Origin of the sequence: Chryseobacterium sp. FH2 (assembly GCF_001045455.1) — a bacterium.
Classification (GTDB): Bacteria; Bacteroidota; Bacteroidia; order Flavobacteriales; family Weeksellaceae; genus Chryseobacterium.
Window position 1 is genome coordinate 1 of sequence record NZ_LFNE01000017.1, and the last position, 41,713, is coordinate 41,713.

Below are 41,713 nucleotides of genomic sequence, written 5' to 3' on the forward strand. Positions count from 1 at the left end.
AAGGTGACCAAGATTAATACGCAGGCTTTGATTCAGGGGGCTTACCTGGTGACCATTAAAACGGAGGAGAATAAAACAGCAAATGCCAAAGTGATTAAGAAATAAATACAATTATGAAAAAAATATTTTTATCAGTCATGTTGCTAATCATTATTACTGCAACAAATGATTTTAGAGCACAAAACAATATTGATAAATCATTACCAGATATTAAGCCACCCTCTTTAGAAACTTATAAAATTAGTACGTACAATTTAGACTTCAACAACTCTCCTTCGGGGGAATTTACTTATACTTTACCCATATATAATATAAATTCTGGTATTAATATACCGATAAATTTAGGATATAATAGCGGAATTAAAGTAGATGATATAGGAAGTAACTTAGGAATGTCTTGGCAATTGGTTGCAGGGGGAGCTATTTCCAGAGTTGTAAGAGATGAGCAAGATGAAATGTCCTCATCAGTTTGGTTTCCAGAGACTATAGATATTAATGCAGATGCAAATACTATTAAAACAGCCGCTCATCCTGATAATTCTATAGATACCGAATATGATTGGTTTAATTTTTCACTTTCCAATGGTCTTTCAGGTCAATTTTATATTGATAAAAATCTGAATGTACATTACAATGGTGGAGATGGCTCAAAGCTGACAATAAATGATAAAACTACAATAGTAACCCAATACGGGAAAAATTTAGAATTTGTACTTTATGACAATCAAGGAAATAGATATTATTTTGGAGGTGATGAAAAATTTTTGGAAAGATCTAGAATTGATTATAAAGGACCTGATAAATATTATACTTCTGGGTGGTATTTATCTAAAGTTATTACCAATAAAAATGATATTATTAACTTTGACTATTCTGTAGAGCAAATCAGCTATTATACATCTGTGGGAGCTTCTTTTAGTGTTTCCGAAAGTTGTTGTGTTCCTAATACCTATGAAAATAGTGGTATTACAAAAAATAAAACAACAATGATTGCGTTAAAACCAAGATTATCAAGTATTGATGATAATATTACAACAATTAATTTTGGCTATAATAAACAAAGAAAAGATTATATTAATGGTGATGGGAAGCTTCTTACCTCAATTGCTGTTCTTTCAAAAAAAAATAACCAAATCATAAAAAACTTTCAATTAAGTTATGATGATGTAAATGCAGGCCCTGCTGTCACATACTATGGGTTACCTTTAAATGAGCAAAGTACTGTTAATCGTCATTTCTTAAATAATATTATAGATATTGTTTCCAACCAAAAATATAAGTTCGAATATTATTCAAAAGAAAATATTCCTGCAAGATTTAGTCTCGCGACAGATTTTTATGGATATTCGAATGGTAAAATGAATCAAACACCTTTTGCAGATATATCAGGTCAAGTTCCTAATTATATTTACACTAAGGCTAACGGTTATGCTTCTGCTAATAAAGAAGTAGATCCAACAAAAACCTATCTTGGAAATTTGAAAAGAATATATTATCCTACTGGTGGATATTCAGAAATAACTTATGAATCAAATAGTTCAATAATACCTAAACAAGTCGAAAAAGTTGAAAGCTCTGGTTTAGAAGTTTCAAGACCCTGTGTAGGAGCTAAAACGGTAAGTAAGTCATTTACGTTTATATCTAATGGTTCTCCTATTAATTATGCAGCATACGCTTCAACAGATTATTCTAATTGTGGAGAACCAGATGATCTTCATGAGATACATGGAATACAAATTAAAGATTTAACAACTGGTACGGTTGTTAGGAGCAAAAATTCAAAATATTATGAGAGTATTGTAGCAAATAAAGATTTGTGCCTAACAGGCCTTCCAAGTGATCTTGGCTGCCCAGTTAATACTGTATCTGGACATCAGTATCAAGTACAGTACTCTGTAACGTCTTATTTAGGAAGAATAGATGGGGCTGTGTCCTTAAGTTATAATTCTCGCTATGAAACTCAAGATGTATTAACTCATTATGGAGGAAGTAGGGTGAAAAAAATTGAAAATAATAATACTCAGAACGGTTCTGACATACGTTGGTTTTACTATAATAAATTACAAGATCTTGCGTCCCAGAAAACGAGTATTACTAATGCATCTTCTCTAAAGTTATTTGATTATTTAACAACAAAAAGAAATTGTGCTTTAGAATGTAACCCTAATAATCAGGGTGGTGAATCAATATCAGTAACTTCAATTCCAGTATATCGATTTTATAAAGATAATATTATTAGTGATTTTAATGACAGATCTAATAAAATATTCTATAATTCAATAACAGAACTAGTTGAAGGACATACAGCCTTTGAAAGAAACTATCTATATGAAGATGATGCAAATGCCTATTTATATGATCCTCCAATCTTGGATGCTCCACATAGCAATAGTGGTCAAGTAAAAAGGGGTTTGCTTCAAAACGAGAAACAGTACGGTTTTAAAAATAATAATTTTACAATTTTTAAAACTATAGATAATACTTATAGTTTTGTGCAAAACTCAATAACGTCTTTTATTTTTAAGCAAAATTTTGCATTAAACTCTGGTTACCTTTATAATCCTCACGATGGACCAATCCCTAATATTTCATATACTTTTTATCAAAATTATTATGGGTTTTCCAAATTAATTGAATCCATTTCAAAGGAATATGTGGATAATCAAATATTTGAAACGAAATCAAATACTGTTTTTGGAAATAGTCAACATTATCAATTGACAAAGCAATCAACTCTTTCACCAGAGGGCACATTAATTGAGACCTCTTACAGCTACGCTCCTGAGAAGGGCAATCAGCTTCTGATTGACAAAAACATGATAGGTATTCCATTGGAAACACTTACGACCCAGACTATGGGTGCTGGCACAAAGACAATAGGAAGAACAGAAACGATTTATCCTACTACAGTTCCCACTTCCCAGTCCGGAAACTTGGTATTGCCCTTATCTGTAAAAACCTATGATTTACAAAATACAGCATCTACCGAAATCACTTATGATAAGTATGATACCAGAGGCAACCTGGAGCAGTACACGACAAAAGCCGGAGTTCCAGTGTCAATTGTTTGGGGGTACAATAATACCCAGCCTATTGCGAAGGTAGAGGGAGCCACCTATACACAGATTCAGGGCTTAGCATCTGCTATAATCACCGCATCAGATACCGATGCTTCAGCAGCGGTGAATACCGATGAGACCGTATTGTTATCAGCATTGGATAATTTTAGGAATAATCTGTCGAATTACCAGGTAACGACCTACACTTACGACCCTTTGATTGGCGTTCGAAGCATCACTTCCCCGTCTGGAATCCGGGAAGTTTACTTGTATGATACTGCTAACAGGTTAATGGAAATCAGAGAAGGCAGCCAGACAGGGAAACTGTTAAAAGAATTCAAGTACAACTATAAACACTAATAACTGATGAAAAATATATTAATTCGAATCGCTGCTTTACTAGTCACGGGCTTGGCTCATGGGCAATTAAGTCCGACAGAAAACTATGTATATTCAAAAACCTATCTTGATTATAACGGCACCACCGCCACGAAAACCACAGAAACGGTACAGTATTTCGATGGTTTAGGAAGGCCGAAGCAGGTTGTCGGCATCAAAGCTTCTCCCGGAGGAAAAGATGTTGTGACGCCTATCGAATATGACGGATTTGGCAGACAGGTGAAGGATTATTTACCTGTTCCCCAATCTCAAACGTTGAACGGAGCCATTATTGGCAATCCGCTGGGGAATGCTTCTTCGGTGTATGGTTCAGAAAAGATTTATGCTGAAAAAGTACTTGAAAACTCTCCTTTAGACAGGCTTGAGCAGCAGATTCAGGTGGGGAATGAGTGGTCAGGCAAGCCTGTGAAGTTTGATTATGAAGCCAATATTGATGGTGAGGTAAAAAAATATGCTGCCACGTTTAATTATTCAGCTTTTACATCCGGAATTACTCTATCGGGTTCTTACGGGGCAGGGCAATTGTATAAAAATACGGTAACCGATGAAGACGGCAACAAGACCATTGAGTTTAAAAACGGCCAGGGACAGGTATTACTGGTTCGAAAAGTAAACGGGACAGAAAATGCAGACACGTATTATGTTTACAATGATTACAATCAATTGGCTTATGTCATTCCGCCTTTGGCTTCTGTTTCAGGGGCAACCGATGATACGGCATTAAACAACCTTTGTTATCAATATAAATATGACGGCAGGAACCGTTTGGTAGAGAAAAAGCTTCCGGGGAAAGGCTGGGAATACATGGTGTATGACAAGGCAGACCGGCTTATTATGACTCAGGATGCCAATATGAAGCCTTCGGGTGACTGGTTATTCACAAGGTATGATAAATTTTCACGTGTCATTTATACGGGAATTGCAGGCATAGGAGCCACCTATTCCAGAAAAGATGTTCAGGATGCTGCTGATTATAATGCCGGGATAGGAAATCCATTAACAGAAGAAAGAAACCTGACAGGTTTTAATAAAGGCGGAATGGATATTTATTATGGAAATAATGCTTATCCTACTTCCATAATACAGGTGTTGAGTGTCAATTATTACGATACCTATCCCAATTACAGCTTCAATCCCGCTTTCCCGACAAGTATTCAGGGACAGCCGTTGTTGACGGATACTCCCGATGCGCAAGGGGTAAGCACCAAAAGCCTTCCTGTGATGAGTCTTGTGAAGAATATCGAAGATGATAACTGGACGAAGAATTACACGTATTACGACACCCGTGGAAGAGCGGTTGGTTCATATTCCATCAATCATCTGGGTGGATATACGAAAACAGAATCCAGGCTTGATTTTGCGGGGGTAGTTCAAAACACGAAAACCTATCATAAAAGGCTTGATACAGACCCTGAAAGAATCATCACAGAGACTTTCGGCTATGACAGCCAAAACAGATTACTGACCCACAAACACCAGGTAGACAACAATACTGAGGAGATTTTGGCTCAAAATGAATACAACGAGCTTTCTCAGTTGAAAACCAAGAAAGTCGGGGGCACCAACAGCGCTTCGCCGCTTCAAAGTATAGATTATCAGTACAATATCCGCGGGTGGATGACCAAAATTAATGACCCTGCGAACCTTAACGGAAAATTGTTCGGGTATGAAATAAAATATAATAATCCTGTTTATTCCAATATTGCTTCCGGGCGATTCAACGGGAATATTGCTGAAGTAGACTGGAGAAATTCTACCGAAGATGTGCTAAAGAGATATACGTACGGATATGACGGTCTCAACAGGCTGCAGGACGCCGTCTATACCGAGCCTCTTTCCTCAACTCCCTATAACAACCACTTTAATGAAAATCTGAGCTATGATATCAACGGAAACATTACAACCTTAAAAAGAAATGCTTTCCCAGTGTTCGGAACTACCTCAACATTGGTGGATGATTTGGTATATCAATATACAGGAAACCGTTTGGACAGAATCATTGAAAATTCTTTGAATGATACAGGATATGAAGGCGGAAATAATCTGATTGACTATGATCTGAACGGGAATATGATAAATATGAAGGATAAAGGTATCCAGAGCATTGCTTACAATTACCTGAATCTGCCTGAAGCGCTGTCCATTACTCAGCTTAATCCGCTGGGTACTGCTTCGGGTTTCAGTCTGGAATATCTTTACCGTGCAGACGGCACAAAACTTCGCAAAACATACAGCAGCGGAGGCGGAAAAGGTTCTCCTGTAACAAAAAACATAACAGATTACCTGGATGGTTTTCAATATACTTATCGTGAATCCTCTACGTGTTTGTGGTGTAAAACAGAAGTTGCTTTCGAGCAGCAGGCTTTCAAAACATTTGATCCCCTGCCCACCATCCCGCAATGGGACCTTGATTTTGTACCTACAGCAGAAGGATTTTACAGTTTCACGGAAAACCGTTATATTTACCAGTACAGAGACCACCTGGGAAATGCAAGGGTAAGTTTTGGAAAAAACAGCGAAGGCGTTCTGGAAACCACGGATACCAATAATTATTATCCATTCGGGTTAAACCACATAGGCGGAACAGGTTACGCACAGCTGGGAAGTTATTTTAATTATAAGTATAATGGGAAGGAGCTGCAGGAGACGGGAATGTATGATTATGGGGCAAGGATGTATATGCCGGATATTGGACGGTGGGGAGTGGTTGATCCGTTGGCTGAAATTAATAGAAGGTTTACACCTTATAACTATGCTATCAATAATCCGATACGTTTTATTGATCCGGATGGAATGTCGAATGAAGATGTTATTATTACAGGAAATAAATCTCAAGAGGCTCTTCAACAATTACAGGCATCTGTACAAGGTCAATTAAATTTGAGTATGGATTCTAATGGTAAAGTAACGGCAACACAAGTTGAGGGGGCTACTCTTTCACAAGGATCGTCTGAATTACTTTCTGCAACAACAGATAGTAGTGTTATAGTAAACGTTTCTGCTACAGATAATGATTTTACTTCTGGTGGAGAAGGTCCATTATTAGGCTTTTTTGGAGGAAATAAGAGTAGTAATTCGCCTGTAGATGGTTCTTTAGCTGGGTCACCAGGACAAAAAATAGTGACTAATCAGGAGGTTAATACTGATGCGTTGGGAAATTTATCTAAAGCAAACGGAAATCCAGGACAAGCAATATTACATGAAGTTACAGAATCTTACAGAGGAGCCAGAATAGCGCAAGCTAATGGCAATACTGGTGTTCGATCTACTGCAAATAATGATGACGCAAGTAATCCGTCTAGTGTATACAGAATAGCACACGATGGTGCGGTAAATCAAGGAGGAAATATTAATGAACATTTCTATAACGCACAAGGAAAAGAAGTATATAGAGGAGATTCTAATTTTCAACCGGTTAAATTAATTTATAGGACAAATAATGACACGACTCCTTTCCATACAGTACCTAAACAAAGATAATTTATGAAATATATAATTTTAATACTATCAGTTGTCCTATGTATTTCTTGCAAATCAATTGATAATAAAAGGCAGGAAGGATATAAAATTTACAAAATAGAAAGTCTTAATTCTTATTATATTATTTATTGTAAGAAAGATGGCGAGAAATACAAAATTGTTTCAGGTAGGGAAGCTGATATAAGGATTGATAAATACAAAAAAATTGAGGTTGGAAAATCATATAATTTGGAATTAAATTTATATCATCCAAGAGATAATGATAAAAATCCTTTAACAAATAGAAGCACCACTCCTTATGTAATACGTTGTTATATGTTTGCGGATACAAAAATTTGTGAAGAAGAGGGAATTAAATTATATACTACAGAAAGTCTTCAAGGACTATTTTATGTAGAAAAATAACTAATAAACAAGCCACTCACTGAGTGGCTTTATTTTACATAATGCTTTGCAGTTTAGTTTGTTTTAGGAATGCATCAAGAAGAGCGAAGACGTGTTGTCTGTCGTTCTCTTTTGGTTTTTGGATGTCAAGGATTTTAGAAACAATATTTTTTCCCTAAACACCTTTAGGATCTACAAGATATCCAAAGAAACTTCCAGAGCTTTCGCCAGCTGTGTTGCTGTATCAAGTTATATGCATTAATTAAACGGGGGTTTTGAAAAGTCATCAATGCAGAAATTGAAAATCTATCCACAAATTGTCACAGTCATCTTACTTTCTTCCTACATAAAAAATCCCTGCATCAAAAACTGAAACAGGGATTATCTATTCAAATGTAAACTTGTTTAAAAAGAAACTTCATTTACTTCTTTTCCTCTCTGGAAATTCATTGTTTTCTGACTTCCTTTATAAGCGATATTTACGAGGTTAATCTGCTTAGGAAAAGCGCTTAGAAGGATCGTATTTTTTATTTTCAGGGTACTGATATCTGAAACACCTCCTGTTTCAAAATATACCCAAACTGTCTCTCCGCTTACCTGGCTACCTGTGAAGGTAATCGTTTTGGGAGAACCGTTAACATACACGTCAAAGTTATTATTTACATATCTCTTTACTTCTGCTTCAAATCCTGCTGTATTTGGGTTTATTTTAATGGCATCTGAAATATGACCTGTGTTCATTTTTGTGGTAAACTTCAATGTCTTACTTCCATCAATATAATCTACTTTAGTCATCGAAGAGAAAAAATCTACATACATAAAACTCATTAACATAAAAAATGTTAATATTCCTGATATATATAAAAGTTTTTTCATCTTAATTAATAAATTTACAATCATGTTTTGCTAATTATAAGTCACAAATAATATGCCAATTAAAAGTTCACATTCACAGAATATTTGTCATAAAATGCTTTAATGTGTGCTACGGCTTCATCCGCAGTATCTACAACTCTATAAAGATCCAGGTCATGTTCAGCAATCATTCCTTCTTTTAGTAAAGTTGATTTGAACCAATCTAATAAACCTCCCCAAAATTCAGAACCCACCAAAACAATTGGAAATCTTCCGATTTTGTTAGTCTGAATCAATGTCAGTGCTTCCGTAAACTCATCTAATGTCCCAAATCCGCCGGGCATTACAATAAAACCCTGGGAGTATTTCACAAACATTACTTTTCTCACGAAGAAGTAATCAAAATTCATCGAATAAGACTTATTGATGTAAGGGTTAAAATGCTGTTCAAAAGGCAAATCAATATTCAAACCAATAGATTTTCCCTGGGCATTAAAAGCTCCTTTATTTCCGGCTTCCATGATTCCGGGGCCGCCGCCTGTGATGATACCGAACCCGATTTTTGTTATTTTTTCGGCAATTTCTACTGCCATTTCATAATATTTGCTTTCGGGTCTCAACCTGGCAGAACCAAAAATAGAAACACAAGGTCCGATTTTAGCCAGTTTTTCGTAGCCATCTACAAATTCGGCCATTACTTTGAAAACCATCCAGCTGTCTTTGGTAATAGTTTCGTCCCAGTTTTTTTGCCTTAAACTGTTTTGGAGTTTTGTTTCGTTAATATCAAGTTCAGGATTTACTAAACTTTCATCCCTGGTTCCTTCGATTCCCATTGCAAAAATTATTTAAAATGTTTTTCGGCTTCTATTATAGATTCCGGTCTTCCGACATCTATCAAGATGCTGTCATGTACAAAACCATGAATATGTTCGGTTTGCATTAAATCCAGGTATTCTTCCATAACGGAAAATTTACCTTTTCTTTTTATTTTGTCAAAGATAGAAGGGTTGATGCAGTGTACGCCGCTAAAAGCCAATGCTTTGAAGCCTTTATTAAACTCAGCAAGTCTTTGTTCTCCCGTCTGTACATTCAGCCAACCTCTTAAAACCAGATCATCATTAAAAAATAATTTTCTGGAACTCTCTCTATCTGAAACAGCTAAAGTAGCAAAATCTTTTATCTTTTTGTGGTATTCTACAAGAGCATTGATATTTATCTCTGTTAAAATATCCGCGTTCATAATCAGAAAATCTTCTCCATGATCAAGAAATCTTCTTGCAAAAATCAAACCGCCTCCTGTTTCCAGCAGTTCATTAGTTTCATCAGAGATTTCGATATTACAGTCGAAGTTGTTGTTTTGTTTTAAAAAATCAACTATTTGATGTCCAAAATGATGAATATTTATCACAAAATCTTTTATACCAAAGCTTTTAAGATATTTAATATTTCTTTCCAAAAGCGGAACTCCGTTTACCGTAGCCAAGGCTTTCGGATGACGATCTGTGAAAGGTTTTAACCTTGTTCCTTTTCCTGCTGCAAAAATAAGAGCCTTCATATATTATAGATAATGAGTGATTTTGAAATGTATAAATAATAATTAACGGAGTTAAAATATTACTTATCAATCATGATTTATGATTAAGTTGATGTTGTTCGTCGTGATGAAGACTGATTTCAACTTTTTCGCCATATTTTTCTTCAATAAAATGAGCGATTTTTATAGCTGAATAAACTGATCTGTGTTGTCCCCCGGTGCACCCGAAATTGATTTGAAGATTTTCGAAACCTCTTTCCAAATAATTATCAATGTTAATACAAACAATGCTTTTTACCAATTCCAAAAACTTTGGCATTTCGGTTTTTGTTTCCAAATATTCCTGAACGCCGATGTCGTTTCCTGTCTGGATTTTATATTCTTCGACTCTTCCAGGATTTAGAATTCCTCTGCAGTCGAAAGTGAATCCTCCTCCGTTTCCTGATTCATCTTTTGGAATTCCTCCTTTTTTGTACGAAAAACTGTGTATATCGATGTGTAGCATTTTCTTATTTATAATTATTTATCTGAACCATTAACCTTAACTTCTTAAACAAATCTTAATGGTTTAAAATATCATCAATTTTCAATTTTGTTTTCTCCAAACTTAGCTGCTGTATCACTTGTTGCAGTTCAGGATAATCTTTCATATTTTCCCACGTTTTTGCAAATCCTGTGATATTTTCGATTCCTTTTTCTATGCTTGAAATAAAATGTTGTTTCCTCTGAATCAATCCTCTGAAACCGTAAGCACCCAACACCTGTAAAAATCTCATCAACTGAATTGGCTTAACCGAGCTTTTTAGTTGATTCCTGATTTCTTCATTTTCAAACTGGTTAATATAGAAATCAAGCATTTTATTTTTAAAATTTTCAGGAAAATTGGCTTTAGCCTGAAATAAAAAAGAAATCACATCATACATCAACGGCCCTTTCATCGCGGACTGATAATCAATAAACGAAACATTATTGTTTTCATTGACCATAATATTTCTAGCCTGAAAATCACGTATCATGATCCCTTTTGGTTCAAGGCTTTCGATGAGATCTACGATTTTCTTAAATTCTTTCAAAAGTGTAGATTTATGATAGTCAAGCTCAAGAACATCTGCGACGAAATTTTTAAAATAATACAAATCATGTATTACAGGAAGTTCATCATAGCTTTCATATTCGAAAGTTTTAGTGAAGTCTATTTTGTCGTGAGTTTCAGTTTGAAGCCTGAAAAGTTTTTCTAAAGTTTGTTTTGCTAAAGATTTTACATTGTCGGATAAGCCTTCTTTTGAAATAATCTCTGAAAAAGTATTTTTTCCTAAAAATTCCTGAACATACATTTTTCTGTCCTCGGAAATAGCGAAAATTGTAGGCGTATTGAGGGCTAAGCCTGAAAAAATTCCTGAGTAATAAATGAAACTTTCATTCTCCCGGATATTTTCATTGTAAGTAATAATATACTTCTTATTTTCGGTTTTAGCCAAAAAATTTACTCTCGAGGAACCGCTCTGAGCTAATGTTGTAAATTCAGATGACTTTTTACCGGTATAATTTTCAAAAAATCGTTGTGCGTATTCGGAAATCATAGTAGGAAACAAATATAGTAATTTACGGGCTAATTTCTATATTTGCATTATGCTAAAGGACTTTAAGCCCGTTTTAGGAATTTTGTTACGATTCATCATCATTTATTTGGTGTTGCTTTTTGGCTATCAGTTTTACCTTAATTCTTTTCAAAAACTTGGGTTGGATCCTTTTTCAAAAATGATTGCTGAGCAGGTAACCTCACTCCAGAATTTTTTTAATTTTCCGACACAGCTTTATAATGACGTAAAAAAAGAACAGGTTTGGTTTTATGTAAAACAAAACTATGCAACCAGAATGGTAGAAGGCTGTAATGCCATTTCTGTGATGATTCTTTTTGTGGCCTTTGTTTTTGCATTTTATAAAGGTGCTAAAACTTTTGTATTTGCATGTATCGGGCTTATGGTATTGTATATTATGAATCTGCTCCGAATCATAGGTTTGAATATCGTAATGACAGATTATAAAGAATACGGAAAAATGGCTCATGATTATATCTTTCCGGCTGTAATTTATGGAACCGTAGTTCTGCTTTGGCTAATTTGGATTAAATTTTTTGCTTTGAAAAATGAAAATTCTTAGTTGGTTTTTAGTAATATTGGGAATTGTTGGGCTTATCAGTGTGAGAGCGCTTGAAGATAAGATTTTCTATGATCCCTTTCTCAATTATTTTCATGAAGCGAATAAAAATCTCCCTTTTCCGTCTTTTGAATGGGGAAAATTAATTATTGGACATCTTTTTCGATTTATCCTGAATTTATTTTTCTCGGGTATTATTATTCATTCTATATTTAAAAATAAGGAATGGACACTTCAGGGAGCTATATTGATTACGATTATTTTTGCCATTACTTTCCCTATTTATCTGTATTGTATTTATAATAAATTTGAAATTGGTTATTTATTTTCTTTTTACATGAGAAGATTCGTAATCCAGCCTTTGATTTTACTTTTGATTGTTCCGATGTTTTATTATAGAAAACAGATGGAAGAAAAGAAATAAATTTTTTAAAATATTTTTTCAACTAAAATAACAGTTTGTTTTTAAAAATTTAAGCTTAAAGAATGATTAGGTTAATGTTTTGAATTTGAATTACTTATATTTGTTAAATGTTGGAATTGTCCGACTTTTTTTGTTGGGTTTTCACGACTGTTTATCGAAGAATAATTCATAGGTTTGTTGAGTTAAATATATAAAGAACAAATTATGAAAAAAATTAGAAAATTGTCTCGAGTGGAACTAAAAGACTTGAAAGGAGGGCAGGGTCTAGAAAAAGATCCTTTAACTGCTGATGCGGGAAATTGTTGGGTGTATGAAAGAAACAATTTACAAGGAAATGCTGGTGATTATGTAGGAGGTGGAAGTGGCACTTGTAAAAATCCTCCATCTGGTTATCATTGCAAAACTTATACTGCAATGGGAGCTTGCTAATTGAATTTTTTGAAGCTGTTGCTAATCAGCAACAGTTTCTTTAACTAAATAAGAAAAAATGAATAAATATTTTATTTCTGTAATTTTAATAACTTTAAATTTTTCTTTTGTGAAATCTCAGAGTTATAAGTTATATTATAATCTGGAGCTAATAAAAGATACTATTGCAAAAAATGTTGAAAAGCGAAATATGGTTCTTTGGACAGAAAAACAAAACTATATTTTTTGCTCTGAGGAAGTATTGTTAAAAGATTCTATCAAAAGTAATAATTTTGAAGATCCTCAGTATCTAATGGATGATGATGTAGAATTTATGAAAGTTAAAAAAGCGAATATTATCAGTTCATTTTCTCTTATTGATCAAAATCTATATGTTATAAATGAGAATTTTGATGTGTTAAATTGGCAACTTAAATCTCAAACGAAAAATATCAATAATATTGAATGTCAACTTGCTACTTTGCAATATAAAGGGAGGGATTGGGAAGCTTGGTTTTCTACAAAATATCCAATCACGTTTGGACCGTATATTTTTAATGGTTTACCGGGAGCTATAATAGAACTTTCAGATACAAAAAGACAATATATTTTTAAATTATCTAAGATTAAAAATACAAAAGAAGATTTAAATAAATTGATTAATCAAAAAGTGTGGGTTGATAATAAACCTATTTTCATAACTAAAAAACAGTTACAAAGAGTTTATTTAAGCAATTATAGTAATCCATTTAAGAGAATGAAAGAAAAACAAATTATATACATGATAGATGAGAAGACAGGAGAACATCAGCCGCCTCCTGATTTTGACAGAATGGCATTAAAAGCTCAAAAATATATTAGAGAAAATAATAATCCGATAGAAATTTCTGAAGCTGTTAAGTATTAATCAACTATTTTTTGATCGTTCTAATAAGTTCTTCAATTTGCAAACTTAATTTTTCAGCTATTTTTCTGTCGGAGAGATTAAAAACAATTACACCTGCTGAATCGTTAAAAGTGCTATTGGAAATTTGAAATGTTTTTTCTTCCTCAAACAAATCTCTAATTTCCACGTTAAAAATTTCAGCTAACTTTGGGATATATTGCGATTTTACATCAGAAGTTTCATTTTCCCAATTGATATAAGTGCTTCTGTCCAAACCAAGCATATCCGCAACTTCCTGTTGAGAAAACTTCGTTTTATTTGTTCTTAATTTCTTTAAATTAGTTCCAACTCCCATACTTATATTTTTTACAAATGTAATATTTTTTATAATAGTTTAAGCAGTGTGTTTATCCACACTGGTTACATTTTCGGGAGTCCATGTTACCCTTTTTACAAAATCCTTTTCACGAACGGGGCAGTCTGCAATTTGACAAACAGGGCAGGAGATAGGTTTGCAGTCATCCATATGAAAATTAAATTCAACGCTTCTTTTGGTATTTTTAGCCAGAAGGAGAATCATCTTTTCCATTTCGTTGTGAGCGTCACGAAGGCTGTAATACCATGGAAGTGTAATATGTGCGTCAATGTGCAGATTGGCTCCAAATTGTTGGATTTTCATATTATGAACGTCTATCCATTCTATACGTCTGTTTTCCTCAAGAACTTTTATGATTTGATTTAATAAATCAGGGTCCTGTTCATCCATAATTCCGCTTAAAGATTTACGAACAATCTTATACCCTACAAAGATGATATATGCCCCAAAAATAAGTGCTACAACAGAATCTATCCAATAAATTTTGGTAAAATACACGACAACTAAGCTGATTACAACTCCGAGTGTTGTAATGGTGTCAGATTGAAGGTGTTTTCCAGACGAAATAAGGACTAAAGAGTTCTCGTTTTCCCCTTTTTTAATAGAAATATATCCTAAAAAGTAATTGACAATTGCCGTCGCTGCAATGATAGCAATTCCCCAATCAAGTTTATTTAAAACTTTACCGACAATCAAACTGTTGATACCTTCATAGATAATCATCAGGCCTGCAATGGCAATCAAAGCACCTTCAATTCCCGAAGTTACAAATTCCACTTTTCCGTGGCCGTAAGGATGGTCTTCATCTTTTGGCTTTGCAGCAAGATGAAGAGAATAAAGTCCCATAAATGCACTGATTACATTTACAATACTCTCCATAGCATCAGAAAATACAGCATCAGAATTCGTAAGTTTCCAAGCGACGATTTTTCCAATGAAAAGGATAACTCCAAAAACAGCAATAAGTTTTTGAAAGCCTATTTTATCTTTTTTATTATTCTTTTGAACGTTCATAGGTTTGATAAAAAAAAGAATCTCAATTCTGAGACTCTTTTTTATTTTGTTAGTTTAAACTAAGTTATTTGCTACAATGTATTCTGCGATTTGCACAGCGTTGGTAGCAGCACCTTTCCGCAGATTGTCTGCCACAATCCAGAGATTCAGCGTCTTTGGCTGAGACAAATCCCGTCTTATCCTTCCGACGAAAACTTCGTCTTTTCCTTCGGAATATAACGGCATGGGATATTCGTTGTTTTTTACGTTATCCAATACCACAATTCCCGGAGTTTCAGATAAAATTTTTCTTACTTCATCAAGGTCGAATTCGTTTTCGAATTCAATATTTACACTTTCAGAGTGACCTCCCTGTACGGGAACTCTCACTGCAGTTGCTGTTAGATTAAATGTATCATCACCTAAAATTTTCTTAGGCTCTTTCATTAGTTTAATCTCTTCTTTAGTATAATCATCATCCGCAAAAACATCACAGTGTGGCAATGCATTTTTGAAGATTTGATAAGGATAAACTTTAGTAACAGAATCGTCTCCACCGATTTCTCCGTTTAGTTGATCAACAGCGGCTTTCCCGGTTCCGGTTACAGATTGGTAAGTAGAAACGATTACTCTTTTTAAATCATATTTTTTATTCAAAGGCCCTAAAACCATTACTAACTGAATAGTAGAACAGTTCGGATTTGCAATGATCTTATCTTCTTTTGTTAAAACATCAGCATTAATTTCGGGAACAACTAATTTTTTAGTGGGATCCATTCTCCATGCTGAAGAGTTATCGATAACCGTTGTTCCTGCTTCAGCGAAAAGCGGGGCAAACTCAAGGGAAGTATCACCTCCGGCTGAAAAAATTGCAATATCCGGTTTGGCTGCTATAGCGTCTTTCATGCTTACAATCGTAAATTCTTCCTGTTTATACTTCACCTTTTTACCAATAGATTTTTCCGAAGCTACCGGAATTAATTCTGTGATAGGGAAATTCCTTTCTTCTAGAACTTTAAGCATGACTTGTCCAACCATTCCTGTTGAACCGACTACAGCTACTTTCATTTTAATGATTAAAAATTATTAAGTTAATATATTATGCCCCAAAGACTCTTGTCCAAGGGAATGCGAATGCAAATAAACCTACAGCGATTAATCCCATAATAACAATTCCTAAAGAAATTGTAGGATTAACTTTTACTTTTTTGTTGACAATCGTCATCAATACAGCAGCAACCAACATTGAAAAAGGATGTTCTACATATTGGAACCTCATAGCTGAGTTTTTCATAATTTCTCCCATATTTGCACCTGATGAGAAAAAGGTAATAAGCATAATGATCCCCAATAAAAACTGCACATGGAAGAAAATCATAGTGAAAAGTGTAGTTTTCTTTAAAAACTTGTTTACTTTCCCGCTAAAGCCAAACATTGTAACCAACAAAGCAATCACAAATAAGGCTACCAAAAGCAATTCCAAATACCCAAATCCTTTATGAGCATTAAGTAAAATGTTGTAAAAATCCATATTTTGTTTTTTCTATTTTTTCCGAGTACAAATATAACAAAAATCCCAGCGATAAGCCGGGATTGATATTTATAAAATCTAATGTTTTTATAGTATTAGAATCTGTAAGATAGAGAAGCCGCCCAAGTTCTTCCGAATCCGAAATAAACGTTATTGCTAACATCTAAACCTTTGTAGAAGTTTTTAGGATTTGCATTATAAGCATCTAATGCAGCTTGTGCCTGCGCATCAGTCGTTGTTGGTGTCTTAAAATCTGTTAGAGTCTTCTTAACTGATGATCTCAAATCTGAAATGTAAGTAGTATCAAATAAGTTATAGATATTGGCTGTAACGATTAGCTTGCTACCATTTGTCAAATTAAATGTATAAGAAGCTCCAACATCTGTAAGATTATAAGAAGGTGCTTTCAAAGACCCTTTTTCTGATCTGGCAGCAGGGATGTTTCCATCTTTAATAATATAACTATTATTGATGCTAAACGTTCCGTACAAATTATCATAATATCTCCATGTTCCGAAAACATCAAGATTTTTAACAGGCTTCACCGTTGCTCCTAATGCAGCTGTTGTTTGTGCAGCATCCCCAACTTTCAGTCCATCCAGAGCCAAGACAACTTCGTCTTTTCCGTTTGTGATAATTGGATCACCGTTTACATCAGCTACTCTTCCTGTTGGATTGTTTTTGTATTTCCAGTTTCCTACAGAAAGCATTCCGTTGAACTCCAGCCAGTTTAAAGGTTTATAGAACGTTTCTAATTCAGCACCCATATGCACTTCTCGCACACCTGTCAAACTTGCAGTACCATTTGTGCCAGGAGTGCCGTCATCATTAGTATAAGCGATACCTGTTACACGAACGAATCTATCTTTCCAATCTGTGTAATATGCATTCAAGTTTGCTCTGAATTTTCCACTTTTGAAACCATAACCGATTTCAGCAGAGGATACTTTTTCGTTTCTTAAATCTTTGTTTTCGATTTGCTGATATAAAGAACCAAATGTTTTTGTTGGTAATGAATAAGGGAAAATAGCATTTTGATTCGGTTGCTTAGAATAAATACCAACATTTACGAAAACATTGTGCTGTTCGTTGATGTTATAATTCAAACCAGCTTTTGCATTATACCCGAATCTGAATTTCTGATCTGTAGTTCTGTTAACTTCTTGTCCTTGTTGTAGGTGACTTGCAATCAAAGTGTTTACTCCGTTCACTACTGCATAAAGATCTTGTGTGCCTACCCAATTGTCAATTCTTTGGTTACTTTGCTCAGATGCAGAACCTTGAACAAACGCTGAAATTTTGTCATTTGTGTATTCTAATTGTCCGAAAACTCCTCCCCAAAGAACTTTACCATCATAATTTCTATATACAATCTGTGATTTGTCTTTTACAGCCGCTGCAAACGGATTTGCAGGAGGCGCTGCGTCATATGATTGTGTAACAGTGTAATACGGATATTGGTTGAAGTTTCCTGCTTCACGGTATTCTTTGTTTCCTAAGAAGTCAGTAACAAGACCTGGATGGTAACCGTAGTAATATCTTGCGTCTAACCCTACTGAGAAGTTCCAGTTGTCGTTGATTTTATGTTGGAAATTGGTCAAAATTCCGTACCAGTCGTGCGAATTTACACTAGCTCTTCTGGTAATACCGTTAGAGCTTGTTCCTATGAAAGGTGTTGCATTTGTTGCAACATAGTTTACATTATTCGAGTTCCAATTAATATTATTTCCATTAGTTCCCTGGTTGTAAGCAAAAATGTCATCCCAACGAATCAACCCGTTTTGATCTTTTAGAGCAATATCGTTTATTCCCTTAGACTGTGTCGCCCCTGTTGCAGATTTTCCTACAATACTACCCAAAATTCCGGTTCCTCCTCCACGTCCCCAAGACGCATAAAGAACCGTTGATAATTTAGATTTTTTGGTCATTGTCCAATCCCAGTTGATCGAAGCAACGGGCTTACTGTAATAGTTTACGGATTGAGAATATTGTTGTCCGTTCAAGTAGCCCCAGTTGGAGTTGTATCTTCTGTTGGGCTTGTCAGACAAAACGCCATCTAATTTCCCATCACCCATATCCAAATCGGTTGCGATGGTGTTATTAAAAGTTTGGTTATGCCATTGTGGAGCTCCCGTAAACGTAAATTGAAAATCGTGTTTTTTGTTTGGCTGGAAACCTAGAGCGAAATAATAGTTGTAAGCCTCAAAATCTGAACCGTCAATATACATTGCTCCGGCTGTTCTACTCATCAAGAATGAAGTAGACCATCCTTTTAAAGATTTTCCGGTATTATATGAAAATAAAGTTTTAAGATAGCCGTCATTACCCACACCCACAGTTACATTACCTTCTTTCTTTTTGTCTGCTGCTCTTGTAATAATGTTAACTGTACCTCCAACAGAAGCAATTGCTAATTTTGAAGCTCCAAGACCTCTTTGTATCTGCATTGCAGAAGTTACATCAGAAAGTCCAGCCCAGTTAGACCAATATACTGTACCACCTTCCATATCATTAACGGGAACTCCATTAATCATTACTGCGGTATTAGAAGTGTCAAAACCTCTTACGTTCATACGTCCGTCTCCAAAACCACCACCACCTTTTGTAGCATAGATAGAAGGAGTTGTTGATAAAATCTCAGGGAATTCTTGGTTACCCAATCTTTGTACAATTTGTGCTTCTTTGATTGTCGAAACTGCTACGGGAGTCTTTCTATCTTTAGCGATATCGGCTACTCCGGTTAGTACAACTTGTTCAATGTCTTTGGATCTTGTGTCTTTAACAGTATCCTGAACTTGTTGAGCGTAATAAACACTAGCTGTAGATAAAGTAATTATCGCAGTTAGCATTGATTTGTTGATTAATTTCATAATCGTTAAGTAATAGTTAGATTTAAATTTTATGCAAAAATCGGCAAATAAATTTTAACTAATATTAACTGTATGTTAATTTTTATTCAATCTCGATAAGTCTTAATTTGTTGATTTTTAACAAATTAGATAAAAAGTGAAATTTCCTATGAAAAAAATCATATTATTGAATTTTTAATAAATAGCCTATGTTTTTATTAAAAATTCAACGCTATTTCACTGCTTTGAGACTCAGATCGATATTCTCTGCAGAGTGGGTTAGGGCTCCTGCGGAAATAAAAGTAACACCTGTGGCGGCAATTTCTTTAAGCATATCTCGAGTAATACCTCCTGAAGCTTCAGATTCACATTGGCCGTTGATTATTTTTACTGCCTGCTTCATAGTTTTTACATCCATGTTATCAAGCATGATTCTGTCAACTTTTGCATTGATAGCTTCCTGAACTTCTTCTAAATTTCGGGTTTCTACTTCAATTTTAAGTTTTTTCTTGCTTTTTTTAACATAATCTTTTGCCATTTTTACAGCATTGGTGATGCTTCCGTTATAATCTATGTGATTGTCTTTTAGCATAATCATGTCATAAAGACCGTATCTGTGGTTGGTTCCGCCACCGATTGCTACTGCCCATTTTTCACAAACTCTAAAATTGGGAGTAGTTTTTCTTGTATCTAATAATTTGGTTTTTGTGCCAATCAATCTTGAATCCCAATCATTCGTCATTGTTGCAATTCCGCTCATTCTCTGCATGCAGTTTAGAACAAGTCTTTCTGTTGAAAGAATTGATCTTGCGCTTCCGGTAACGATAAAAGCGATATCTCCAACTTTTGCCGTTGTGCCGTCTTTAATGAAAGTTTCAACCTTTAAGTCTTTATCAAAAGTTTTGAAGATGATTTCAGCCAGTTCGACCCCGGCCAAGATACAGTCTTCTTTTACTAAAAGCTTTGCGCTTTGTTTCAAATCTTTCGGAATTGTTGAAAGAGTAGAGTGATCGCCATCCTGAATGTCTTCTTCTAAAGCATTTTTGATGAATTGTTTTAAAACTTTATCTGTTGCGTAGCTTGGTCTTTTCATTTTAATGTGCTTTAAGCTAAATCTTTATTGTAAAACGCCCCTTTATTTTCTTTCATTTCCATTGATTGGGAGATGATAAGGTGAGCAACGGTTGTTAAATTTCTTAATTCGGATAATTGAGGCGAAAGGATAGAGTAGTGGTAGATTTCGTTAACCGCCGCTGCAATTTCCTGATGTTTCTGCAAAGCCATATTCAGACGACGGTTGCTTCTTACAATCCCGACAAGATCACTCATCATTTCCTGAAGCTGTTTTCTTAGATAGGAAATAATGACCATTTCATCCATGATTTTCATTCCTTCTTCATTCCATTCCGGAACAGCTTTCAAATCATCAAAATTGAAATTATTTTCATTTAATAATTCCATAGTTTTCATTGCTGCGCTGTGTCCGAAAACCAAACCTTCCAACAATGAATTTGATGCTAATCTATTCGCACCATGAAGCCCGGAATTGGTGCATTCCCCGACAGCAAAAAGATTTTTAATGGATGACTGCCCGTCTTTATCAATCTCGATTCCGCCCATCAGATAATGACAAGCCGGAACGACAGGAATTAATTGGGTAAAAGGATCAACTCCTTCGTCTCTGCATTTTTTGTAAATATTCGGGAAATGCTCTAAAAACTTTCCGTGATCCATATTCCTGCAATCTAAGCCTACATATTCGTCACCTGTGATTTTCATTTCGTTGTCAATGGCCCTTGCAACAATATCCCTTGAAGCTAATTCTTCACGTTCATCATATTTATGCATGAATTTTTCACCTCTTTTTGTTCTTAATTTCGCTCCGTCTCCACGTACGGCTTCAGAAATTAAAAACAGCATTCCATCGATTTTGCTGTATAAAGCTGTCGGGTGGAACTGATAATATTGCATATTGGAAACCTTTCCCTTTGCACGTGCCACGAAAGCGATTCCGTCTCCTGTTGCGATGGTTGGGTTGGTCGTATTTTTATAAACATGACCGGCTCCGCCTGTTGCAACTAATGTTATTTTTGAAGTGATTTTTTTAATTTGTTTAGACTTTTCATCTAAAATATAAGCACCATAACAGTGGATATCTCCCTCGTTTAACTCTTTTCCCGGGACATGATGCTGGGTAATGATGTCGATTACGTAATGGTGATCTAAAATCTCAATATTGGGACTGTTTTTAGCCGTTTGTAGTAAAGCTCTTTCTATTTCAAAGCCTGTGATATCTTTGTGATGAACAATTCTGTTTTCGGTATGGCCACCTTCCCTTCCTAGAGCGAATTCGCCATTTTTCATGTCGAAATTAGCTCCCCATTCTACAATTTCGTTGAATCTTGCAGGAGCTTCTTTCACTACCATTTCCACAACATCTCGTTTGTTTTCCCCATCTCCGGCGCGCATTGTATCTTCGATATGTTTGTCAAAATTATCATTTTTAGAATCTGTGACTACTGCAAGACCACCTTGTGCATATTTGGTATTGCTTTCATCTTCATCAGATTTTGTTACTATGATTATTTTGGCATCAGGAAGCTGCTCAGAAACTTTTATGGCAAAAGAAAGTCCCGAAATACCGGAACCAATCACTAATACATCCGCTTTTATCATATGCTTACTTTAGGTACAATTGTCTAATAATTAAATAAATTTAAACAATTTTTCGTTTGGTTTTCTTACTTTTTTCATATGCTGGAAATGATCTTCTTCCGAACGGTAGCCTAAAGCGAGGGTTACGGTTACTTTCTCGGTTTCCGGATCGATATCTAAAACTTCTTCAATCAAATCCTGGCGGAAGCCCTCCATAGGGCAGGAGTCAATGTTTTCGATAGCTGCAGCGTACATTAAATTAGCTAAAACTATATAAGACTGCTTTTCTGCCCAGTTAAAAATTTCATCTTGGGTTTTTTGATTAATATGTTGACTGATGCTGTTTTTGAATAGATTGAGATTTTCAATCGGGGTTTCTCTTACCTCAGAAATATGTCTGAAATAACCATTAATATAGCTTTCATCAACTGTTTTTTTTGATATGATAACAATTAAGTGAGAGCAGGTGGATATTTGCGACGGATTGTAAAATGCAGGAATTAATTTTTGCTTCATCTCTTCACTTTCAACCACCAGAATTTTATAAGGTTGAAGCCCTAAAGAACTTGCAGACAGTTTTCCTGCCTCAAGAATGTTGTTTAAGGTTTCCCGGGGAATAATTGCGTTATTGAATTTTTTTACAGAATATCTTCTGCTTAAAGCTTCCAAATAATTCATATTACAAATTTAAGAATTGAATATGAATAAAATAGATTTAAAATAAAAAGAATCACCTCAAATTTGAAGTGATTCTGTAATATAATATGAATGTTTGTGCTATTCTCTGTTTTTCACGATGATCCAACCTGAAAACTTGAAGGGTGTATTCTTTTTGTCAGTCTCGTTCCATGTTACGGAATACCAGTAATTTCCTGTGGGAACTTTTCTCCCGTTTACAGTACCGTCCCATTTGTATTGCGTGTTTTTGTCTCCTCTATGGATTTGTGCTCCGTATCTGTCGAAAATACTGAATACTAAATTTTGTTTTCCGGCCAAAGCTGAATAATCAATAACGTCATTCACGCCGTCACCGTTTGGAGTAATCACGTTTATTAAGTTCGGAACTACAATTGAAACCGTGATTGGCTCACAATCATAGGCGTCTTTTACATAGACAGTGTGATCTCCTCTGGAAAGGTTTGTAAATACATTAGAATCTTGCCAGTTTACATTGTCTAATGAATATTTGTAAGGAGAAGTTCCTCCAATTACATTTACACTAATGGTGTTTGCTGTAATATCAATATTTGAAATGACGGGCTGGTCTGCGGGAATTACTTTTACTGTTTGTAAAGCAACACAGTCTCCTGTTTTTAGTTTTACCCAGTATATACCAACTCCCACATTGGAAATTGTTTGTGTAGTTGCTCCGGTGCTCCATTCATATCCGTTGAATCCTGGCCCTGCATCTAATACTGTTTTATCTTCCATACAGATAATTTTATCTTTTAATACTGAAGAATAAACAGGAGGAATAACTACTAAAGTAACTTTCGCAATAGCATAGCATCCCTGTGCGTTTGATACTTTTATATAAATAACACCATTTGGAGCAATGTATGCTGCCGGAGTTGCTATTGCATTGGTTCCGTTGACGGCGTCGGTCAATGATGGGTAATAGTCTTTTGTAACGCCAGTTTGTGAGGTGACAAGCGCAGAGGTAAGGTTAAATGATGCCATTGAAGGATTGATTTCAATGAAACATGATCTTAATATAGCGTCATTAACAGTTACGGTAGGATGGTGCTTTAAAGTTACTTCCGCTACATCCACACAGCCTTGAGGTGTTGTTACTTTTACATAAATTGTTGCCGGAGCAGATGGATAAGCAGTAGGGTTTGGAATTTGATTAATGTCATTATTCAAATCATACATTGAATTATAAAACTGCATGGTAACCCCGGGAACAGTGGAAACGGCAGCTGTTGTTAAATCAAATATTGCAACGCCTGCATTATTGTTGTTGCAGCTTGTTAAGGTCGCATCATCAGCAGCAAAAGGTGTCGGGTTTAATACAATTTGACCGTCACCATTGTCACATAAAGTAGACGATGGATCTTTTATGACAACCGTAATCGTTGTATTTCCTGAATATTGGAAAGCCTGCGGATTGGCAATTGGAGTGGAACTTCCTAAAACATAATATGTAAAAATATAATTTCCGGGGTTAGCTGTAAATTGAGTATTATAAGAAGTCAAATCTACGATACCATTTCCTGTTGCCGGATTTACACAGACAAAAGGAGTGATTGTATTGGTAAGAATAGGTACTTTATCAATAAATATTTTAGCATTTTTGATGGAATGCCTTGCGGATGCCCCTCCTGTCGCGGCAGAAAAGCCAAAATATCCTATTGTCATACCGACAGCTCCTCCTGACGGGGCAAAGGATTGAGAAACGATAGTGTTTCCGTCAATTTTTATAGTGATGATCCAGTTTGTAGGATTGGTAAGATCTGTTTCTCCGTTTACTTCTACGTGTTTATAAGTTGCTCCTACAAACGGTTGGGTAGGGTTGAGATCTGGTGAGTGAAAAGTACTTCCGGGCGTGTTGTTGTATTCAATATTGCTATTCAGGGAGTTATTAGTGCCATATAAAAGATGTACTTTACTCATCTGACCTTCGGTGTCATTGTTAAAAATATCAAAGCCTACCATTAATCCGTTGGCATTTGCAGGAATACCAAGCCCTCCTCCGGAAACAAAACCTGTTGGTGGGTTTGCCAGATACCAGAAAGTGAAACCGTCTCCACGTCCGAACTGAGCTGTTCCGTTCCCGTCAATTCTAAAGTCGAATTCTACTTTCCATTTATCACAATATTTAAGGTTAATAGGGGTAGATAATTTTATGGCTCCATATTGATTTCCGACATCCTGAGTAAGTTGTATAAAGTCTCCGTTTACGGCAGCACTAGATACCATATCCCATCCCGTAGTGACGACAGGGTTGCCTACAAGCTGGTAAGTTTGAGAAAATAACTTTCCTGATAAGCAGGATAAAATGATAAAAAAATAAAAGAGAGTTTTTTTCATTTGAAGTGAGTTGGTTATTTTGTTAATATCGTAAATGTATTGAATTTTATTTTTTTTAAAGCATTTATTTTTGTCAATTATGTAATTAAATGAGTTTAATTTTAAATATTTATCTAATTTTTAAACTTGAATTATTTTAATTCGAAATTGAGAATAGAAAATTATAATCTTAAAGCGAATAAAAAATCACTCCGGAAAAGGGGGAGTGATTTTTTAAAGATTGCTTAATCTCTATTTTTTACTAATATCCAGCCAGAATATTTTGTCTGAGTATTATTTTTATCATCTTCGTTCCAAGTGATAGTGTACCAGTAAGTCCCTGTAAGGATTTTTTTACCGGAAGCAGTGCCGTCCCAAGTGAAGTTTCTCATTTTGTTGGCTTCATAAAGTTTGTTCCCGTATCTGTCATATACAATGAAGACAAGGTTCTTTTTGTAAGCCAAAGCTGAATAATCAATAAAATCATTCACATTGTCGCCATTTGGAGTGATTGCATTAATAAGATTTGGAACGGTGATTTGTACATGTACCGGCTCACAGTTGTAGAAATCTTTCACAAATATTTTTACTTCACCTCTTGGAAGACCTGAAAATACATTAGAATCCTGCCAGTTGATACCATCTAAAGAATATTTGTAAGGTGGAGTTCCTCCATTTACATTTATTGAGATTGTATTGTTTGTAATATCAATACTTGAGATTGTGGGTTCTGCTGCAGGAATAACTTTCACAGTCTGTAACGTATAGCAGTTTCCTGTTTTCAGTTTTACCCAATACATTCCGACAGGAACACCTTGAATAGAAGAAGTTGTAGCTCCTGTATTCCACTCATATCCATCGAAGCCGGGCCCTGCATCTAAATTTGTTCTGGCATCAATACAAATAATTTTGTCCTTTAAAATAGATGATTTTACAGGAGGTAAAACTACCAGGTTAATTTTAGCAATCATATAGCAGCCATTTTCATCAGTAACCTTTACATAAGCTGCACCACTTGTAGAAATGTAAGCATTTGGATTTATTATTTCGTTGGTTCCGCTAATGGCATTTGCTGCGGTTGTGTAATATTTTTTTGAAATTCCTGTTTGAGCAGTTACATTGGCTGTGGACAAATCAAAAGAAGCAGAAGTGATATTTGTATCAATGAAACAAGATTGTAAAGTTGCTTCTTGTACAATGATCGGATTATAGAAACTTAAAGTAATCTCAGCAGTATCCATACATCCTTGAGGTGTTGTTACTTTTACATAAACTTTTCCCGGGATTGAAACGTATGCATTGGTATTTACTATTTCATTAGTTCCAGCATTAAGATCTGCCAGATTTTTATAATATTTTTTGACAGCTCCTAAAACATTCGTAACCGCAGCTGAATTAAGGTTAAAAGTCCCAGTTCCTGCATTGTTATTATTACATGCTTTTAATGTTACATCATCTGCATTCAGTGGTGAGAGTGTTAAAACAATCTTTCCGTCCGGATTGTCACAAAGAACACCTGCGTTGTCTTTTACAACAACATTTACTGTAGTATTTGAGGTAAACTGATAATTGGCAGGAGTCGTAATCGGAACTCCAGTTGAGGTAAAATATGAAAATGTATAGTTTGCTGTATTGCTCACAAACTGGTTATTGTAGGAAGTTAAATTTACCGTTCCGCTGTTTGTAGAAGGGTTAGGACAAGTAGATACAGGAATTGAAGATTGTAAAATCTGAACTTTATCGGTATAAATTTTCACATTTTTGATAGAGCTTCTCACGGAAGCCGCCCCGGTAGAGCCTGAAAAACCAAAGTATCCCGTAGTCATTGTGGCAGCCGCTCCCTGGGGTGCAAATGATTGAGAAACAATTGTATTTCCTTCGATTTTTAAAGTAATAATCCAGTTTGCGGGAGTTGCGGGATCTACCTCACCAGTAACCTCCACATGTTTGTAAGTAGCTCCTATAAAAGGTTGTGTAGAAGTAAGGTCAGCTGAATGAAACGAGCTTCCGGCAGTATTATAATATTCAATATTATTGTTATCGGTCGTGTTTTGTACCACGCCATAGGCGAGGTGTACCTTATTCATCTGTCCTGCAGTAGTGTTATTATAAAGGTCAAAACCTATCATGAGACCGATTGCATTCTGAGGAATTCCTAATCCTGAACCAAGTTGACTCACAACCGGCGGATTTTGAAGATACCAGAAAGCGAAACCGTCTCCTCTTCCTGACGATGTACCGTTTCCGTCAAGCCTAAAATCAAATTCGATGCGCCATTTGTCACAATATTTTAGATTGATTGGGTCGTTTAGTTTGATTGCTCCGGATTTATTAGTTAAATCATCGGTAATCATCACAAAGTCTCCATTTACAACTGTTGACGGGACAACAGTCCATCCGGTCGTGTTCACAGGATTTCCTGTGAGTTGGTAAGTTTGAGATGAAAATCTCCCGGAAAAGCAAAGTGAAATGAAGAAAAAATAAAGCAGTAAATTTCTATTCATTTAATATATCACATTAATTAGACATGTAAAGATATTGATTTTCTTGAAATAAATATATATTTAATGTTAATTTTCTAAAAATAAAGATATATTTGATAATGATTATTAATTTACATGATGAAATATTAAAAGGGTGTAATTTGAAATTATTCTAAATTAATATTAAATACAGTGAATTTAAAAAAGAGAATTGTTTTCGAGGTTTTCAAAATAAGTGTCGATTTCCAAATTGGCAGATGCGGCGGCAGCGACAGCAAGTTTATCACAAAGTTCGTTCTCAAAATGTCCTGCATGTCCTTTTATCCAATGCATTTTAGGCTTGTGGACATTATACAGAACGATAAATTTTTGCCACAAATCTGGATTTTTCACATTTTTCCACCCTCTTTTTATCCAGCCTGCAATCCAGTTTTGATTGATAGCATCAGCAACGTACTTACTGTCAGTATAGATATGAATATCGTTTTCCGTAGATTTTAATTTTTCCAAAGCGGTAATCACGGCCAATAGTTCCATCCTGTTATTGGTGGTTTTTCGGAAACCCTTGGAAAAAGTTTTTTGGTAATTTTTTTCAGGAACGCGCATGAGAATTCCATATCCTCCTTTTCCGGGATTTCCGCTGCAAGCTCCGTCTGTGTATATTTCGATTTTCAAATTTTAGATTATAAAAAATTCTTAAAAACTCATTTCAGATTTAGTTTAAAACTACTAAAAAATACAAGTTTTTAAGAATAGTAAGGTTTATTTTTAAATTAAATTTTAAAATGGAAAATCATCTTCATCGTCAAAATCATTCATTGAAGAACCGGAAAGTTTAGAACTGTCAGGTAAGTCAAATGCTGCGCCTGGTTGAATAGTCGTTTTAATTTTATCAAAGCCACTCGGTTCAGCAGGACCAAAATTTGACGGGAATCCATCCATACCTCCTGTTGCTGCTTCAATATCACCAAATTTCGCAAAATGCTTCAGGAAGGAAAGCCTTACATCTGCTGTTGCTCCGTTTCTGTGTTTTGCGATGATCAATTCGGCCTGGTTTTCCGTTGAGGTTTCCTGTCCTTCTTCATCATTATCCCAAACACTAATTTTATAATATTCAGGTCTGAAAATAAATGATACAATGTCGGCATCCTGCTCAATAGCTCCGGATTCTCTCAAGTCAGAAAGCTGAGGTCTTTTTCCGGGACGGGTTTCCACGCTACGCGAAAGCTGAGAAAGTGCAATTACCGGAACATTTAATTCTTTTGCGATGGCTTTTAATGAACGGGAAATCATAGAGATTTCCTGTTCACGGTTTCCGGCTCCTTTTCCGCCACCTCCGGCTGTCATCAGCTGAAGATAATCGACCATGATAAGTCTTACGCCGTGCTGCATTACCAGTCTTCGGCATTTTGCACGGAAGTCGAAAATAGAAAGGGAAGGAGTTTCGTCAATAAATAAAGGGGCATTTTCCAGCTCTGATACATTTGAGAATAGTCTTTGCCATTCATCATCATCCAGAGTCCCTTTTCTTAATTTTTCAGATGAAATTCTTGTTTCAGAAGCGATCATCCTGGTGATCAACTGTACAGATGCCATTTCCAGCGAGAATAATACCATCGGAATTTTGTGACCTACTGCAATATTTCTTGCCATCGAAAGAAGGAACGCGGTTTTACCCATCGCCGGACGTGCTGCGATGATGATAAGATCAGAATTTTGCCAGCCGCCGGTTTCCTTATCTACATCTCTGAATCCTGAAGGGACTCCGGAAAGTCCTTCTTTGTCTTTTAAAGATTTGATGGTTTCGATAGCTTGTTTTACCAATGAATTTGCAGTGTCAAATCCTTTTTTGATGGTTCCGTTTGTAATTTCAAAAAATGATTGTTCAGCTTTATCTAAAAGTTCGAAAACATCTGTTGATTCTTTATATGAAGCATCAATTACGTTTGCTGAAACATTGATTAAGCTTCTTAAAATATATTTTTCAAGGATAACACGAACGTGATATTCAATGTGAGCAGAAGAGCTGACCCCCATTGTAAGATCAATGATATAATGATCTCCACCTGCCTGATTCAGTTTTTCTTCCTTCTTTAAATCCTGAATAATAGTCATCAAATCGACCGGCTGGTTGCCTTCATATAACTTCAAAATGGTAGCAAATATTACCTGATGTCTCGGATCGTAAAAAACTTCCGGTGTAAGTAAGTCGATAGAATAATCAAGCCCTTTTTTGTCAATCAAAAAAGTACCAATAACCAACCTTTCGAAATCTAATGCATTTGGAGGCATTTTCCCATCAGCAATTGACAGCTCTTTCGCAAAGTTTCCGTTTGTAAGAGATGATAATGTTTCTTTCTGCGCCATGATTTTGCAAAGATAGTTTTTTTGGAAAATGATTTACTAACAAATTATTCGCAATTGTCTTAAAGTTCTAATATATTAGTGACAAAAAAATCACCCCAAAAATGAGGTGATTTCATTTAAATATTTTTAAAAAAATATTAGTCTTTATTTTTTACCAATATCCATCCGCTATATTTTGTTTGGGTATTGTTTTTGTCATTTTCGTTCCAGGAAATTGTATACCAATATGTACCTGTAACGATTTTCTTACCTGAAGCAGTTCCGTCCCAAGAGAAGTTTCTCATTTTGTCAGCTTCATAAAGTTTGTTTCCGTATCTGTCATATACTATGAAGACAAGGTTCTTTTTATAAGCTAAAGCCGAGTAATCTACTACATCATTCACATTATCTCCGTTTGGAGTAATTGCATTTACTAAATTTGGAACTGTTACCTGTACATCGACAGGATTACAGTCATAAGAGTCTTTTACAAATACTTTGTTTTCACCTCTCGGAAGACCTGAAAATACATTAGAATCCTGCCAGTTGATACCATCTAAAGAGTATTTGTAAGGTGGAGTACCACCGTTCACGTTTACTGTTATCGTGTTGTTTGAAATATCTAAGCTAGAAATTACAGGCTGCTGAGATGAATAAACTTTTACGAATTGTCTAGTGTAACATTTTCCTGTTTTTAAAATCACCCAATAGGAACCTACCGGAACGTGACTGATAGATTGAGTCGTAGCGCCTGTGCTCCATTCGTACCCATCAAAACCTGCTCCTGCATCTAATGTTGTGGTATCTTCAATACAAATAGTCTGATCTTTCAATACTGTAGATTTTACCGGAGGTAAAACAAGAAGATTGATTTTAGCAATAGCGAAACATCCTTCTGTACTGAAAACTTTTACATAAACAGTGCCTGTTGTAGTGATATAATTGTTTGGATTAATAATTTCATTAGTTCCGTTGTTTGCATTGGTAAGTGTAGTATAAAACTTTTTAGTAGCGCCTGGAACGGATGTAACATCTGCGGATGTTAAATCAAAAGAAGCCGTTGTAATATTTGATTCAATATAACAAGATTCTAGGCTTGCATCTTTTACAATTACAAGCGGGTGAAATTTCAGGGTAATTTCGGCATCATCAGAACATCCGTCAGATGTCGTAGTTCTTACATATACTTTTTTCTCTGCGGAAACATAGGTTGCAGGTGTCAGAATTTCGTTTGTTCCGGCATTCATATCATTGAATGTAGGATAATATTTTTTGATAATATTAGTACCTGAATAAACCGGTGCAGATGTTAAATCAAATGTACCTGTTCCTACATTGTTATTGTTACATGCGTAAATTGTAGCATCCTGAGCAACAATATTTCCTTCCCTGAATTTGAAGTTCCCTGTCTGGAAACATCCGTTGATAGGATTGTCAGGATTATTTGGATCGGTATATTTTAGTCTATAGTAGTAAGTGTCTGTTGCGTTTACCATTATTGGTGCTGTAATCGGAGCATTTCCTGTGATAGCATCATTAGTGGTTAAATGATAAGTAATCGTAAAATTCGGGTTGCCATTAATGATCCCGGCAGATAAAGTGCTGAAATCAAACATAGTTGGCAATGAACATTTCATAATCTCATTTGGAGAGGTTGGAGTAGGGCCTGCTACGCCAGGTGGAACAAATGGATTGGGAGTCAATGCGGGATCATTAAATGCAGATGTTAAAGTAGCTGTTCCTCCCCAAGTTAAAGAAAAACCATAGGGGTTACTTGGGATATAGTTATCTATAAGAAGATAGTATTTTTCTCCTGCAACAACAGTTAGAGGTGCCTCCCACTGAGATCCGGTTATTGTAGAGCTTAATCCTGTTGGCCCACTTGTACCAGAGAAATTACATCTGATTGCATTACCAAAATCCCACGTAGTACAATCAATATTCGGTCCGTATACCGCAAAATCATAATCGTAATGCAGTACACCAGGAACTGTATACGGAGTTATGGTAAACTCAATTGTTCCGGAAGTTGCCGCAGTAAATACATACCAAACGGAATAATGCTCCACATCTAAACAACTGGCAGAAGTTGCCTCCTGAATTGTGCCTGAGCTATTTGGATTATAAGAAATATTAGAATTGCCGCAAACCGGAATTGCCGTAATACAATCCGATTGCGAGAAAAATAATTGCGAAATAAATAAAATAAAAAGCAGTAGTGATTTTTTCATTTTAAATGAATTTAATATAACAAAAGTAGCGAAAATAATGACAAAATGTTAAATATAATGATTCATACGTGAAAAAAACCGCCCTCAAAGGCGGTTTTTTTCACGTATGATAATGTTATTCTCTGTTCTTAACCATTACCCATCCTGAAAACTTGAAAGCAGTATTTTTTTTGTTGTTTTCATTCCAGGTTACAGAATACCAGTAAGTTCCTGTAGGTACTTTTTTACCTCCAATAGTTCCGTCCCACTTGTATCCATTCATTTTGTCAGCCTGGTGGATTTTTGTTCCATATCTGTCGAAAATGCTTAATACTAAGTTTTGTTTACCAGCTAAGGCTGAATAATCAATGATATCATTTACCCCGTCTCCATTTGGAGTAATAACGTTGACTAAGTTTGGAACCACAATAGTAACTTCAATAGGGTCACAGTCATAGGCATCTTTTACATACACTGTGTGATTTCCTCTCGATATATTTTGGAAAACATTAGAGTCTTGCCAATTTACGTTATCCAATGAATAGTTGTAAGGAGGAGTTCCGCCAATTACATTTACTGTTACAGTGTTTGTAGCAATATCAATATTTGAAATAACAGGTTGTTCTGCAGGATACACTTTCACGGTTTGTAATGCAACGCAGTCTCCTGTTTTTAACTTTACCCAATAAGTGCCTACACCTACATCAGTAATCGTTTGTGTAGTTGCTCCTGTGCTCCATTCGTATCCGTTGAATCCTGGACCCGCATCCAATGTTGTTTTATCTTCCATACAGATGATTTTATCTTTCAGTACTGAAGAATAAACCGGTGGAATAACAACCAGGGTAACTTTTGCCACAGCATAACAGCCTTGAGCGTTTGTCACTTTTACATAAGCTACCCCGTTTGGAGCAATATATGCTGCCGGGGTTGCAATAGGATTGGTTCCGTTGACTGCATCTGCCATTGATGGATAATATGTTTTTGTAACACCGGTTTGTCCGGTTACAAGGGCAGCTGTAAGGTTGAATACTGCTGTGGAAGGATTTGTTTCGATGAAACATGATCTTAAAATAGCATCATTATTTATTACAACTATTGGGTGGAATTTTAAAGTAATCTCTGCAATAGCCACACACCCATATTCATTCGTTGCTTTTACAAAAGCAGATCCTTCTGATGAAGTATAAGCATATGGAGTTGTAATCTCATTTGTTCCAGCATTTAAATCCGGCATTGAAGGGTAGTATTTTACCGTAAGGTTGGGAGTTAAACCCACATCTACAGATGTCAGGTCATAAAGTGCCGTCCCTGAATTATTGTTACTACATTCAGTAATTGAAGCAGGATTTAATGTAAAAGATCTGTCAATGAAGTTTATCGTTCCAAAGTCCCTACATTGGTTCAGGAAACTTGTAGGACTGTTCGGATCCACATAAGATATTGAATAATGGTATGTAGTTGCTACGTTTGCGGTAATAGGACCTGTGATAGGATTTACATCATCCATTGCATCAGTTGCGCTTCTGTAGTATTTAACAATAAAGTTGGGGTTTCCGTTAAGGATTTGTGACGTCCACATAGAGAAGTCATAAGTAAATGATGGACTACAAACGTTGATTTGACCATCTTGATCCGGACCTGCTCCTAAAAACGGATTCGGTTGATAAATTTGTGCAGAATTATGGTCAAACGGAGTAAGTAAAGAAGCAGTTCCTCCAAAAGTTAGAGAGAAAGGTGCAATTGTAGTTGAAAAGTTATTTAAAAGTAAATGATATACTTGTCCTGGAAGTACATCAATATATTTTACAAAACCATCACCGCCACCGTCTTCAGAAGTATCTGTAGCAGTCATATTAAGACCTGTCAGAGGTGGTGTAACTGATGAGAATAGTCCGGCATAAGAACATCTTAGCGGAGCTACGTTTAAGTTTGCACAATTATGGTTTGGCCCGTATAATGCCCAGTCGTAGTCAATATTATTTGCACCGGCACCAGTAGGGGTAATTAGGAATGTTAATGTTCCTGCAGTTTGTATACTGAAGGTAAGCCAGATAGAATTACTTTCTCCATAAAGACAAGAGCCTGTTGCGTGTTCTGATTCTGCAACAGTCCCTGTTCCTCCAGGTGTTAATGCAATATCGGCATCACTACATATTGGAATAGCTGTAATACAGTCTTGTTGAGCAAAGACCATTTGAGTTACAAAAAATAGAAAGACCAGTAGATATTTTTTCATGTCGATCGATTTAAAATTTTCTTAATCCTAAGATTACTTAATAGTTTGAATTAACTGATTACCCCAGTTTGGAGTAAGGGAGCTTGAAGAAGCAGAAGTATCAAATTCTTTTGAAGCTTTTTGATACAGACTTTCCGCCTCGCCAGTTTTGTTGGCCTGTTCAGCTACTCTTGCCTTAAGTATAGCTAATCTTGGATTGTTTGACGCGCTTCCTTCCACTTTCGATATGTATTCAGATACTGTATTCAAGTCTTTTTGAACGTTTGGAGAAGCGTTCAACGTTACACGCTGAAGATAAATCAATCCTAAAAGGATTTGAACTTCTTCATTATTCTGTTGAGAGCTTAATGCTCCCATTGCAAATTTACCTGCTACTGCATTGGATGTTGTAAGAGACTGGTTCGCCCCTTTTTTTATCAGTAAATCGGTTTTTAAATACGATGCAACAGCGGCATAGTAATAAGCCTGCCATTTTTCAGAAGTTTTAGATTCTGAGAATTTTTTAAAAAGATTATCGTAATCAATTGCCGTTTTAGCAGTATTGATTTGTAAAACAGATTGTTGAAGGCTTTTATCGGTAAAAGATTGAGCATTGGCGCAAAAGCCCAATACGCAAAAGCAAATTAGTAGAGTTTTTTTCATATAGGGGAATTTTAATATACAAATATAAAAAATTATTAACGTTGAATTAAAGTTTTTATTATATATTTAATAAAATCCACCTTATGGCTTTTAATATTGCATTTTTCTGAGCTTCGGATTTGTGCTTGCTACAAGTAAAGCAACCAAAACAGTCATTGTTCCTCCGAAAACTACCGAACGTACGACTCCTAAAAGTTTGGCCATCAGACCACTTTCGAATTGCCCCATCTCATTGCTAGACATAATGAAAATAGAGTTGACGCTCAAAACTCTTCCTCTAATGTGATCCGGTGTTTTTAATTGAACAATTGTACCTCTGATTACAACAGAAATTCCGTCAAGCATTCCGCTCAATACCAAAAACATAAATGACAGCCAGTAAAGATGGGATAACCCGAATCCGATTATACAAAGGCCAAATCCTGTAACAACAGCAAGTAAAACTTTTCCTTGGTTTTTTCGTAACGGAATGATGGATAAAATAGTAATAATGCACATGGAGCCAATATCTGAAGCTGCATTGAGCAGCCCGAATCCTTCCGCCCCGACTTTCAGTATGTCAGTAGCATACACAGGAATCATGGCAACTGCCCCTCCGAAAAGTACAGCAAACATATCAAGACAAAGTGCACCTAAAATTTCTTTAGTTTTAAAAATATATGAAATTCCTTCACGCATACTTTCCACTACGTTTACCTGCTCTTTTTTATGTTCAGATTCCTGCTTATTAAGTTGAAGGAAAAATAATGAAGCAAAGAATATTAATGAAATAATGACAACTAATGTCCATTTTACACCGAAATAGCCAATTAGAAAACCACCGATTGCATGCCCGCAAACGGATGATATTAAGAATGTTGCCTGATTTAAGGTGACTGCATTCGGAAGATTTTCCTTTTTTACGATTTTTGGAATCATAGAAGGAACAATTGGCCCGATAAAAGCTCTCGCAATACCTGTGAAGAAAATTACACCATAAATGAAATAGGTAATCTGATGACCTGTAAAATGCATTTCTACATTCAAAAATGCAGGGATTAATAACAGGCCAATCAGAAAAATATAAGTATAGTTACAGATAAGAAGCAGTCTTTTTTTCTCATTCATATCAATAACATGACCGGCGTACAAAGCACAACTCACCGCAGGAATCACCTCCGAAAGACCAATTAGACCTATTGAAAACGGATCTTTTGTCAATTGATATACCCACCATCCCAATAAAGTAGCAAGCATTCTAAAGGCTAAAACAATAAAAAATCTTCCCGTGAGAAGATTCCTGAATTCAACATTTTGCAATGTCTTTAACGGCGTAAATGAAATCATGCACAAAAATAGCCCTAAATATTTACTTAGAGCTATTGATATTGTAGTTTTTCAAATGATAAATCAAATGAATCTTAAAAGATAAAATCTATTTTAGTCTGCTCTGGATGAGCTTAAAACGATAGCTGCAACACCTGCCGCACCGATTACCGCCGCACCTGCTGTGATTCCTGCCTTTCTGCTGTCTCTCACTGCTGCCACCTTAGCTTTAGGAATAATAACTTCTGCGCTGTCTTTTTTTCCTGCTGTCCCAATCAGGTTGTCTCCATCCACGTTACGGAATAACATTTTTTGATTTTTTGAACCATCTTTCATCATTACAGTATACATTTTTCCAGCCTCAAGGTTTGAGTAATCGTTTTTGGAAATATCTTCTGAATATTTTGTAGTCGCACAAGACGAAATTACAAACAGAGATGTCAATAAAGATGATTTTAAAAGTACAGATGCTCTCATTATTATTTTTTAGTTTTTCAAATTTATAATTTTTTTCGAATATATGTTTTTGGAATTGAAAAAATATGCTTAAAGTTTATAAATTTCCAATAAATTCGCAATTTTTCTGTCATTGGCAAGTCTTGGTGTTTTATTTTGGCCGCCTAATTTGCCCTGAGATTTTGCATATTCATGAAACGCATTTTTCTTCAGTTTTGATATATGAAGTTTTTGCAAAATATTTCCCGAAATCAAATCGTCATAATAAGTATTGCGTTTTCTAAGCTGATTATCAAGTTCATTTTTGAATAAATCAAAATTTTCAGGTTCTTTCTCAAATTCGATAAGCCATTCATGATAAGGGAGTCCTTCACTTGGGTTCACTTGCGGAGCGAGATGAAATTCTGTGATTTGGGCGGGATATTTTTCCAGAGTGGCTTTCAAAGCTTCCTCCACTTCAAAAGCAATCACATGCTCGCCAAAGGCTGAGGTAAAATGTTTTGTTCTTCCGCTTACCAGAATTCTGTGCGGATTTTTATCGATAAACCTCACAACATCACCAATAGAATAGGCCCATAAACCTGAATTTGTCGTTAAAATCAAAGCGTAATCTCTATTCAGCTCGACTTCCTTTAACGTTAATCTTTTCGCATCAGGGTTTCCATATTCTTCCAAAGGAATAAATTCATAGAAAATACCATGGTTGGTTAAAAGTAATAATCCTTCTTTCGTATAATCATCCTGAAATGCAAAAAAACCTTCTGAAGCAGGAAAAGTCTGAACAATATCAACTTTTCCTCCCAAGAGTTCTTCCATCTTATCACGATACGGTTCGTAATTTACTCCGCCTGTAACGATTAATTGAAGGTTTGGGAAGATTTGTTTGATCTTCTTGCCGTGCTTTTCGATCAGTTTTTCAAAATACATAATCAGCCAGGGCGGAATTCCTGAAATCAAAGTCATATTTTCTTTTTCAGTTTCCTCAACGATTTTATCAACCTTTGTTTCCCAGTCTTCGATCATGTTGGTCTCTAAACTCGGAAGCCTGCTTTTTTGTAAATAATTTGGAATATGATGGGCGACAATTCCCGAAAGGCGGCCTGTTTTTATCCCGAAAGTTTCTTCCAATTCGGGGCTTCCCTGTAAAAAGATCATTTTTCCTTTTACAAAATCAGCATTGTTTTTTTTAGCAATATAATGGAAAAGCGCACTTTGAGCTCCTTTGATTTGATAAGGCATTCCTTCTTTAGATATGGGGATATATTTTGAGCCGGAAGTGGTTCCTGAGGTTTTTGCAAAATATTCGGGAGTTTCCGTCCAGAGAATATTGGCCTGGCCTCTTTTTATTCTGTCGATGTAAGGTTTCAAAACTTCATAATCGGCAACCTGTACTTTTTCCTGAAAATCCTTGACAGATGTAATATTTTCAAAATCATGCTCCCTTCCAAAAAGAGTTTTTTGGGCTGTTTTTACAAGATACAATAATAAATCTTCCTGGTTTTTCTCTGCATTTTTTTTGAAATCATCAGCTTTTTGGACATGTTTTTTTGCCCAAACCAGTGCCACATTTTTCTTTAAGAAGTTTAACATGGCTCAAATTTATAAAAAGTATACAAACTGACAGCTTTGTTGAACTAATTATTATACCTCATGTTTTTCCGTGTGCCCTTTGTCTTGTACGGAGATTTTACCGCCTACCGAACATTGGCACGTGCTTTCATCTGTAAGAATTTTAAAATTATTAATAGTATCCTTTTCCGTGGTCTTATCCCATTTGACAACGGCAGGTGTGCATTTACTTCTGGTTACGGTACAAACCCCGAAACTTGGAACATTGGTCTCGGGTTGTTTGTCCTGTTCTGTGGCGATGAGTTTGTTCTCTGCTTTGCTAAAGGTCTGGCTGGTTACTTTTAGCTGGCTTGGTTTTGCGCCTTTATCACAAAGCAATAGGGCAGTTTCTGTGAGTTTTTGTGGCATAACATCATATTTTATCCTTGCAGATTATCCCCAAAATCCTTTTTTCTTCTTTGGCGTGCTATCATCGCCTTTTTCCCAGTCTTCTGCAAGGAAAGGACTTTTGTAGCTTTGGTTCTCTGCTGTTGGTTCTTGGCTTTTAGGCGTATAAGGTCTCCCTGTTCTTTTGCAGTAGGCTTCGTATTCTTTTTCTTCGTAGGCTTGCCATTCTGATTGAGTATAGCTCTTGCCTTGGTAGGTTTTGTAAATGGCAGATGTATTTTTATCTTTTAAACCTTCTAAATAGTTTTGTAAAAGACTTCCTTTTTTGTCTCCAAGAAATCTCTTTACTGTAAACAATGTTTCTCCTGTAGTGCCGTTAATGAGGTAGCATTCAACATTATTTCTGTTTGAGTTGTCATAATTATACCAAATCTCATATAATGGAATATTTAGGTCTTTTTTTTCTTCATAACGGTAAAGGCTTATGATGTGTTTGGTATCCAGTAAATCTATATTATATTCGTTCTTCATTTTGTTTATCAAATCTTCTATTGAAAATTTATATGGTTTGTCATAATCGGTTTCCTTAATAAGTTTGCCTGTTTCATCATAGTATCTCTGTATTCCTATTTTAATGGAGTAAAATTTTTTCGTTTCTATTAAAAGAGTCTTGTTCTTATAAGAATAAACATAATTGTACTCGTAAGGAGTGATTTTATTACTTTTTTCTACTATAATTTTTTCTTTTTTTTCATTTGTATAAATTATTATCCTCACTCTATCATTTCCATTTATTAAATGTTTATCATCTTCTGATGATTCATAGAATGAATCTATTTCCCAGTCTTTGTATTCTTTTTCGTTGTAATATTTCATTTTGCCGTTATTTGAGTTATTATTTATTTTTTGTCCACTACAATTGTTAGATAAAAGCATTAAACTTACTATAATGATATTTTTCATTTTTCAGAGATATTAGGATTTATGATATGCCACTGCCAACACCATATAATATAACATAAATAATAAAATTAAACTATAATATTCTTTTCCACCAAGGAAGAGATTTTTGGAATTCTTCCCATTCTGCTTTTGTATAATATCTCCCGTCATAGATTTGGTAAATATTTTTGTCTGCGGTAAGTTCGTTATTGGAAGAATAAGCAACACCAAGTTCTGCTTTTTGCGAAGTTCCTTTTTCTTCGGGAGAGGCGAGGAAAGAAGTATTGCTTCTTTTCCTTACCTCATTTTTTGACAGATTTTCTTCTCCAATTATTTTTTTAGACAAGACTTTTCCTGTTTTGCCATCCAAAACAATTTCCGTATAAATTAACATTATGGCATTGCCCACAACTTTTCCGTTTTCGATAATAGGTTTTTCTCTTTCTCCGGGAATGTCTTCTTCATGACATTCTATAACCCAAACTTTTTGCCCGTTTCGGATGTCTTTTTTGATACGGTTATGGTCACCCATATTCAACACGGTGTATTCTCCCTTTGGGAATACTTCGTTGTTTAGGTCTTCGTATCTTTGGATTGTTTTCAGGGATTCGGCATATTGTATGACCTCTTTTAGTGTAAAATCATACCCATCATCGTAGTTAGTTTCTTTTATAAGTTTTCCGTTTTCGTCAAACTCATACCAAATGCCCATTTTAAAGGTATCTTGGTTGAAGGAGATGCCTTTAAATTCAATATTTCCATTAGGGTAATATCCTTTCCTAATCAAATAATAAGTATTTTTTATATATTCATTATGATAAACATCATTTCCAAAATCTTTAACTTCAATAAAATTTCCATTTTGAAGAGTTTTTGTGTAATCGCCTTTTGAGAAATTTATTTTCTCGAAATCTTTTGTTACTAAATATTGATATGGATTTATTTTTTTGTTTTTAAGAGCTGTTTTCTTTTGTGTATTCTTTTGCTTTCTGTGTTGTGCATTGCAGTTGTTCAGCGACAAAAGACAAATGCAGACCATAATTATATTTTTCATACAATTGTTTTTTTAACGAATACTATTTTTTCTACAATATCCTTTTCCACCAAGGAAGCGATTTTTGGAATTCTTCCCATTCTGCTTTTGTATAATATCTCCCGTCATAGACTGGGTAAATATTTTTGTCTGCGGTAAGTTCGTTATTGGAAGAATAGGCAGTGCCTATTTCGTTAGGAGATTTAAGATGAGAAGTAGACTTACTTTCCGTTTTTTTTATTTTGGAAAAATCTACTTTCTCTCCTGTAGAAGCATCTAATAGATATTTTTTTGTAGGCTTATCATCATAGCTTATGAATACCATATAATAAGCAAATTGTACAAATTCTCGTATCACAAGTGTATTTTGCCTGTTATCAAAAATATCTCGTCCTTCTGTTTTTAGGATAATTTCACGTATATCAGTATAGGAAAGTTTGTATTTTTCCTCCTCATTTTCTTCCAAAATCATTTTTCCGTTTTCGTCATACTCACGATAAAAGCCAATAGGATTGTCGTGGAAAATCATCGAGCCTGTCTTTCTTAATCTTCCTTTTTCGTCGTATTCATACCAATCTTCTAAAGTTGAATGTTTTTTACTGATATTTTCTTGATATACCGTTCCTGATTTTAATTTGGCTCCTGTTTGTTTGGTTATTGTTCCAAACTGTTCATACTCATAGTTTAATGAATATTTTCCAATGGCATTTTTTTTAAATTTTTCTATATCGAAGTGTCTCATTTTAGTTTGTTTTGTAAAATATTGGCTGGTGTAGCAGGAGGCTAATAACAATAGGGTAATAAAGTAAAGTGTTTTTTTCATTTTTTGGAGATATTTGGATTAATAATACTCCATTTGCCAACGACATAATGAGAGTTTTTAGAAAAAAAATTATAAAATCCTTTTCCACCAAGGAAGCGATTTTTGAAATTCTTCCCATTCTGCTTTTGTATAATATCTCCCGTCATAGATTTGGTAAATATTTTTGTCTGCGGTAAGTTCGTTATTGGAAGAATAAGCAACACCAAGTTCTGCTTTTTGCGAAGTTCCTTTTTCTTCGGGAGAGGCGAGGAAAGAAGTATTGCTTCTTTTCCTTAC

General features: G+C 35.2%; 34 protein-coding genes and 1 pseudogene. 7 read left to right on the forward strand and 28 right to left on the reverse strand.

Translation table 11 applies throughout. The features are described 5' to 3' along the window. Positions 1 to 113: 113 nt before the first annotated feature. From ACM39_RS18340 to ACM39_RS18350, 3 genes are read left to right on the forward strand one after another with little or no spacing between them, the layout of a single operon-like run. A complete protein-coding gene (locus ACM39_RS18340; protein WP_131701494.1) occupies positions 114 to 3,419 on the forward strand; it encodes a hypothetical protein in 3,306 nt (1,101 codons plus the stop codon). A 6-nt stretch (positions 3,420 to 3,425) separates the two neighbouring features. Further along, positions 3,426 to 6,938 (forward strand): DUF6443 domain-containing protein, encoded by a 3,513-nt coding sequence (locus ACM39_RS18345; RefSeq protein WP_082140651.1) that lies wholly within the window; start codon positions 3,426 to 3,428, stop codon positions 6,936 to 6,938. A gap of 3 nt (positions 6,939 to 6,941) precedes the next feature. After that, positions 6,942 to 7,343 carry a hypothetical protein gene (locus ACM39_RS18350; RefSeq protein ID WP_048512505.1) on the forward strand — a complete coding sequence of 134 codons (402 nt, stop codon included), beginning with the start codon at positions 6,942 to 6,944 and terminating at the stop codon, positions 7,341 to 7,343. Between the two features lie 384 nt (positions 7,344 to 7,727). Here the strand turns inward: ACM39_RS18350 and ACM39_RS18355 are convergent, their stop codons facing one another. The 5 genes from ACM39_RS18355 to ACM39_RS18375 all read right to left on the reverse strand — a co-directional run bounded on the left by ACM39_RS18355 (position 7,728) and on the right by ACM39_RS18375 (position 11,291). Beyond that, positions 7,728 to 8,198, reverse strand: coding sequence for a DUF6702 family protein (locus tag ACM39_RS18355; RefSeq protein WP_228377151.1), 471 nt, complete (start codon positions 8,196 to 8,198; stop codon positions 7,728 to 7,730). A gap of 59 nt (positions 8,199 to 8,257) precedes the next feature. After that, positions 8,258 to 9,010 carry a TIGR00730 family Rossman fold protein gene (locus ACM39_RS18360; protein WP_048512507.1) on the reverse strand — a complete coding sequence of 251 codons (753 nt, stop codon included), beginning with the start codon at positions 9,008 to 9,010 and terminating at the stop codon, positions 8,258 to 8,260. Between the two features lie 8 nt (positions 9,011 to 9,018). Beyond that, on the reverse strand, positions 9,019 to 9,732 hold the full coding sequence (locus tag ACM39_RS18365) for an NDP-sugar synthase (protein WP_048512508.1): 714 nt from the start codon (positions 9,730 to 9,732) through the stop codon (positions 9,019 to 9,021). Positions 9,733 to 9,802: 70 nt separating this feature from the next. Further along, complete coding sequence (locus tag ACM39_RS18370) at positions 9,803 to 10,216, reverse strand: RNase adapter RapZ (protein WP_082140652.1); 414 nt, start codon at positions 10,214 to 10,216, stop codon at positions 9,803 to 9,805. Between the two features lie 55 nt (positions 10,217 to 10,271). Next, on the reverse strand, positions 10,272 to 11,291 hold the full coding sequence (locus ACM39_RS18375) for an aminoglycoside phosphotransferase family protein (protein WP_048512510.1): 1,020 nt from the start codon (positions 11,289 to 11,291) through the stop codon (positions 10,272 to 10,274). A 49-nt stretch (positions 11,292 to 11,340) separates the two neighbouring features. Here ACM39_RS18375 and xrtF point away from each other — a divergent pair, with 49 nt between their 5' ends. The 4 genes from xrtF (at position 11,341) to ACM39_RS18395 (ending at position 13,607) form a co-directional block, all read left to right on the forward strand. After that, positions 11,341 to 11,871, forward strand: a complete 531-nt coding sequence (xrtF, locus tag ACM39_RS18380; RefSeq protein WP_048512511.1) for an exosortase family protein XrtF — start codon at positions 11,341 to 11,343, stop codon at positions 11,869 to 11,871. Next, positions 11,858 to 12,292, forward strand: a complete 435-nt coding sequence (locus tag ACM39_RS18385; RefSeq protein ID WP_048512512.1) for an exosortase F system-associated membrane protein — start codon at positions 11,858 to 11,860, stop codon at positions 12,290 to 12,292. Before xrtF ends, ACM39_RS18385 begins: the two co-directional genes overlap by 14 nt. Positions 12,293 to 12,523: 231 nt before the next feature. Next, entirely contained in the window at positions 12,524 to 12,721 is a 198-nt protein-coding gene (locus ACM39_RS18390; protein WP_131701495.1) for a hypothetical protein, read from the forward strand. 58 nt (positions 12,722 to 12,779) lie between these two features. After that, positions 12,780 to 13,607 (forward strand): GLPGLI family protein, encoded by an 828-nt coding sequence (locus tag ACM39_RS18395; protein WP_048512514.1) that lies wholly within the window; start codon positions 12,780 to 12,782, stop codon positions 13,605 to 13,607. A 4-nt stretch (positions 13,608 to 13,611) separates the two neighbouring features. Here the strand turns inward: ACM39_RS18395 and ACM39_RS18400 are convergent, their stop codons facing one another. The 23 genes and pseudogenes from ACM39_RS18400 to ACM39_RS19325 form a co-directional block, all read right to left on the reverse strand. Next, positions 13,612 to 13,941 carry a helix-turn-helix transcriptional regulator gene (locus ACM39_RS18400; protein WP_048512515.1) on the reverse strand — a complete coding sequence of 110 codons (330 nt, stop codon included), beginning with the start codon at positions 13,939 to 13,941 and terminating at the stop codon, positions 13,612 to 13,614. 39 nt (positions 13,942 to 13,980) lie between these two features. After that, positions 13,981 to 14,976, reverse strand: a complete 996-nt coding sequence (locus ACM39_RS18405; RefSeq protein ID WP_048512516.1) for a cation diffusion facilitator family transporter — start codon at positions 14,974 to 14,976, stop codon at positions 13,981 to 13,983. 54 nt (positions 14,977 to 15,030) lie between these two features. Beyond that, a complete protein-coding gene (locus ACM39_RS18410; protein ID WP_048512517.1) occupies positions 15,031 to 16,023 on the reverse strand; it encodes an aspartate-semialdehyde dehydrogenase in 993 nt (330 codons plus the stop codon). Between the two features lie 31 nt (positions 16,024 to 16,054). Then, positions 16,055 to 16,486 carry a hypothetical protein gene (locus ACM39_RS18415; protein WP_048512518.1) on the reverse strand — a complete coding sequence of 144 codons (432 nt, stop codon included), beginning with the start codon at positions 16,484 to 16,486 and terminating at the stop codon, positions 16,055 to 16,057. 95 nt (positions 16,487 to 16,581) lie between these two features. Beyond that, positions 16,582 to 19,356: a TonB-dependent receptor gene (locus ACM39_RS18420; RefSeq protein WP_048512519.1), complete on the reverse strand. Its 2,775-nt coding sequence runs from the start codon at positions 19,354 to 19,356 to the stop codon at positions 16,582 to 16,584. Positions 19,357 to 19,567: 211 nt separating this feature from the next. After that, the gene (gene nadC / locus ACM39_RS18425; protein WP_048512520.1) at positions 19,568 to 20,428 is read right to left on the reverse strand and encodes a carboxylating nicotinate-nucleotide diphosphorylase; all 861 of its coding nucleotides are present in this window, start codon (positions 20,426 to 20,428) and stop codon (positions 19,568 to 19,570) included. 11 nt (positions 20,429 to 20,439) lie between these two features. Beyond that, on the reverse strand, positions 20,440 to 22,011 hold the full coding sequence (nadB, locus tag ACM39_RS18430) for an L-aspartate oxidase (RefSeq protein WP_048512521.1): 1,572 nt from the start codon (positions 22,009 to 22,011) through the stop codon (positions 20,440 to 20,442). A 30-nt stretch (positions 22,012 to 22,041) separates the two neighbouring features. Next, the gene (locus tag ACM39_RS18435; RefSeq protein WP_048512522.1) at positions 22,042 to 22,668 is read right to left on the reverse strand and encodes an NAD(P)H-dependent oxidoreductase; all 627 of its coding nucleotides are present in this window, start codon (positions 22,666 to 22,668) and stop codon (positions 22,042 to 22,044) included. A gap of 99 nt (positions 22,669 to 22,767) precedes the next feature. After that, positions 22,768 to 25,023, reverse strand: a complete 2,256-nt coding sequence (locus ACM39_RS18775; protein WP_053073352.1) for a T9SS type B sorting domain-containing protein — start codon at positions 25,021 to 25,023, stop codon at positions 22,768 to 22,770. Between the two features lie 224 nt (positions 25,024 to 25,247). Further along, positions 25,248 to 27,506, reverse strand: coding sequence for a T9SS type B sorting domain-containing protein (locus ACM39_RS18780; protein WP_053073353.1), 2,259 nt, complete (start codon positions 27,504 to 27,506; stop codon positions 25,248 to 25,250). 177 nt (positions 27,507 to 27,683) lie between these two features. Next, positions 27,684 to 28,160, reverse strand: coding sequence for a ribonuclease HI (gene rnhA / locus ACM39_RS18450; RefSeq protein WP_048512523.1), 477 nt, complete (start codon positions 28,158 to 28,160; stop codon positions 27,684 to 27,686). A gap of 105 nt (positions 28,161 to 28,265) precedes the next feature. Further along, complete coding sequence (gene dnaB / locus ACM39_RS18455) at positions 28,266 to 29,852, reverse strand: replicative DNA helicase (RefSeq protein WP_048512524.1); 1,587 nt, start codon at positions 29,850 to 29,852, stop codon at positions 28,266 to 28,268. Between the two features lie 137 nt (positions 29,853 to 29,989). Further along, positions 29,990 to 32,062, reverse strand: coding sequence for a T9SS type B sorting domain-containing protein (locus tag ACM39_RS18460; RefSeq protein WP_048512525.1), 2,073 nt, complete (start codon positions 32,060 to 32,062; stop codon positions 29,990 to 29,992). 115 nt (positions 32,063 to 32,177) lie between these two features. After that, a complete protein-coding gene (locus ACM39_RS18465; protein ID WP_048512526.1) occupies positions 32,178 to 34,280 on the reverse strand; it encodes a T9SS type B sorting domain-containing protein in 2,103 nt (700 codons plus the stop codon). Between the two features lie 33 nt (positions 34,281 to 34,313). Continuing rightward, complete coding sequence (locus ACM39_RS18470; RefSeq protein WP_131701496.1) at positions 34,314 to 34,922, reverse strand: hypothetical protein; 609 nt, start codon at positions 34,920 to 34,922, stop codon at positions 34,314 to 34,316. Between the two features lie 90 nt (positions 34,923 to 35,012). Beyond that, positions 35,013 to 36,248, reverse strand: a complete 1,236-nt coding sequence (locus tag ACM39_RS18475; RefSeq protein ID WP_048512528.1) for an MFS transporter — start codon at positions 36,246 to 36,248, stop codon at positions 35,013 to 35,015. A 93-nt stretch (positions 36,249 to 36,341) separates the two neighbouring features. Then, positions 36,342 to 36,704: a hypothetical protein gene (locus tag ACM39_RS18480; RefSeq protein WP_048512529.1), complete on the reverse strand. Its 363-nt coding sequence runs from the start codon at positions 36,702 to 36,704 to the stop codon at positions 36,342 to 36,344. A 69-nt stretch (positions 36,705 to 36,773) separates the two neighbouring features. Further along, positions 36,774 to 38,273 carry a GH3 auxin-responsive promoter family protein gene (locus ACM39_RS18485; RefSeq protein WP_048512530.1) on the reverse strand — a complete coding sequence of 500 codons (1,500 nt, stop codon included), beginning with the start codon at positions 38,271 to 38,273 and terminating at the stop codon, positions 36,774 to 36,776. 51 nt (positions 38,274 to 38,324) lie between these two features. Further along, positions 38,325 to 38,660, reverse strand: coding sequence for a DUF4280 domain-containing protein (locus tag ACM39_RS18490; RefSeq protein WP_048512531.1), 336 nt, complete (start codon positions 38,658 to 38,660; stop codon positions 38,325 to 38,327). A 24-nt stretch (positions 38,661 to 38,684) separates the two neighbouring features. Then, positions 38,685 to 39,602 (reverse strand): hypothetical protein, encoded by a 918-nt coding sequence (locus ACM39_RS18495; protein ID WP_048512532.1) that lies wholly within the window; start codon positions 39,600 to 39,602, stop codon positions 38,685 to 38,687. Positions 39,603 to 39,675: 73 nt separating this feature from the next. After that, positions 39,676 to 40,635: a hypothetical protein gene (locus ACM39_RS18500; RefSeq protein ID WP_131701497.1), complete on the reverse strand. Its 960-nt coding sequence runs from the start codon at positions 40,633 to 40,635 to the stop codon at positions 39,676 to 39,678. 31 nt (positions 40,636 to 40,666) lie between these two features. Next, on the reverse strand, positions 40,667 to 41,437 hold the full coding sequence (locus tag ACM39_RS18505) for a hypothetical protein (protein ID WP_131701498.1): 771 nt from the start codon (positions 41,435 to 41,437) through the stop codon (positions 40,667 to 40,669). 69 nt (positions 41,438 to 41,506) lie between these two features. Beyond that, a pseudogene (locus ACM39_RS19325) lies at positions 41,507 to 41,713 on the reverse strand (hypothetical protein); the annotation flags it as partial.

Excerpts from the sequence above, each read along its gene's own strand:
- ACM39_RS18340 (WP_131701494.1), top strand. The coding sequence starts at position 114 with ATGAAAAAAATATTTTTATCAGTCATGTTGCTAATCATTATTACTGCA.
- ACM39_RS18345 (WP_082140651.1), top strand. The coding sequence starts at position 3,426 with ATGAAAAATATATTAATTCGAATCGCTGCTTTACTAGTCACGGGCTTG.
- ACM39_RS18350 (WP_048512505.1), top strand. The coding sequence starts at position 6,942 with ATGAAATATATAATTTTAATACTATCAGTTGTCCTATGTATTTCTTGC.
- ACM39_RS18355 (WP_228377151.1), bottom strand. The coding sequence starts at position 8,198 with ATGAAAAAACTTTTATATATATCAGGAATATTAACATTTTTTATGTTA.
- ACM39_RS18360 (WP_048512507.1), bottom strand. The coding sequence starts at position 9,010 with ATGGGAATCGAAGGAACCAGGGATGAAAGTTTAGTAAATCCTGAACTT.
- ACM39_RS18365 (WP_048512508.1), bottom strand. The coding sequence starts at position 9,732 with ATGAAGGCTCTTATTTTTGCAGCAGGAAAAGGAACAAGGTTAAAACCT.
- ACM39_RS18370 (WP_082140652.1), bottom strand. The coding sequence starts at position 10,216 with ATGCTACACATCGATATACACAGTTTTTCGTACAAAAAAGGAGGAATT.
- ACM39_RS18375 (WP_048512510.1), bottom strand. The coding sequence starts at position 11,291 with ATGATTTCCGAATACGCACAACGATTTTTTGAAAATTATACCGGTAAA.
- xrtF (WP_048512511.1), top strand. The coding sequence starts at position 11,341 with ATGCTAAAGGACTTTAAGCCCGTTTTAGGAATTTTGTTACGATTCATC.
- ACM39_RS18385 (WP_048512512.1), top strand. The coding sequence starts at position 11,858 with ATGAAAATTCTTAGTTGGTTTTTAGTAATATTGGGAATTGTTGGGCTT.
- ACM39_RS18395 (WP_048512514.1), top strand. The coding sequence starts at position 12,780 with ATGAATAAATATTTTATTTCTGTAATTTTAATAACTTTAAATTTTTCT.
- ACM39_RS18400 (WP_048512515.1), bottom strand. The coding sequence starts at position 13,941 with ATGGGAGTTGGAACTAATTTAAAGAAATTAAGAACAAATAAAACGAAG.
- ACM39_RS18405 (WP_048512516.1), bottom strand. The coding sequence starts at position 14,976 with ATGAACGTTCAAAAGAATAATAAAAAAGATAAAATAGGCTTTCAAAAA.
- ACM39_RS18410 (WP_048512517.1), bottom strand. The coding sequence starts at position 16,023 with ATGAAAGTAGCTGTAGTCGGTTCAACAGGAATGGTTGGACAAGTCATG.
- ACM39_RS18415 (WP_048512518.1), bottom strand. The coding sequence starts at position 16,486 with ATGGATTTTTACAACATTTTACTTAATGCTCATAAAGGATTTGGGTAT.
- ACM39_RS18420 (WP_048512519.1), bottom strand. The coding sequence starts at position 19,356 with ATGAAATTAATCAACAAATCAATGCTAACTGCGATAATTACTTTATCT.
- nadC (WP_048512520.1), bottom strand. The coding sequence starts at position 20,428 with ATGAAAAGACCAAGCTACGCAACAGATAAAGTTTTAAAACAATTCATC.
- nadB (WP_048512521.1), bottom strand. The coding sequence starts at position 22,011 with ATGATAAAAGCGGATGTATTAGTGATTGGTTCCGGTATTTCGGGACTT.
- ACM39_RS18435 (WP_048512522.1), bottom strand. The coding sequence starts at position 22,668 with ATGAATTATTTGGAAGCTTTAAGCAGAAGATATTCTGTAAAAAAATTC.
- ACM39_RS18775 (WP_053073352.1), bottom strand. The coding sequence starts at position 25,023 with ATGAAAAAAACTCTCTTTTATTTTTTTATCATTTTATCCTGCTTATCA.
- ACM39_RS18780 (WP_053073353.1), bottom strand. The coding sequence starts at position 27,506 with ATGAATAGAAATTTACTGCTTTATTTTTTCTTCATTTCACTTTGCTTT.
- dnaB (WP_048512524.1), bottom strand. The coding sequence starts at position 29,852 with ATGGCGCAGAAAGAAACATTATCATCTCTTACAAACGGAAACTTTGCG.
- ACM39_RS18460 (WP_048512525.1), bottom strand. The coding sequence starts at position 32,062 with ATGAAAAAATCACTACTGCTTTTTATTTTATTTATTTCGCAATTATTT.
- ACM39_RS18465 (WP_048512526.1), bottom strand. The coding sequence starts at position 34,280 with ATGAAAAAATATCTACTGGTCTTTCTATTTTTTGTAACTCAAATGGTC.
- ACM39_RS18470 (WP_131701496.1), bottom strand. The coding sequence starts at position 34,922 with ATGAAAAAAACTCTACTAATTTGCTTTTGCGTATTGGGCTTTTGCGCC.
- ACM39_RS18475 (WP_048512528.1), bottom strand. The coding sequence starts at position 36,248 with ATGATTTCATTTACGCCGTTAAAGACATTGCAAAATGTTGAATTCAGG.
- ACM39_RS18480 (WP_048512529.1), bottom strand. The coding sequence starts at position 36,704 with ATGAGAGCATCTGTACTTTTAAAATCATCTTTATTGACATCTCTGTTT.
- ACM39_RS18485 (WP_048512530.1), bottom strand. The coding sequence starts at position 38,273 with ATGTTAAACTTCTTAAAGAAAAATGTGGCACTGGTTTGGGCAAAAAAA.
- ACM39_RS18490 (WP_048512531.1), bottom strand. The coding sequence starts at position 38,660 with ATGCCACAAAAACTCACAGAAACTGCCCTATTGCTTTGTGATAAAGGC.
- ACM39_RS18495 (WP_048512532.1), bottom strand. The coding sequence starts at position 39,602 with ATGAAAAATATCATTATAGTAAGTTTAATGCTTTTATCTAACAATTGT.
- ACM39_RS18500 (WP_131701497.1), bottom strand. The coding sequence starts at position 40,635 with ATGAAAAATATAATTATGGTCTGCATTTGTCTTTTGTCGCTGAACAAC.
- ACM39_RS18505 (WP_131701498.1), bottom strand. The coding sequence starts at position 41,437 with ATGAAAAAAACACTTTACTTTATTACCCTATTGTTATTAGCCTCCTGC.